The following is a 55553-nucleotide window of genomic DNA, read 5'->3' as shown; positions in this document are numbered from 1 at the left end:
CCGGACAATCGTTATGAGTGAGGGCCGTCCTTCGGGGCGGCCCTTTCTTGTTTTCGCGGGGATGATTCCGGGGTGACGGATGATCGTTGTCCGGGGCTGGTTGCGGAACGGGGTGGGTCGTCTTTCGAGGGCGGCCTTTCTTTCGTTGCTCCGTTATCCCGGGGGCTCACCTGGAGGGCGGGCTCTTCTCTGTTGTGGCGGGGGAGACGAGGGTTCGCCGGCGGGAGTCTTCGGTCAGGGATTGCGGCGCAGGGGCGGACGGCTGAGCCAGGTGACCCAGCGCCAGAGCCGTTCCAGGGGTCCTTGGCGGTAGCGGCGCAGCCAGAGCGTGGACACCAGCCATTGGGGGACGAGAACGGCTCCGGAGATCAGGAGCACCGTCGCCGAGGACCAGCCGTCCGGCGAGCCACCGACGAGGCGGGTGGCGATCAGGACGAGGACCGTGGCGGACAGGTAGTTGGTCAGCGCCATTCGGCCCAGCGGCGTGAAAATCCCCTGAAGCACAGGTCCGAGCGGTGTTCTGAGCAGAAGCAGCAGGGCGCACACGTAGGCACCCGCCATCAGCAGTCCGGCGAGGGCGAACCAGGAGCTGAAACCGTCCGCACCGGCGGCCCCGGACTCGATCTGCAGCCACACGGCGGGCACCGCCCCCGTCGCGAAGACCAGACCCAGCACGGCCGGGACACGGGCCGAATGCTCGATCCGCTGGACCACACCGTACCGGGTCAGCGCCGAGCCCAGCAGGAACAGCCCGGGTACCAGCGGCACACCGTTGCTGCCGAGGACCGGCGGCAACACGATGAGGACGGCGGCGAGTCCGGCTACGGCCCGGCGCGGCAGCCAGGTCGAGGGCAGCAGCACCAGCAGGCCGACGACGGCGTAGACGGTCAGGATGTCGCCCCGCCACAGCAGGAGCATGTGAGCCAGGCCTATGGCGAGCAGCGCCAGGAGCCGGCGCAGCAGGAGCAGCCGTGGGCGGGGGACCCGATCTCCCGCGGAGTCCAGCAGTAGCGAGAAACCGATGCCGAACAGCAGGGAGAAGATCGGGAAGAAGCGCTGGTCGACGAAGAGTCCCAGGTCCAGCCAGGCACCGTCCTGGTTCGCCGTCACCACCGGCTGTGCCGCCGCTCCGGTGCCGGCCATGTGGGCGATCGGCTTGACGTTGGCCGGCAGGATGCCGCACAGGGCGAACCCGCGGATGACGTCGAGCGCGGCGATGTGGGGGCGGGTGGCCGGGTGCGGCTTCCCCGGAGCGGTGGCGGGGCGCTGTGCCGGGGAGGTGCGGCTGGGCGGCCCCGGCAAGGGACCGGGAGGATGGTCGGGGGTGCTGGGCCGATGCCGGGTCTGCTGTGCCGGGGGTGGTTCTTCACGTGACATGGGGACACATTCTGCGAGCCCGGGCCGAGAGCGGTATGGGTCGAAAGCAGGGTTCCCGGCAGGCGGAGCCGTACTTTCGGCCGGTTCGGAGAAGAAGGATGGCGGCCTGGCCTGCCCACCCGCTACGGGTGGTCGTGTCACCACGTTCGACGTCGACGAGTACGTCTACGGCACGCTCCGCGGCGGTACCGTGTCCCGTCCCCGTGCCCCGCCCCGGGGGCGGGACACGGGGGCCGGTGGGTCAGGGGGTGATGAACAGCGCGTCCCCGATGGTCCGTTCCCGGCCGTCGGAGGGCCGGTTGACGACCTTGTGGCCGACGACCATCGCGGTCGAGCCGCCGCCGTCGAAGTTGATGGCCTGCTTGGCGCCCAGCCAGCGCATGATCTGCGCGGCCTCCACCATCGAGGCGCCGACGGAGACGCCCGGGTTGCGGCCGTCGACCGTGACCAGGATGAGCCCGCCCGACTTGTTGACGCCGACGATCGTGCGGGGGTGGCGCCGGAGCATCATGTTGACCGAGGCGTGCCCGTCGGCCGCCGCGCTGATCCGGACCCGGCCGTTCCTGAGCAGGCCGACCCCGCCGCCCATCACGTACGTCTGGGGGGTGAGCCGTACGGCTCTTCCCGTCCGCAGGTCGATGACCTTGGTGTCGATCTTCATCGTCCAGGTCTCCCAGGCGTGCTCGTGCAGCCAGTCGGCCATGAGGCCGGTGCCGTGGAGCACGTAGTGTCCGCGGGGGACGACGCCGCCGGCGACGCGGGCCTTCACGATCCTGCCCTGGGCGTCGACGACGACCTCGGAGCCGCCGTCCGCGGCGGTCTTGGCGCCGAACTCCTCGGTGTAGAGGACGAGCTCGTCCGCGGTGGCGGCTCTGTTGACCCCCTTGACCTCGACCTTCGTCCCGTCGGAGGAGACCGCGGTGACCGCCGACCGCAGTTCGGTGATCCAGGCCTTCCTGCCGGTGATAACGAGCCCGCTCCGGCCCGGCGTCCCCTCGCTGAGGAGCTTCCCGCCCACCACCGAGACGCCCACGGGATCGCCCTGGAGCGCCCTGGCGGTGTGGATGTTGAAGAAGCCACCGTTGACGCCCGCGATGGCCTTGTTGAGCTTGGACATCGAAGAGGTCGTCTCGCGCTTGGCCACGCTGGTGCCGACGCTGGTCCGGTAGGAGCCCTTGAAGACCTTCGGGTCGACCATCACCACCCGCATGTCCCACGGGCCGGTGGTCTGGTCGCCGTCGTCACCGAGGAAGTCGGTCTTGGCGCGGATCCCGGCGGCCTTGAGCTCCTTGACGACCTTGTCGGCCTTGGCCCGCTGCTTGAACGTCCACAGCCCGATCCGCACCATGTAGCGCTCGACGGGGGGAGCGTCCGCGGCGGCGGGCTGCACGATCCTCAGGACGCTCGGGGTGAAACCGGCCGCCTCGGCCTCGACGGCCTTCGCCTGGGCGGTGGTCAGCGGGCCGTTGTCGTGCCCGTTGGGCATCAGCAGGGAGACGGTCCAGCCCTGGGTGGGCGTGCCGTGCGTCACGCTGAAGAGGTCGACTCCGGGAGCCACCGCGCGCTGGTTCTTGACCGGCGCCCCGGGCTCGCCGAGCGGGAACGCCGAGGAGGGGAAGGCGGCCCCCGCCTGTTCGGCTTCCGCCGGAATCGCCGTGGCCGCGATCGCCACGGCCGTGAGCCCGACGATGAGACGTCGTGACATGTATATCTCTCCCCGTTGGTGACCTGACTTCGGTGCACCATGGTGCCGAGATCTACCTGTCAATGACGGTGAAACGCGGGAAAGAGCCGGAGAAAGTGATGTTTCTGGTATGAGATCACGCGTATCCGCGCCATCGACGGCCGATACGGGGCGGATGCCGGGGTCTCAGGAGCGCGGGACGTCCCTGCGGAAGGACTCCAGCGCCAGCAGCGCGACGTGGAGGGAGAGGCAGGTCTCGACGTCGTCCAGATCGGCGTCGAGGATGCGCTCCAGGCGTCGGAGCCGATCGTAGAAGGCGGGACGGGACAGATGGGCCTTCTGGGCCGCGACCGCCTTGTTGCGCCCGGAGTCCAGGTAGACGCGGAGGATCCGGGCCAGGTCGCCGCCGCGCTGGGCGTCGTGGGCCAGCAGGGGGCCGAGCTCGCGCTCGGCGAAGGTCTGCAGCCGGGCGTCGTCGCGCAGCAGGTGGAGCAGGCCGCGCAGGTGCAGGTCGGGCAGGCGGTAGAAGGCCCGCCCGTCGGGCTGCCGGACGGCGACGTCGGCGACCTGCTCGGCCTCGAGGAAGCTGCGCCGTACGTCGCGGACGGTTTCCACGACCGAGCCGGCGGCGAGTACGAACGGCACGGTGAAGGCGGCGCGCAGGCGGTCGGAGAGCGTGGTCAGCGTGGGCTCGGCCAGGGCGCGCGGGGGCAGGGGGAGCAGGACGCCGACGCGGTTCTGGTCCAGGGCTCCGACCAGGGCGGGGAAGCGGGCGGCGCGGCAGGCCGCGGCGGCGGCGTCGGCGAGTTCGACGAGCCTGGCGAGTTGCTCCGGGCCGTCCGGGGGGTTCTCGGGCGCTTCGGCGAGGCGGAGCACCACGCTGATCAGCTTGCGGCCGGTGAGCGGTACGCCGACCGCGCGGGCGCGGGCCGCGGCCTCGTCGGGATCGGCGTAGGCGTGGCTGAGGATGCCGGAGATGATCGTGCCGTGGGCCTGCCGTTCCAGGGACTCCTGGTGCCGCTCCAGCAGGCGGCCCAGGGCCAGCGTGGTCGCGGCGCGCTCGGCGAGCACGATGTCGCGGGGGCCCGGCTCGGCCTCGCAGAGCAGCATCAGCCTGCCCCAGTCCTGTCCCCGGGCGCCGACCATGGTGACCAGCCAGCCGGAGGCGGTGTCGTAGGAGGTGCGCTGATCGGAGGTGACGGCGCGGGAGCGGCTCTCCCAGCTGGACAGCAGGGTGCGGGTGTCCTGCCCGGCGGACTCGCAGGCGAGCACCTGGTGGGCGAGGTTCTCGAGCAGCACCGGCCGACCGGAGAGGCGGGAGACCTGGGCGAGGATCTCCGCGGGGGAGGCGCCCTCGACGGAGAGGGCGGTGAAGACCTCGTGGAGCTGCTCCGAGGCGCGCAACTCCTCCAGTTGCCGGTCGATGATCCGGGCGTGCACCGCCTCGGTGATCTGCACGAACGGGGTCTCGCGGGCCAGCGTGACCAGCGGCAGGCCGTGCTCCTCGGCGGCGGCCACCACCGACCTGGGGAGTTCCCCGATGAACTTGCGGCCCAGCTCCACGATCAGCCCGGCCGCGCCGACGGCCGCCAGGCCGGTGATGTAGCCGGTGAGCTTGTCGGGGTCGTCGGGCAGGGCGATGCCGGTGGTGAGCACCAGTTCGCCGCCGTGCAGCAGGTGGGCGATGTCGGTGACCTCGCCGACGTGGACCCAGCGCACCCGCGTGTCCAGCCGGTCGGCGCCCGCGACGACCCGCGGATTCCCCCGGCGGACGGTGTCCAGGGCGAGCACATCGGCGATGGTGGGCAGCACGAACCGAGAATAACCGATCAATGTGTAAATATGCCTGCTTGGTGTTTTACGTTATGTCCGTGACTCCCTGTCGATTCCGGTGCGGGGGCCGGCGTCCCGTGCCAGGCGCGCCCTCAGCCCGTCGAGCAGGCAGCTGAGGCCGAAGTCGAAGCCGACCGCACGGGCGACGTCCGCGTCGTGGGCGCGGTACCGCTCATGGCGGCTGATGAGGTCAGGGTGGTCACGGGCCGCCCGGCGCACGGTCTCGTGCAGGGCGTCCGTCAGCTCTTCGCCGCTGAGCCCGGAGCGGTCCACCATGCTCCGCCAGGCGATCTCGGGCGCGGTGGCGCCGAGGACGTAGGAGAGCAGGGCGGCGCCCGCGTAGTCCAGCTCCATGCCGGTGAAGCCGGCCCGGCCGAAGGCGGCCGCCATGCGGGTGGACAGGCGCATGGCGTTGGGACCGAGGGACGGCCTGGTGGTGATGAGGGAGACCGCCCAGGGGTGCTTGAAGAGCGCGTCGCGCAGGCCGTACGCGAAGACCGTGACGGCGTCCTCCCACCCCACGACCTCCGGGTCGGGCAGCGGGACCTCGCCGTAGACCTCGTCCATGACGAGTTCGAGCAGCTCGTCCTTGTGGGCCACGTGCCAGTAGATGCTGGTGGCCCCCGCGCCGAGCTTCGCGCCCAGGCGGCGCATGCTCAGCGCGTCCACCCCCTCGGCGTCGAGCAGCTCCATCGCGACGCGGACGATCTGCCCGCGGCTGAGCGTCGGGCTCTTGGAGGTCCTGGGCTCGCGGGTCCAGACCGAGTCGATGGGCTGCTGCACCCTTCCAGCATAAATGCACTCGCACACCGTGCGATTTTTGTCGTACAGTGTGCGAGTGGAATCGAACACTGTACGAGAAGAGCGGGATCCGCGGCGCTGGTGGATCCTCGGGGTCCTGTGCCTGAGCCTGCTGGTCCTGGTGGTGGACAACACCGTCCTGAACCTGGCGATCCCGTCCCTGATGACCGATCTCGGCGCGGGACCGGCGGACATCCAGTGGATCCTGGACGCCTACATCCTGGTCTTCGCCGGTCTGCTGCTCACCGCGGGCAGCCTCTCCGACCGGTACGGCCGCAGGCGCTTCCTGATCATCGGCCTGATCCTGTTCGGCGGAGCTTCACTGGTCGCCGTGGTGGTCACTGAGCCCTGGCAGCTCATCGCGGCCCGCGCGCTGATGGGCGTCGGCGGCTCCATCCTGATGCCGAGCACGCTGTCGATCCTGATCACCGTCTTCGACGAGAGCGAGCGCCGCAAGGCCATCGCGGCGTGGAGCGCGGTGGCGATGGTCGGGGTGATCGCCGGTCCCACGCTGGGCGGTTTCCTGCTGGAGCACTACTGGTGGGGGTCGATCTTCCTGCTGAACGTGCCCGTCGCGGTGGTGGCCGCCGCGGCGGCGGTCGTGCTGATGCCTGAGTCGCGCGGCCCGGCGCGGCGGCTGGACCCGGCCGGGGTGGTCCTGTCCACCACGGGCATGAGCGCGCTGGTCTTCGTGGTCATCTCCCTGCCCTCCGAGGGGCTGACCGGAGGCCCGGTGCCGGCCGTCGCGGCACTGGCCGTGCTCGCGCTCGGCGCCTTCGTGCTCTGGGAGCGCCGCTCCGACCATCCCATGCTGCCGCTGGAGCTCTTCCGCGACCGCAACTTCAGCGGGGCGTCGTTCTCGATCGTGCTGATGTCGTTCGGCACCGGCGCGCTGCTGCTGATGCTCACCCAGTACCTGCAGTTCGTGCTGGGCTACGACCCGATGAAGGCGGGACTCGCCCTGCTGCCGTACGCGGTGGCCGCGGCGCTGTTCAACGCGGTCGGCGCCGGACTGGGGCAGAAGGTCAGCAACCGGGCGCTCATCGCGGCCGGGCTGGGCGTCATGGGCCTCGGCTTCGGTGTGCTCGCCTTCCTGTCCGCCGACAGCGGGTACGGCACGCTGATCACCGGCCTCATGGTCATGGGGGTCGGCGGCGGCCTAGCGGGACCGGCGGCCTATGCGACGCTGATGGGTGCGGTGCCGCCCGCCCACGCGGGGGTCGGCTCGGCGCTGAACGACACCGTCCAGCAGGTCGGCATGGCGCTGAGCGTCGCCGTGCTCGGCAGCGTGCTCGCCGGGGTCTACACCTCGTCGATGCCCGCCGGGGCGCCGGCCGCCGCGCGCGAGTCCATCGCGGGCGCCGCCCTGCTGGGGGACCCGGCCCTGATGGGGACCGCGCGGGAGGCGTTCGTCTCGGCCATGTCCTTCGGCTCCTGGGTCGGCATCGGCTTCTGCGCCGCGGCCGCGGCCCTGGCCCTGGCGGTGGTCCGTCCCGCGCCGAGGGCGGGGGCCCGGGCCGAGGCGGAAGGGGAGGCGCAGGGGGTGGGCGCGGGGTTTACACCCTGACGGGTGACTGCCGGTTTCCCCGACAGTCTGCCGGTAGGAGCGGTGAGCGCGGGCAGGGATACTCGATGCATGTCGGACCTTCTCGCGCGTCACCGGGCGGTCATGCCCAACTGGCTGGCCCTCTACTACAACGAGCCCATCGAGATCGTCGGCGGCAAGGGCAACCGGGTCGTCGACGCGTCGGGGAAGACCTACCTGGACTTCTTCGCGGGCATCCTGACCAACATGATCGGCTACGACGTGCCCGAGGTGCGCGAGGCCGTCGAGCGGCAGCTCGCCACCGGCGTGGTGCACACCTCCACCGTCTACCTGCTCCGCGGGCAGGTCGAGCTGGCGGAGAAGATCGCCCGGCTCTCCGGCATCGAGGACGCGAAGGTCTTCTTCACCAACTCCGGCACCGAGGCGAACGAGACGGCGCTGCTGCTGGCCACCTACGCGCGCAGGTCCGACCAGGTGCTCGCCATGCGGCAGAGCTACCACGGCCGCAGCTTCGGCGCGGTCGGCGTGACGGGCAACCGCGCGTGGAAGAACAACTCGCTCTCGCCGCTGAACGTGCACTTCCTGCACGGCGCGGACCGGCACCTCGCCCAGTTCCGCGGCATGTCGGACGCCGACTACATCGCCGCCTGCGTCGAGGACCTGCGCCACGTGCTCGCCACCGCCGCCGGCGGTGACGTCGCCGCGCTGATCGCCGAGCCGATCCAGGGCGTGGGCGGGTTCACCATGGCGCCCGACGGGTTGTTCGCGGCCTACAAGGAGGTCCTGGACGCCGAGGGGATCCTGTTCATCTCCGACGAGGTGCAGACCGGCTGGGGCCGTACCGGCTCGGCGTTCTTCGGCATCCAGGACCACGGGGTCACGCCGGACATGATGACCTTCGCCAAGGGCCTCGGCAACGGCTTCGCGGTCGGCGGCGTCGTCGCCCGCGGCGAGCTGATGGACGCCCTGCACGCGACCGGCCTGGCCACCTTCGGCGGCAACCCGGTCTCCATGGCCGCGGCCAACGCGACCCTCGACTACGTGCTCGACCACGACCTGCAGGCGAACGCGACCCGGACCGGCACGCTGATCATCGACGGCCTGCGCGAGGCCGCGCCCCGCCTGCCGATCGTCGGGGACGTGCGCGGCAAGGGCCTGATGTTCGCCGTCGAGCTGGTCGACCCGGCCACCGGCGCGCCCGCCCCGGCGCTCGCGGCCCGGTTCATGGAGGAGAGCCGGAAGGCGGGTCTGCTCGTGGGCAAGGGCGGCCTGTACGGCAACGTGCTGCGCATGGCCCCGCCGCTCACCCTGACGGCGGAGGAGGCCGCCGAGGGCCTCGGGATCGTCGTCGCCGCGCTCGAGACCGTCGCCGCGGAGGTCGCCGCGCCATAGGCACGCAGGCAGGACGCCGCACGCAGGCAGGACGCCGCACGCCGGTACGCGGGAGCGCCGTACCGGACAGGCGTGCGGGAGGCATCGCGCCGCAGGGCGCGGGAGGAGGCGCGCCGCAGGGCGCGCAGGGAGCACGGGATCGTGAAGAACGTCACTCACTGGATCAACGGAACCGCCGTCGCGGGCGCCGGCCGCACGGCGGACATCTTCGACCCGGCCAGGGGCGAGGTCGCCGGGCGGGTACGGCTCGCCTCGGCCGCCGAGGTCGACGCGGCCGTGGCGGCGGCCGCCGCGGCCCACCCCGGCTGGCGGGACACCTCGCTGGTGAAGCGGTCGCAGGTGCTGTTCCGCTTCCGCGAGCTGGTGCACGCCCACCGCGACGAGCTCGCCGCGCTGATCAGCGCCGAGCACGGCAAGGTCCACTCCGACGCGCTGGGCGAGGTCGCCCGGGGGCTGGAGGTCGTGGAGTTCGCCTGCGGCGTCCCGCACCTGCTCAAGGGCGGCTTCTCCGAGGGCGTCTCCACACGGGTCGACTCCTACTCGATCCGCCAGCCGCTGGGCGTGGTCGCCGGGATCACCCCGTTCAACTTCCCGGCCATGGTCCCGATGTGGATGTTCCCCGTCGCGATCGCCTGCGGCAACACCTTCGTGCTCAAGCCGTCGGAACGCGACCCGTCGGCCTCGCTGCTGCTGGCCCGGCTCTGGACGGAGGCGGGACTGCCGGACGGGGTCTTCAACGTGGTCCAGGGGGACAAGGAGGCGGTGGACCGGCTGCTGGAGCACCCGGACGTCAAGGCCGTCTCGTTCGTCGGCTCGACCCCGGTCGCCCGCCACGTCTACGAGACCGGGACCGCCGCCGGCAAGCGGGTCCAGGCGCTCGGCGGGGCCAAGAACCACATGCTGGTCCTGCCCGACGCCGACCTCGACCTCGTCGCCGACTCCGCGGTCTCGGCGGGCTTCGGCTCGGCCGGCGAGCGCTGCATGGCGATCTCCGTCGTGCTGGCGGTGGATCCGGTCGGCGACGAGCTCGTGGAGAAGATCGTCTCCCGGGTGGGGAAGCTGACCGTCGGTCCCGGCGACGACCCCCGCTCCGAGATGGGTCCGCTGGTCACCGCAGCCCACCGCGACAAGGTGGCCTCCTACCTGGAGGTGGGCGTCGCCGAGGGCGCGGAGCTGGTGGTGGACGGCAGGCTGACGCCGGTCCTGGGCGGCGGCGCCGCGGCGGAGACCCCCGGCTTCTGGCTCGGGCCCACCGTGCTCGACCGCGTCCCGCCCGGATCCCGGGTGCACACCGAGGAGATCTTCGGCCCGGTGCTGGCGGTGGTGCGGGTCTCCTCCTACGAGGAGGGCCTGGCGCTGATCAACGGCGGCGAGTACGGCAACGGCACCGCGATCTTCACCAACGACGGCGGCGCCGCCCGGCGCTTCCAGAACGAGGTGGAGGCCGGCATGGTCGGCATCAACGTGCCGATCCCGGTGCCGACGGCGTTCTACAGCTTCGGCGGCTGGAAGGCCTCGCTCTTCGGGGACACGCACGTCCACGGCACCGAGGGCGTGCACTTCTACACCCGGGGCAAGGTCGTCACCTCGCGCTGGCTCGACCCGAGCCACGGCGGGGTCAACCTCGGCTTCCCGACCAGCGCGTAGTTCCCGGCGGCCCTCCCGTCTCCGTGTCCGTCTCCGTGTCCGTCTCCGTGCCCGGCCGCCATCCCGTTTCCGTGCCCGGTTCCCCGCTCCTCGCCTCGGTGCGCGGGACGGGTGCCGGACCGTACGGCCGCCGGGCCCCGCGAGGGGCTCCGCGGCCGGTAGGCTCCGAGCAGGTCGGCAACGGCGTTCGAGGGGGCATCGTGGGTAGGGACCGGCTCCGCCGTACGAGGCTGGCGGGGATGGCGGGCACGGGTCTCCTGATGCTCGCGGCCTGCGCCGGCACGGGGTCACCGGCCGTCCGGCTCGCGGCCGGTCCGGCGGTGACGCCCGCGGCCCCGGCGACGCCCGGCGTGACGGCCACCGCGAAGCCCACCGGCTCGCCCGCCGCGAGCCCTTCGCCCTCGCCCTCGGCGTCGATCGGCGAGTCGGAGGGCACCCTGCGCGTGCTGGCGCTGCAGGGCCGCGTCGAGTACGGCGGGACGAGCACGAAGGTCGACTGGGTCACCCCGTACGAGAAGCGGACCGGATGCCGGGTCGTGGCGCTGGACCGGGTGCGGACGGGCGAGGAGATGGCCGCCAGGTTCGAGGACGGCTCCTACGACGTCGTCTCGCCTCCGCCGGAGCTGGCCGGGGCGCTCATGGCCGGCGGAAGCGTCGCGCCGGTGGACACCTCGCTGATCGAGGCGTACGACGACATCCCCGGGTGGCTGCGCGAGCTGCCCGGGCTGCGCCGGAAGGACGAGGTCTACGGTGTCCCCTATCTGTGGGGGGTCAACCGGGTCGTCCACGGCGGGTCCCGCGACGGTGCCCGTGACGGCGGCTACGACGGTCCCGGAGACCTCTACACGACCAGTCCCGTGGCGATCAGGGACGACCCGCTGAGCATCGCCGACGCCGCGCTGGCGCTCGCCGGGGCCGGGCGGGACCTGGACGTCTCCGACCCGTTCCAGCTCACCCCCGCCCAGCTCGACGCGGCGGTCGGGCTGCTCGCCGAGCGGGACGGGCCGGACCGGGTCTACTGGAAGGACCCGGTCGAGGTGGTCCGGGCGGTCGCGGGCGGCTCCGTGCGCCTGGCCCAGGCCTGGCCGTACCACGCCGACCTCTTCGAGCGCGCGGGCAGGCCGCTGGAGACGTTCGGCAAGGCGCCGGCGACCGGCTGGGCCGACTCCTGGATGATCTCCGCCGCCGCCGCGAGCCCGAACTGCGCCTACAAATGGCTCGACTGGATGGGCTCCGCCGAGGCGCAGCGGTGGGCCGCCGCCTGGACCGGGCTGGCGCCGGCCAACCCCGAGGCCTGCACGGGCCGCGCCCGCCACGTCTGCGACGTCCACGACGCCCGGGACGGGAAGCGGCCGGAGGGGGTTTTCTTTGCCGTTCGCCCATCGCGCGATTGCGGCGGCGTGGGCGGGGAATGCACTGACTACGCCGATTGGGCGGGCCGTTGGAAGGCCCTCGTGAAGTAGGCGGGGACTTCCCGGCCGGCGATTGACGAGCCGCGGGCGCGGTCCGGTTCCCCCGCCGGGCGCGCCTGCTTCAGGGGCGCTCCCGCGTGCTTCCCCCGGCACCGGGGCGCCCCGCTCCCCGCCCGGACGACACCCGCGCCGGAGCGCCCGGGCCCGCTGCCCGGACTCGCCGTTCTGACGACACCTGCGCCGGAGCGCCCGGACCTGCTGCCCGGATCTGCTCCCGGATTCCCTGCCCGGGCCGGACAGTCGGATCGCGACGGTTTTCGCGGTGATCACCATTTTCAGCCGTGGATTCGGTGGGAAAACTCCGCCCCCGCTATCGACTGGTCGACCAGTCAGTGGATAGAGTCCCGCCATGAGAATCCTTCTTGTGGGGGCCGGCGGCGTCGGCTCCGCCGTCGTCCCGATCGCCGCGCGCCGAGATTTCTTCGAACACATCGTGGTGGCGGACTCTAAACAGAGCCGGGCCGCCGAGGTCGTGGCCAAGATCGGAGACCCGCGTTTCAGCGCCGTCGCGCTGGACGCCTCCGACCAGGGAGCGGTCGAGGCCGCTCTCACCGAGCACCGCTGCGACGTGCTCTTCAACGCGGTGGACCCGCGCTTCACCATGCCGCTGTTCCGGGCCGCGCTGAACACCGGGGCGCGCTACCTGGACATGGCGATGTCGCTGTCGCGTCCCCATCCGCTCCGGCCGTACGAACTGCCGGGCGTGAAGCTGGGCGACGAGCAGTTCGCCCTCGACGGCGAGTGGCGGGCCAGGGGCTCCCTGGCGCTGGTGGGCATGGGCGTGGAGCCGGGCCTGGCCGACGTCTTCGCCCGCTACGCCGCCGACCACCTGTTCTCGAGCATCGACGAGATCGGCGTCCGCGACGGGTCCAACCTGGTGGTGGACGGCTACGACTTCGCGCCGACCTTCTCCATCTGGACGACCATCGAGGAGTGCCTCAACCCACCGGTGGTCTGGGAGGACGGAGCCTGGCGCACCACCGAGCCGTTCAGCGAGCCGGAGGTGTTCGACTTCCCCGAGGGCATCGGCCCCGTGGAGTGCGTGAACGTCGAGCACGAGGAGGTCCTGCTCGTGCCGCGCTGGATCGACGCCCGGCGGGTGACGTTCAAGTACGGCCTCGGCGAGGAGTTCATCAGCGTGCTGAAGACCCTGCGCAAGCTCGGCCTGGACAGCGCGGACAAGATCAAGGTCGGCGGGGTCGAGGCCTCGCCGCGCGACGTGGTCGCGGCCAGGCTGCCCGACCCGGCCACCCTCGGCGACCGGATGCGCGGCAAGACCTGCGCCGGCACCTGGGTGAAGGGCGTCGGCAAGGACGGCGAGCCGCGCGAGGTCTACCTGTACCACGTGGTCGACAACGAGTGGTCCATGAGCGAGTACGGCTGCCAGGCCGTGGTCTGGCAGACGGCCGTGCACCCCGTGGTCGCGCTGGAGCTGCTGGCCACCGGCGTGTGGTCGGGCACGGGCGTGCTCGGGCCGGAGGCGTTCGACGCCGTGCCGTTCCTGGAACTGCTCAACGCCTACGGCTCGCCGTGGGGGATGCGCGACGAGGCGAAGGTCGAGCCGATCCGCGAGCCCGTGGAGAGCCGCGAGGTGCTGCTCTCCGCCTGACCGCCCGCACGTGATCGCCCGAGGGGCGGCCTCCGGACCTCCGGAGGCCGCCCCTCGTCGTCTCCGCGGAAGTGCCCGGCGTCGGTGCCTTCCAGCCGGGTCGTTCACCTGGGCTGTTCCTGCGGCGGTCATCGGGCGCGCTGCTTTATGTCACTAAATCAAGACATATGTTACGAAAAGCGAACATACGTGTCGTCAATTGTTATGGCACTTGCTCTGGCCCGTCCCTCGGACGCAGGTATGGTTTCGCTTATCCCGGACTAAATCCCTTAACCCGGTACAAACCGTGCGTTAATGGCGATTTTGGCGTGCTCGGCTATCGGGCCGCCCGACGCCCCGCGCACTCCCGCACGTTCCCCGAGGGGAGGATGATGGGCGCCTACCTGTTCAAACGGCTGGTCAGCAATGTGCTGCTGGTGGCGATCGCCGCGAGCATGGCCTACTTCCTCGCCGCGACGAGCCTGAACCCGCGCTACAAGTACGAGGGCCGTCAGCCGCCGGTGGCCGAGGCCGTCATCGACGCGACGCTGGAGCAGTACAACCTCAACGACAAGACGCCGGTCTTCCAGCGCTACGTCACCTGGGCCGCCGGAGTCGCCACGGGCGACCTGGGCAGGACCTGGGACGGCAAGCCGGTCAACGAGGAACTGGGCCGCCGGGTCGGGGTGAGCCTGCGGCTGCTGCTCGTCGGCACGATCCTCGGGGCCGCGGTCGGGGTGAGCGTCGGCGCCTACGCCGCGGTCAAGCAGTACAGGATCAGCGACCGGGCGATCGGGGTGGGCGCGTTCGTCGTCATGGCGATCCCCGTCTTCGTGCTCGCCACGCTCCTCACCGTCGCCGCCGCCGGGCTCAACGGCGTCCTGGGCTTCACCCTCCTGGAGTACACCGGCGAGTACAACCCGGCGCTGAGCGGCTGGGACCAGCTCACCAACCGGCTCAACCACCTGATCCTGCCGACGATCTCCCTCACCCTCGGTCAGATCGCCTACTACAGCCGGATCCAGCGGAACATGATGCTCGACGTACTGGGCCAGGACTTCATCCGCACCGCCCGCGCCAAGGGGCTCAGCCGCAGGAACGCGCTGTTCAAGCACGCGCTGCGGACCTCGCTGGTCCCCGTCGCGACCTACTTCGCCTTCTCGTTCGGCACGATGCTGACCGGTGCGACCTTCACCGAGAAGATCTTCGGCTGGCACGGCATGGGTGCCTGGCTGGTCGACTCGATCCAGAGCCACGACGTCAACTCGGTCGCCGCGGTGAGCCTGTTCGCCGCCGTCTGCGTCCTGGTCGCGGGCTTCCTGTCGGACCTGATCGTGTCCGCCATCGACCCCCGGGTGCGGGTGAGCTAGGGATGCGTTCCAAGATCGTTCTTGCCCGCATGCTGCGGAACCCGCAGTCCCGCTACGGCCTGCTGGCGCTGGCCCTGCTCCTGCTGCTGGCCTACGCCGGCCCCTTCCTCGGCCCGCACGACTGGACCGACAAGGACTTCCTGGCCTTCATGGAGCCGCCCTCGTTCGATGAGGACGGCCACTGGTGGGGCACCACCCAGATCGGCCAGGACGTCTACGCGGTCACGCTGCGCGGCATGCAGAAGTCGATCGTCATCGGCTTCCTCGTCGCGCTCTTCTCCACCGGCCTGGCCGCCTTGGTCGGCGCCACCGCCGGCTATGTCGGCGGCTGGGTGGACAAGGCCCTGATGTGGGCGACGGACCTGCTGCTCGTGCTGCCGAGCTTCCTGATCATCGCGATCGTCTCGCCCCGGCTCAAGGGCGGATCCTGGCTCTGGTTCGTGGTCCTGCTCGCGCTCTTCTCCTGGATGATCACTTCCCGGATGGTGCGGAGCATGACGCTCTCCCTGCGGGAGCGCGAGTTCGTGGCGGCCGCGCGGTACATGGGCATCCCGGCCTGGAAGATCATCCTGCGGCACATCCTGCCGAACATCTCCTCACTTCTGATCATCGACGCCACGCTCAACGTCAGCGCGGCGATCATCGGCGAGGCGGCGCTGTCGTTCTTCGGCTTCGGCATCCAGCCGCCCGACGTCTCGCTCGGCACGCTCATCGCGGACGGCAGCGCCAAGGCCATCGGCTACCCGTGGCTCTTCGCCTTCCCGGCGGGCCTGCTCGTGCTGCTCGTCCTCAGCGTCAACCTCGTCGGCGACGGCCTGCGCGACGCCCTCGACCCGGGGAGCAACCAGTGAACGAGCCGACCACCGGGCGAGGCGCGCCCGTCCTCGAGGTCAGCGACCTCAACGTCACCTTCCGCGGCGGCGTCAAGGCCGTGCGCGGCGTGAGCTACCGGCTCGACCGGGGCGAGATCCTCGGCATCGTCGGCGAGTCCGGTTCCGGCAAGTCGGTGACCTCGCTCGCCGTGATGGGCCTGCTCCCGGAGGGCGCCGAGGTCAGCGGCTCGGTGCGGCTGCACGGCCGGGAACTGATCGGTGCGCCGGAGGAGGAGCTGACCCGGCTCCGCGGCAAGGGCATCGGCATGATCTTCCAGGACCCGCTCTCCGCCTTCACCCCGGTCTACACGATCGGCGACCAGATCGCCGAGGCCGTGCGCGTGCACCAGAAGGTGAGCGGGGACGCCGCCGCCAAGCGGGCGGTGGAGCTGCTCGACCTGGTCGGCATCCCGCACCCGCACGCGCGGGCCAAGGCGTTCCCGCACGAGTTCTCCGGGGGCATGCGCCAGCGCGCGATGATCGCCATGGCCATCGCCAACGACCCCGACGTGCTGATCTGCGACGAGCCGACCACCGCGCTCGACGTGACGATCCAGGCGCAGGTGCTGGAGGTCCTCAAGACCGCGCAGCGGGAGACCGGCGCCGCGATCGTCATGATCACTCACGATCTCGGCGTGGTCGCCGGGCTGGCCGACCGGGTGCTGGTGATGTACGCCGGAAAGCCGGTCGAGCTGGGCGCGGTGGACGAGATCTACTACCGGCCGCGCATGCCGTACACGATGGGCCTGCTCGCCTCGATCCCGCGGATGGACCGGCCGACCGCGCGGCTGATCCCGATCGAGGGCAACCCGCCGTCGCCCGCGGCCCTCCCGCCGGGGTGCCCGTTCGCGCCGCGCTGCCCGCTCAAGGTCGACGCGTGCGACGACGCCGAGCCGGAGCTGGAGCGGATCGGCGCCGGCGGCCGCATGGCGGCGTGCATCCGCGCGCACGAGATCGACCTCAAGGACCTGGACGGCGCGGACGTCTACCCGGTGCCGGAGCCGCCGGCCGAGGCGGAGGAGCCCGGGCCGCGCGAGGAGCGGGAGACCGTGCTCCAGGTCGGCGACCTGATCCGGCACTACCCGCTCATGAAGGGCGCGGTGTTCAAGCGCCGGGTCGGCACCGTGTACGCGGTGGACGGGATCAGCTTCGACGTCCGCGAGGGCGAGACGCTGGCTCTGGTCGGCGAGTCCGGCTGCGGCAAGACGACCACGCTCCAGCAGATCATGCAGCTGTCGGCCCCGCAGGGCGGCACGGTCGTGGTGCTCGGCAAGGACAGCGCGAAGCTCGCCAAGGCCGAGCGCAGGGGACTGCGCCAGGACCTGCAGATCGTCTTCCAGGACCCGATGGCCGCGCTCGACCCGCGCATGCCGGTCGGCGACATCCTCGCCGAGCCGCTGCGCGCGCACGGCCGCAAGGACGCCAAGGCCGTCAAGAGCAGGGTGGCCGAGCTGCTCACCCTGGTGGGCCTGGCGCCCGAGCACGCCGAGCGCTACCCGCAGCACTTCTCCGGCGGCCAGCGCCAGCGCATCGGCATCGCCCGCGCCCTGGCGCTGGAACCGAAGCTGGTCGTGCTGGACGAGCCGGTCTCGGCACTGGACGTCTCCATCCAGGCGGGCGTGATCAACCTGCTGGAGGACCTGAAGGTCCGCCTGGGCCTGTCCTACCTGTTCGTCGCGCACGACCTGTCGGTGGTCCGGCACATCGCCGACCGCGTCGCGGTCATGTACCTCGGGAAGATCGCCGAGATCGGCGAGGTCGACGAGGTGTACGGCGCGCCAGCGCACCCCTACACGCGGGCGCTGCTCTCGGCGATCCCGCTGCCCGACCCCGAGAAGGAGCGCACGCGCACGCGCATCCTGCTCGAGGGCGACCTGCCCAGCCCGGCGGACCCGCCGTCGGGGTGCAGGTTCCGCACCCGCTGCCCGAAGCGCGCCCTGCTGGGCGAGCCGGAGGCGCGCAGGTGCGCGGAGGAGGAGCCCTCCGTCGTACGGCTCGCGTCCGGCGCCGACCACGGCGCCGCCTGCCACTACCCCGAAGGCGTCGAGGCCGTCCCGGCCCCGCGTCCGTAGAGATTCCCTGGAGGAACACGTGAAGGTCGCCCACAAGGCCGCCGCCGGGGCCGCGCTCCTGGCCATGGCCCTCACCGCCTGCGGCGGCGGTGCCGCGGACAAGCCGAAGGCCGGTTCGACCGAGGCCGCCAAGGAGGCCCAGCAGGCCGCCGCCCAGCTGCCGGGCATCTCCATCAACCCGGTCGCCTACGAGCAGGTCGCCGAGGGCGGCACCGTGACCCTGGCCACCAGCTCGTGGCAGTCGAACTGGAACTACAACCAGGTCAACGGCACCCACGACAACACCGACCAGGTGATGGAGGCGCTCATGCCGAGCGCCTTCCGCTCCGACGACAAGGCCGACGTCGTCAACCACCCGGACTACGTCACCGAGTGGAAGATGGAGCTGCAGGGCGAGACCCAGGTCGTCACCTACAAGATCCACGAGAAGGCGACCTGGTCGGACGGGACGCCGATCACCTACAAGGACTTCCAGGCGCAGTGGAAGGCCCTGAACGGCGAGGAGAAGAAGTACCAGGTCTCCTCGACCGACGGCTACGACCGAGTGAAGTCCGTGGAGAAGGGCGCCACCGACAAGGACGTCGTGGTGACCTTCGCCAAGCAGTACCCGGACTGGAAGAACATGTTCGCGCCGCTCTACCCGGCCTCCACCAACGACGACCCCGAGGTCTTCAACGAGGGCTGGGTCGGCAAGATCCCCGTCACCGCCGGCCCGTTCAAGGTCGAGTCCATCAACGAGACCACCAAGGCCGTCACCCTGGTCCGCGACGACAAGTGGTGGGGCCGCAAGGCCAAGCTCGACAAGGTGATCTTCCGTGCCATGGAGACCGGTGCGACGATCAACGCCTTCGTCAACGGCGAGCTCGACGCGGTCGAGATCGCCGCGGGCGACGCCGCCGGCCTCAAGCGGGTCAAGGAGGTGGCGAACTCCGACATCCGCAAGGCCGCGGCCCCGAACTGGCGCCACATCACCGTCAACGGCTCCAGCGAGCTGCTGAAGGACAAGTCGGTCCGCCAGGCCGTCGCGATGGGCATCAACCGCGAGACGATCGCCGCGTCCGACCTCAAGGACATGGACTGGCCGATCCAGACGCTCGGCAACCACCTGTACATGAACACCCACAAGGGCTACGTGGACAACTCCGGCGAGGTCGGCAAGTACAACCCGGAAAAGGCCAAGCAGCTGCTGGAGGCCGCCGGCTGGAAGCAGGAGGGCGAGTACCGCAAGAAGGACGGCAAGGAGTTCGCCGTCCGCTTCACCGTTCCGGCCTCGCTGCCCGTGGCCAAGCAGGAGGGTGAGCTCACCCAGGCGATGCTGAAGGAGATCGGCGTCAAGGTCACCGTGGAGGCGGTCCCGGACGACAAGTTCTTCGACGACTACATCATCCCCGGCAACTTCGACCTGGTGCCGTTCTCCTGGCTGGGCACGCCCTTCCCGAACACCTCCCTGCCGCAGATCTACAAGACGCCGACGGGGCCGGACAACTACGGCAGCAACTTCCCGCGCACCGGCACCCCCGAGCTCGACGCCCTGATCGAGCAGGCGGCCGGTGAGATGGACCCGCAGAAGGCCATCGACCTGGGCAACCAGGCAGACAAGCTGATCTGGGACCTGGTCCACACCATCCCGCTGTACCAGCGGCCGGACATCTACGGGACCAAGAAGAACCTGGCCAACTACGGCTCCTTCGGTTTCGCCGACCCGAAGGACTGGACCGCGGTCGGCTTCACCAAGTAGGCCCTGCGTGCCACCGCGCCCTTCCCCGCTCCGGCGGGGGAGGGCGCCGCCTTCTCCCGGATCCTCCCGGCCCGTCAGGAGAAGGCCACGCTGCGGGACAGGGGGTAGACGTTGCCCGCCCGCTGCGGGAGCAGCGCCTCGGCGCAGTCCGGGCAGGCGAGCACGACCGCTTCGCTGGGGAGGCGGCCGATCCGGACCCTGGGGCGGGGCCACCGCTTGTGGCAGGCCACGCAGGCGTCCCCCTCGCACTGGGCGGGGGTCAGGCCCTCCGGGTCGAACATAATGAGCCGTGCCGTCGCGGTCGGCCTCCAGTGCATCGCGCTTCCCGTCCTGATCACGCAGTCTCCCGTCGGAACCGTTATAACCTCGCCACCCTCAGTGATCGCTTTGCTGAGTCCCAAGCTGCGGTTAAATCGCCTCCCGGGAGCGGGTTGAGCGACGACAAAAAGGGGCACACGGCATCAAGCCGGGTGCCCCTTTTGGATCGTGATAAACGGTCAGACCTCGCAGACCGCCTTCTCCAGGATCTCCAGCGCCTCCTGGAGCAGGTGCTCGGGCATGACCAGCGGAGGCAGGAAACGCAGCACGTTGCCGTAGGTGCCCGCGGTCAGCACGAGCAGGCCCTCGGCGTGGCAGCGCCGGGCGATCTCGGCCGCGGCGGTGGGGTGCGGCTCCAGGGTGCCCGGGACGACCAGCTCGATGGCGGTCATGGCGCCCCGGCCGCGCACGTCGCCGACGATCGGGGCGCGCTCGGCGAGGGCCCGCAGCCGGGGCAGCATGACCTCGCCGATCCGGCGGGCCTTCCCGACCAGGTCCTCGGCCTCGATGGTCTCCAGCACCCCGAGCGCGGCCTCGCAGGCCAGCGGGTTGCCGCCGTAGGTGCCGCCCAGGCCGCCGACGTGCACCCTGTCGAGGATCTCGGCCCGGCCGGTGACGGCGGCCAGCGGCAGGCCGCCCGCGATGCCCTTGGCGGTGACGATGATGTCGGGGACGATGCCCTCGTCCTCGCAGGCGAACAGGTGGCCGGTGCGGGCGAAGCCGGTCTGCACCTCGTCGGCGATGAAGACGATGCCGTTGGCCCGGCAGTACTCGGCGATCCGCGGCAGGAAGCCCTTGGCCGGCTCGATGAAGCCGCCCTCGCCGGCGATCGGCTCGATCACGACCGCCGCCACGTTCCCGGCGCCGACCTGCTTGTCGATCTGGTCGATGGCCTGCGCCGCCGCCTCCTCGGCGCAGTTCTCCGCGCCCGTGGGCCAGCGGAACGGGTAGGCCAGCGGCACCCGGTAGACCTCGGGGGCGAACGGGCCGAAGCGGTGCTTGTACGGCATGTTCTTGGCCGTCAGGGACATCGTCAGCAGGGTCCGGCCGTGGTAGCCGTGGTCGAAGACCACGACCGCGGGGCGGCCGGTGGCGTGCCGGGCGACCTTGACCGCGTTCTCCACGGCCTCGGCGCCGCTGTTGAGCAGGAAGGTGCGCTTGGCATGGTCGCCGGGGGTGATCTCGTTGAGCTTCTCGGCGACCTGCACGTACGACTCGTACGGGGTGACCATGAAGCAGGTGTGCGTGAAGTCCGCGGCCTGCCGCCGCACCCGCTCGACCACGCGCGGCGCGGAGTTGCCGACGCTCGTCACCGCGATGCCCGAGCCGAAGTCGATCAGCGAGTTGCCGTCGGCGTCGACGACGACGCCGCCGCCCGCGCGGGTCACGAAGACCGGCAGCGTCGTGCCGATGCCCGGCGGGACGGCCGACTGCTTGCGCGCGAACAGCTCGCGGGACCTCGGACCGGGGATCTCGGTGACGACGCGGCGCTCCTGGGGGAGGGACGGGCCGCCCTGGGTGACGGTGCTCATGCTGTGACGGTATGCGGGCCGGGCCCACGTGCCGATGATGCACTATGGCAAAATCGCCGGGACCGATATGGCCGTGACGTACAAAAGGGGAAGGTCGCCGTGGCTCCGACGCTCCGCACCGTCGTGCACCGGGCGCCGCTCGGCCTCTCCGTGCTCACCGGCCGCGACGCGCTCGACCGGCCGGTGCGCTGGGTCGCGGTCAGCGAGCTGGAGGACCCCACCCCGTTCCTGGAGGGCGGCGAGCTGGTGCTGACCACCGGCATGCGGCTGGACGCCGCGGGCGCCGGGCCGTACGTCGGGCGCCTGGTCGCCCGCGGGGTCAGCGGGCTGGGGTTCGGCGTCGGCCTGGGGCACGGGGAGATCCCCGCCGAGCTGCTGGCCGCCGCGGACCGGGCGGGGCTGCCGCTGCTGGAGGTGCCGCGCGAGACCCCGTTCGTCGCGATCGGCAAGGCGGTCAGCGACCTGCTCGCCGCCGAGCAGTACGAGGAGATCACCCGGGCCTTCGCGGCGCAGGGCCGGCTGACCCGCGCGGCGCTGCGGCCCGAGGGGGCGCGGGCCGTGGTCGACCGCCTCGCCCGCGAGCTGGGCGGCTGGGCGGTCCTGCTCGACGAGGCGGGAGCCGTACGGCACGCGGCGGGGCGGGGCGCGGCCGCCGTCGGCGGGATTCTGCCCGAGCTCGGCCGCCTGCGCGGGCGCGCGCGGGAGGGCGGGAGCCCCGCCAGCCTCGCCTTCTCCACCCCCGGGGAGCACGTCGTCGTCCAGCCGGTCGGCGCGCGCCGCACCGGGGGGTTCTTCGCGGTCGGCCTCGGCAAGCCGTTCACACCGGTCGAGCACACCGTGGTCAACGCGGCGGGCTCCCTGCTCACCCTCGCGCTGGAGCACGGCCGCGAGCACCTGGCCGCCGAGCGCCGGGTCCGCGCCGCGGCGCTCCGGCTGCTGCTGGCCGGCCAGGTGGAGGCCGGCCGGGAGACGCTGGAGCGGTTGGGCGACCGGTTCCCCGACGGGCCGCTGGTGGTGCTGGCCGCCGGAGGCGACCGCGAGGCGGCGCTGGAGGCGGCGGGGGAGGAGGTCGCGGTGGCCGACGGCGACCGGGTGCTGGTCCTCGTCCCCGCGGCCGGGGCGGAGGAGGCGGCCGCGGCCCTCGCCGCCCGGGCCGGGGCCTGCCCGCTCGGGGTCGGCGCGCCGGTGGGCCCGGAGGAGCTGCGGACCGGGATCGAGCAGGCCGACCGGGCGCTCGCCTCGGCCCGGGGCCCGGCCGGCCCGGTCGTGCGCTTCGCCGACCTGGCGGGCCGGGGGCTGCTGGCACTGCTGGACGCCGACGTGGCTGCGGCGTTCTCCTCAGCGCTGCTCGCCCCGCTCCGGGAGTACGGCTCCCGCGCCGACCTGGTGGAGTCGCTCCGCGCCTACCTGGCCTGCAACGGGCACTGGGACGCGGCGGCCCAGCGGCTGGGGGTGCACCGGCACACCCTGCGCTACCGCATGCGCCGGGTCGCCGAGCTGCTCGGCCGCGACCTGGACGACCCGGCGGTCCGCGCCGAGCTGTGGGTGGCGCTGAGCGTCTAGCGGGCCGGCGCCGGGGCCCGGAGAGCGGGTGCCCGACGCCTCGGTGGCCGGACGGCGCGGCGGGTCGTGGTGTCCCGGCGTCCGGTGGCTAGACGGTGCCCGGCGGGTCCGGCCGTCCGGTGCCGGTCGCGAGGTAGCGGTGGATGATGGCCCGGGTGGCGGCGTCGAAGGCGGAGCCGTCGCGCAGGTGCCCGGCACGTTCCAAGCTGATCGCCCCCTGGGCCGCGGACCAGAGCACGTCGGCGATCCTGCGGGGCTGGGTGGGGACGAGCTGGCCGGCCGAGATGCAGTCGGCGATCACCCGGTCGAAGATGTTGAGCGCCGCCCGGGCCAGGGTCCTGGCCCGCTCGCTGGGGGTGAAACCGGGGATGGCCCGCTCGAACATCAGGCTGTAGTAACCCGGCTCGGCCAGAGCGGCCTCCCGGTAGGCGGTGCCCAGCGCGGTGAGGCGCTCCAGGGAGTCCGGATGCGCGGGCACGGCCTCCAGCCGGCGCCGGAAGCGCTCGAAGCCCTCCAGGTAGAGCGCCTCGGCCAGGCCCTCCTTGCTGCCGAACATGGTGTAGATGACGGTGGTGGAGCAGCCCGCCTCGGCGGCGATGCGCCGCATCGACAGGCTCTCCGGGCCGATGGTGAGCAGGAGGTGGTTCGCCACGTCGAGGAGCTTGGCGCGGAGCTCGTCCTGTGCGGCGCGGTCACCGGAGAGGTAGGCGCCCTGGAGCCCGAGCGGGGCCGAGGAGGTCAATGGGGCCACGCCTTTCCGCTCGGGGGGACTCGCACCGGATGACTTAGCCACGGTGAAGATCGTTCAAACCGCTAGCCGGACAGAAATATCGCGAATAAACCTGTTTTAAGGATGGAATCAGGATGGGTCATTTTATCCGGATCGGCGTGTCCGTCGAGAGGCCTTGTGCGGAGTGGAGGGGCGCCGGACCCGGCCGGGTGGCATAGCGTCGGAGGTATGGACGTGCGCCCCTTCTGGCTCGCCGGACGCCCCGCCACCGGGGACGCCGAGCTCACCGTGACCAACTCGCATGACGGCCGCGTCGTCGGCGTCTGCTCCGTGCCGACCCCGGATCAGGTCGAGGAGGCCGTCGCCGCGGCGGAGGCCGTGCGCAAGGAGGCCGCGGCCCTCCCCGTCCACGTGCGGGCCGAGGCCCTGGCCCACGTCTCGCGCCGCCTGGCCGAGCGCGCCGACGAGATCGCCCGACTGATCACCGAGGAGAACGGCAAGCCGGTCTTCTGGGCCCGGGGCGAGGTCGGCCGCGCGGTCTCCACCTTCCGCTTCGCCGCCGAGGAGACCCGCCGCTCCGGCGGCGAGGCGATGCGCCTGGACACCGAGCCCGCCGCGGCCGGTCGCCTCGCCTACGTCTCCCGCGTCCCGCGCGGGCCGATCCTGGCGATCACGCCGTTCAACTTCCCGCTCAACCTGGTCGCCCACAAGGTCGCCCCGGCCATCGCCGTCGGCGCCCCGGTCGTCGTCAAGCCCGCCCCCGCGACGCCGCTCTCGGCGCTGCTGCTCGGTGAGATCCTCGCCGAGACGGACCTGCCCGCGGGCATGTTCTCCGTGCTCCCGGTGCCCAACGAGCGGGCCGCCGCGCTGGTGGAGGACCCGCGCCTGCCGGTGGTCTCGTTCACCGGCTCAGGCCCGGTCGGCTACGCGATCATGGAAAGTGTGCCGCGCAAGCACGTCACCCTGGAGCTCGGCGGGAACGCCGCCGCGGTCGTCCTGGCCGACGCCGACCTCGACTGGGCCGCCTCCCGGGTGGCGCTGTTCTCCAACTACCAGGCCGGGCAGAGCTGCATCGCGGTCCAGCGGGTGATCGTCGAGGAGTCGGTGCGGGACGACTTCCTGGCCCGGCTGGTCCCGGCCGTCGAGGCGCTGGTGACGGGGGACCCGGCCGACGAGAAGACCCAGGTCGGGCCGCTGGTCTCCGTCGAGGCCGCCGAGCGGGTCGAGCAGTGGGTCGCCGAGGCCGTCGCCGGCGGAGCCCGCGTGCTGACCGGGGGCACCCGCGACGGCGCCACCGTCGCCCCGACCGTCCTGGCCGACGCGCCCGCCGGGGCCAGGGTCTCCTGCGAGGAGGTCTTCGGCCCCGTGATGGTCGTGCAGGGCGTCTCCGGGCCGGACGAGGCCTTCGCCGCGGTCAACGACTCGAAGTACGGCCTGCAGGCCGGCGTGTTCACCCGGAGCCTCGACCTGGCCTTCCGGGCCAACCGGGAGCTGGAGGTCGGCGGCGTGGTCATCGGGGACGTGCCGTCCTACCGCGCCGACCAGATGCCCTACGGCGGCGTCAAGGAGTCCGGGGTCGGCCGCGAGGGCGTCCGCTCGGCGATGGCCGACTACACCTACGAGAAGGTCATGGTCCTGACCGGGCTGAGCCTGTAGGGCCGTGCCCCGGATCCCGGGTTCGATCCGCAGGGCGTACGGCCCCGCGCTCCGGAGCGCGGGGCCGTACGGGGCCGGAGCGGAGGAGCGGGTCAGGACCGCTGGGCCGTGAGATAGAGCTCCTTGGCGGTGTCGCCGAAGTAGGGGCCGTACATCGTGCCGTGGTCGTCGCTGTACTTGAAGCTGCTCACCGAGGTGATGGTGCCGCGGCCGGTCGCGGGGTCGAAGTCGTTGAACCAGGGGCCGCCGCTGGACCCGGCCGTCATGTTGCAGCGCAGGCCCTGGTCGCGGGTCTGGCCGTACGGGTCCTCGCGGACCGGGCCGGCGCAGTAGATCATGTGCTCGCCGTCGTAGGGCGGGTCGACGGGGAAGCCGAAGCCGTAGGCGTGGCGGCCGCGGGCCGTGCCGAAGGCGATCTCCTGCGCGCCCGCCACGTCGGCGAGGTGCCTGCCGTTCCTGGTGTTGAGCGCGACCATGGCGAGGTCGTGGCTGTCGTCCGCGCTGCGAGACCAGGGGCCCGCGACGAACATGCGGCGGGCGGTGAAGCGCCCGTACGGCTGGCTGCCCTGATCGTAGCCGGGCACGAAGGTCCAGTTCTCCGCCCACGCGCCGGTCCCGTCCTTGACGCAGTGCCCGGCGGTGACGACGAGGTCGCGGTTCCCGCTCCGCACCGAGCTCGCCGAGCAGACGAAGTCGACCCCGTTGAGGGTGAGGAACACGCGTCCGGTGGTGCTGCGCACCGCGCCGCCCGCGGTCCAGCGGGCCCCGCCGGTCACGGCGGTGGCCGGGGCTGCGGCCCGGCGGCGGGCGGGGGCTCCGGCGGGGGCGGCCCGGTGGCGCGCGGCGGCCGGTCCCGCGACCGGCCCCGCGGTCGGTTCCTGGCGGCCCGGTAGCGCGCGGACCGGTCCCGCGGCGCCGGCCGGCCCCGCCGAGCCGGCCGGTCCCGCGGCGCCTGCGGGGCCCGGCGCGCCGACGGGCCGCCTGGTGAGCGCCGTGACCGGGCCCAGGGCGCCGGTGAGCGTGTCGAGGAGGCCGAGCGGGGCGGCCTCCGCCATCCGGCGGGGGGTCCAGTAACCGAGCACGCGCCGCTGCTCCGCCGCGCTGCGGGCGGCCGCGTGCTCGACGATGTCGGGACCGCCCGTGCCCCCTGCTGTTCCGAGGGCCCTGCCGGGGGTGTGCGCGGGAGGCCGGAGGAGGGCCGCGGCCACCACACCGGCGCCGGCGAGGCCGCGTCCGTGCTCGGTGGTGGTCGCGCCGATGAGGGGGGCGCCCGTCAGCCCGATGACGAGGGGGGCGGCCGCAAGCAGGGCGAGGCTCGGGGTCATGGCCCCGAGTTTGCACTACCCAAGGTTTCCGTGTGGCTACTTTGCGTGAAGCTACGGAGCGTCGGTGCCCTGGGCGGCCCGGTAGACGGCCTGGGCCTCCACGCCGAAGTAGGGGCCGAACATCCAGCCGCTCGCGAAGCCGTACTTGAAGCTGTTCACCGAGTTCAGCGTGCCCAGCCCGGTGGCCTCGTCGAAGTCGAGGAACCACGGCCCGCCGCTCGACCCGCCCGTCATGTCGCAGTTCAGCCCGAGGTCGCGGGACATCAGGAAGTCGTCGAACGCCCGGCCGCTGCAGTAGACCAGCTCCGAGCCGTCGTAGGGGGCGGCGGCGGGGTAGCCGAAGGCGTGCATCTGCCGCCTGCGGGCCTGGTTGAAGGCGACGCCCTGGCCGCCGACCACGTCGGTCAGGTACCGCCCGTTCAGCGGGGCCACCACGGCGGCGGCCACGTCGTGGTCGATGTCCTCGGCGTCGTTCCACTGCGGGGTGGTGTAGAGCGTGGTGGCGACCCAGGTGCCGTGCGGCCGCTCGCCGCCGTCGTAGCCCGGCACGAAGACCCAGTTGGTGTGGAACGCGCCGCCCATCTTCACGCAGTGCCCGGTGGTGATCACCGTGCTCCTGTTCTCGCTGGTCACCGCGTTGCCGGAGCAGGAGGCGTTCCGCCCCTGGTAGGTGAAGAAGACCCGCCCTGCGGTCCCGGTGACGGCTCCGCCGCGGGTCCAGGGGGAGCCGTCGACGGCGCGGGCCGCCCGGGCCGGGGCGGTCGCCGTGCCCCTGCCGGCGGCCGTGCTCCCGTCGCCGGTCGTGCTCCTTCCGTCCGCGGCGTCCCGCCCGCCCGGGGCGGTCGGGGGAACGGAGGCCGGGGCGGCCGCGGACTGCGCGGCGGCCGCGGAGCCGGTGAGCCGGACACCCTTCTTCCGGGGGGCGAGGGCGTCGAGCGGCTGGGCCGCCTCCATCTTCGCCTCGGTCCAGTAGCGCCGCACGGTGCGCTGCTCGGTCCCCGTGTCGGCGGCCTCCTCCTCCACGGGGGCGGGGGTCGCGGGCGCCGCGGCGGGGCCTCCGGCGGCGTGGGCGGCGGCCGGGGGCAGCAGGGCGCCTCCCGAGACGAGGGCGAGAAGGGGGACGAGGCGTGCCGTGCGGCGCATGTGTACCTCCCGAGACCTGGATGCTGACTCGGGAAGCTAATGCGCCGGATATCCGCATTTCTCAAGATTTACAACTATTGATATGGCGGAATTCGGACGTAAATCACGATTTTCATCGCGTGTTTCTCCGGTCACGGATTCCGGCCGGTTCTCCGCACGCCGGACGTCCGTGAGAATGGGACGGTGCAGACAGACATCACCCGCTCCGTCGTCCTGCTCGGCTCGACCGGCTCCATCGGGACCCAGTCCCTCGACGTCATCGCCCGCAACCCCGGCAGGTTCCGGGTGGCGGCGCTGGCCGCCGGAGGCGGCCGGATCGACCTGCTGGCCCGCCAGGCGGCCGAGTTCCGGCCCGAGGCGGTGGCCGTGGCCGACCCGGCGGCCCTGCCCGCGCTGAAGGAGGCCCTGGCCGCCCGCGGGGTGACCGCGACGGTCCTGGCCGGGCCCGAGGGGGTCGCCGAGGCGGCGGCCTGGCCGTGCGACACCGTGCTCAACGGCATCACCGGCGCGCTCGGGCTGACCTCGACGCTGGCCGCACTGGAGGCGGGCCGGACGCTCGCGCTGGCCAACAAGGAGTCGCTGATCATCGGCGGGCCGCTGGTCAAGCGCCTGGCCAAGCCCGGGCAGCTGCTCCCGGTCGACTCCGAGCACGCCGCGCTCGCCCAGTGCCTGTGGGCGGCCGGCCCCACCGGCCCCGACGCCTCCGCCGTACGGAAGCTGGTCGTCACCGCCAGCGGCGGGCCGTTCCGCGGCCGGTCCCGCGCGGAGCTCGGCGGGGTGACGCCGGAGCAGGCCCTGGCCCACCCGACCTGGTCGATGGGACCGGTCATCACCGTGAACTCGGCCACACTCGTCAACAAGGGCCTGGAGGTCATCGAGGCCCACCTGCTCTTCGACGTCGGCTTCGACCGGATCGACGTCGTGGTCCACCCGCAGTCGGTCGTGCACTCCATGGTGGAGTTCGTCGACGGGTCGGTCATCGCCCAGGCCAGCCCGCCGGACATGCGACTGCCCATCGCGCTCGCCCTCGGCTGGCCCGAGCGGGTCGCCGGAGCGGCCCCCGCCGTCGACTGGACCCGGGCCCACACCTGGACCTTCGAGCCGCTGGACGACGAGGCCTTCCCCGCGGTCGCGCTCGCCCGCCACGTCGGCTCCGCGGGCGGCACGGCCCCGGCCGTCTACAACGCGGCCAACGAGGTCTGCGTGGAGGCGTTCCTGGGCGGGCGGCTGCCGTTCCCCGGCATCCTGGACACCGTGGCCGCGGTCGTCGCCGAGCACGTTCCCGGCGAGGCCGGTTCGGTCGAGGAGGTGCTCGCCGCCGACGGGTGGGCGCGGATCCGGGCGCGGGAGCTCACCGCGACTGCCTAGACTGGAGCGGCCGTCGACTTTTCAAAAAGGCTGGGAAAATGACTTCTGTGGCTCTCGGTATCCCCTCGGTGAGGACCAAGCCGATCGCCGAGCGACGCCGTTCCCGTCAGATCATGGTCGGCTCCGTGCCGGTGGGCGGTGACGCGCCGGTCTCGGTGCAGTCGATGACCACCACGGTCACCGCCGACGTCAACGCCACCCTGCAGCAGATCGCCGCGCTGACCGCCGCGGGCTGCCAGATCGTCCGGGTCGCCGTGCCGTCCCAGGACGACGCCGAGGCACTGCCGATCATCGCGAAGAAGTCGCAGATCCCGGTGATCGCCGACATCCACTTCCAGCCGAAGTACGTCTTCGCCGCGATCGAGGCGGGTTGCGCGGCGGTCCGGGTCAACCCGGGCAACATCAAGAAGTTCGACGACAAGGTCGGTGAGATCGCGCGCGCCGCCGCCGACCACGGGGTGCCGATCCGGATCGGCGTCAACGCCGGTTCGCTCGACCCGCGCCTGCTGCAGAAGTACGGCAAGGCGACCCCCGAGGCGCTGGTGGAGTCGGCGCTGTGGGAGTGCTCGCTCTTCGAGGAGCACGGCTTCCGGGACATCAAGATCTCGGTCAAGCACAACGACCCGGTCGTGATGATCCAGGCCTACCGGCTGCTCGCGGCCAGGTGCGACTACCCGCTCCACCTCGGCGTCACCGAGGCGGGCCCGGCGTTCCAGGGCACGATCAAGTCGGCCGTGGCGTTCGGCGCCCTGCTGGCCGAGGGCATCGGCGACACCATCCGGGTGTCGCTGTCGGCCCCGCCGGTGGAGGAGATCAAGGTCGGCATCGGGATCCTGGAGTCGCTGAACCTGCGCGAGCGCGGCCTGGAGATCGTCTCCTGCCCGTCCTGCGGCCGGGCCCAGGTCGACGTCTACACCCTGGCCGAGCAGGTCCAGGCCGGGCTGGAGGGGCTGAAGGTCCCGCTGCGCGTGGCGGTCATGGGCTGCGTCGTCAACGGCCCCGGCGAGGCCCGCGAGGCGGACCTGGGTGTGGCCTCCGGCAACGGCAAGGGCCAGATCTTCGTCAAGGGCGAGGTCATCAAGACCGTCCCCGAGTCGCAGATCGTGGAGACCCTGATCGAGGAGGCCCTGCGGCTGGCCGAGGAGATGGGCGTCGAGGTCGACCTCGACGACGACGCCCCCGGCCCCGAGGTCGTCGTGCGCTGACCCTGCGCCGACCCCGCGGTGTCCAGCAGTGTCCCGTGGGACCCTGCGGGATCGTCCGGGACGCCCCGGTCCTTCGGGGCGTCTCCGGCCCGTGCCGCGTCCGGGGCCGGCCGGACGGCCGCGCGCCGCAATCAATTGACTACGCGATGGTAAGCATCCGGCCTGGTGGCCGGTGGTGCGGCGACCCTCCGGGGGACGATCTCCCTGCCGATCGAGGAGAGGGAGTCCCAGTGAAGAGGGTCGTCGGGGTTGTCGCGGGCGTCGGGATGCTCGTCGTGGCCGTCGGGGTGCCGCCTCAGGCGATGGCGCACGTCAGGCAGGACCTCGTGTGGGGGGCCTGCGACGGGGCGGGTGCGGGGCGCGGGAGCGCCTCGGCGGCCCCGGCGGTGGAGTGCGCCACGCTCAGAGTGCCGCTCGACTACCGGCGGCCGGACCGGACGATCGGCATCGCGCTGAACCGCATCAAGGGGAGGACCCCGCGGAGCGGGAACCACCTGGGCGTCCTGCTGGTCAACCCCGGAGGGCCCGGCGCCTCCGGCCGGGACCTGGCCAAGTACGTCGCGGCGGCGCTCCCCGGCGGGCTGGCGGACCGGTTCGACGTGATCGGTTTCGACCCGCGCGGGGTGGGGGAGAGCACGCCCGCGCTGCGGTGCGTGGACCCGGACGAGTACTACGCGCCGCCGCGCCCGGACTACGTCCCGAAGACCGCGCAGGAGGAGTCCGTGCTGGTCGGCCGGGCCCGTGAGTACGCCGAGGCGTGCGAGAGGCGGTGGAGCTGGTTCCTGCCCCACCTGACCACGGAGAACTCCGCCCGGGACATGGACATGATCAGGGCGGCGCTGGGCGAGCCCCGGATCAGCTACCTGGGCTACTCCTACGGGACCTACCTCGGTGCGGTCTACGCGACGCTCTTCCCCCGGCGGGTCAAGCGGCTGGTCCTGGACAGCGTGGTCGACCCCCGCGGGATCTGGTACGCCTCCAACCTCAAGCAGAACGCCTACTTCGACCGGCGGCACCGCGACTTCCTGGCGTGGACGGCCCGCCACAACCGCGTCTACCGGCTGGGCGCGACGACCAAGGCCGCCTCCTTCGCCTGGTACGCCACCCGGGAGCGGCTGCGCACCCGCCCGGCGGGCGGCGTGGTCGGCCCCAGCGAGTTCGACGACCTCTACACCGTCGGCGGCTACTCCGACATGATCTGGCCGGAGCTCGCCCGGGCCTTCTCCGCGTACGTCAGGCGGGGCGACACCGCGCCGCTGCTGGCCGCCTACCGCAAGCACGCGAAGAACGACGCCGCGACCGAGAACGGCTACGCCGTCTACCTCGCGACGGAGTGCGCGGACGCGCCCTGGCCCCGCGACTGGAACAGATGGCGGACCGACACCGCCGCGATCCACGCCAGGGCGCCCTTCCTCGCCTGGCAGAACGCCTGGTACAACGCGCCGTGCGCGTTCTGGCCCGGGCGGGGCGGCGTCCCGGTGCGGATCCGGCAGGACCGTGCCCTGCCGGGCGCGCTGCTGATCCAGTCCCGGCGCGACGCCGCCACGCCCTACCCCGGCGCGCTGGAGCTGCGCCGGATCCTCACCCGCTCCCGGCTGGTGGTCGAGGGCGGCGGCGACCACGGCGTCGCGCTCTTCGAGGGCAACCGCTGCGTGGACGGGCACCTGGCCGCCTACCTGCGGGACGGGACGCTGCCCGGACGCGCCGGGCGCACCAGGGCGGGGGTCGACGCGCGCTGCGCGGCCGGTCCCGAACCCACGGCTGAGACCCGGGCCGAACGTATACCGATGACTGCGGATCTGGGCAGGTAGATACCGATCTGCGAGCCGGTCCTGTCAAACCCGGGGGTCTCGCGTAGGCTGGGCCCGTGATGCTGCGCACAACGGCGTCGCGCGTGCTCGACGACAACGATCGCGACGAGGTCCTGGCGCTTCTCGACACCGACCCCGTCGCCAATGTGTTCGTCGCCTCCAGGGTCCGGTCCGTCGGACTCAATCCGGCCCGGCTCGGCGGCCAGATGTGGGGGTTCGGGCCGCGCGGCGGCCTGACCTCGCTCTGCTACGCCGGAGCCAACCTCGTCCCGGTGCACGCCGGTCCCGAGGCCGTGCACGCCTTCGCCGACCGGGCCCGGCGGCAGGGCCGCCGCTGCTCCTCCATCGTCGGCCCGGCCGACGCGGTCGAGCCGCTCTGGGAACGGCTGGAGCCCTACTGGGGACCCGCCCGCGCGGTCCGCTGGGCCCAGCCGCTGATGGCCACCGCCAAACCCTCCCCGATCCTGCCCGACCCGCTGGTGCGGCGCGTGCGGCCGGAGGAGTTCGAGACCCTGTTCCCCGCCTGCGTGGCGATGTTCACCGAGGAGGTGGGCATCTCGCCCGAGGCGGGCGACGGCGGCGCGCTCTACCGGTCGCGGGTGGCGGAGCTGATCCGGATCGGCCGCTCCTACGCCAGGATCGACGACGGCACCGTCGTCTTCAAGGCCGAGATCGGCGCGGTCACCCCGCAGGCCTGCCAGATCCAGGGGGTCTGGGTCGATCCCGCCTGGCGCGGCCGGGGGCACGCGGCGACCGGCATGGCCGCGGTGGTCGAGCAGGCCCTCGCCTGTTTCGCGCCGGTGGTCTCGCTGTACGTCAACGACTACAACGCCCCCGCCCGGGCCGCCTACCGGAAGGCGGGCTTCACGGAGGTCGGCACCTTCATGTCGGTGCTGTTCTGAGGCCTGTCCTTATCTGGAAGGCCGGTCGGATGCAGGCTGACTCCGCGGAACTGCGTGCCCGCGTCGACGACTCCCCGATGTCGCGTATGCAGTGGTCGGCGATCGTCGTGTGCGTGCTGCTCAATGTCCTGGACGGTTTCGATGTCCTGGTCATGTCCTACACCTCCGCCGCGGTGTCGGACGAATGGTCACTGTCGGGCTCACAGCTCGGCCTGCTGCTCAGCGCGGGCCTGGTCGGGATGGCACTGGGGTCGCTGCTGCTGGCCCCGACGGCCGACCGCGTCGGGCGGCGGACGCTGATCCTGGCCTGCCTCGTGGTCGCCTCCGCCGGGATGCTGGGGTCGGCGCTGAGCCGGGACGCCGTCCAGCTCGGCCTGCTGCGGATGCTCACCGGCATCGGGGTGGGCGGTATCCTGGCGAGCAGCAACGTCATCGCCGCCGAGTACGCCAACGGCCGCTGGCGGGGTCTGGCCGTCAGCCTGAACGTGGCCGGCTACGCCGTCGGAGCCACCGTGGGCGGGGTCGTCACGATGGCGCTGCAGAGCTCGTCCGGCTGGCGAGCGGTGTTCGTTTTCGGCGGAGTCGGCACGGCTCTGCTCATCGGCGTGGTGCTGTACCGGCTCCCCGAGTCCCTGGACTTCCTGCTCACCAAGCGCTCACCAGGCGCCCTGGAGCGTCTCAACAGGCTGCTCGTCGCGATGAAGCAGCCGACGCTGGAGTCCATGCCCGACCGCCCGGACACGCCCGCCGAGCCGGCACCCCGGACCCGGCGGATCCTCACCCCACGGCTACGCCGCAACACGCTGCTGACCTGGGCGGGTTTCTTCACCGCCATGTCCGCGTTCTACTTCGTCACGAGCTGGACGCCGAAACTGCTGGTGGAGGCCGGCCTGTCGGCCGCTCAGGGCATCGCCTGGGGAGTGCTGCTCAACCTCGGCGGCATCTTCGGCACCCTGGTGCTGGGTCTGCTGGCGACCCGCTTCGCACTCCAGCACCTACTGGTGGGTTACACGCTCACCACGGCCGCGTTGCTCGCCCTGTTCGTCCCCGCCGTCTCGGTGTACGGATCGCTGCTCGCGCTGAGCGCGTTGATCGGCCTGTTCATCAACGGTTCTGTAGCCGGTATGTACACCCTCGCCCTGTCCGTCTACCCGTCCGCGATACGCGCGACCGGTGTGGGCTGGGGCGTCGGCATGGGTCGCATCGGGTCGCTCGTCTCCCCGCTGGTGGCCGGCGGGCTGCTCGACTCCGGCTGGGGCCCGGGACGGCTCTATCTGGCGGCGGCGGTCGTGGTCGCGGCCGGCGGGCTGGCCGTGCACGCCGTTCGCCTCCCGTCATACGCGCCGCGATGACTGCGTTCCCCTGAGCGTCGCCGTACGGATGCGCGGGAGCACCTCGCCGCTCCTGTCAGTGCAGCGGGACGTAGGGCTTCCACAGGACGGCGGACGCGGCCACGGCCGCAGGACCGCGAGCTGCGTGATCACGATGCCGTTGTGCCGGCGCCGCCGGGCGATGACCGCGGTGACGATCAGGATCGCGGCCATGACCGCGAAGGAGCCGTAGGCGACGGTAGAGCGGAAGATCATCTCTGCCTCCCGCTGCGAGGTGGTCCGAGACTCTCCGATCACCGGACGGCCGGAGAACATCGAGAACGGCATGACCGCCGAACGCCTGCGCCACGCCGCGATCACGGTCAGCGACAACACCGCGGGGAACGTGCTGCTCGAGCAGATCAGCGGTCCTGCAGGACTGACCCGCTACTACCGCTCGCTCGGAGATCCGGCCGGGCGGCTCGACCGCTGGGAGCCGCAGCTCAACGAGTGGAAGCCGGGAGAGAGGCGCGACACCGTCAAGCCCGTGTTCATGGCCCGCAGCCTGTAGAAGCTCACTGTGAGCGGTGCCCTGCGCCCCCAGGACCGGCAGCGGCTGAACGGCTGGCTGCGGGCCAGCACCACTGGCACCGAGCGCATCCGCAGGGGTCTCCCGCCGAACTGGGTCGTGGGTGACAAGACCGGGGGCGCCGCCGGCGCCTACGCCCCGGGTAGCGACATCGCCGTCGCCTGGCCGCCGTCGGGCGCGCCGCTGATCATCGCCGTCTACACCAACCGCAACGACCCCGCCGCGATCATGGACAACAGCGTGATCGCCAGAACGGCGACCCTGCTGGCCCAGGGGCTGGGCCGTGCGTGAGCCCGGACGGGGACGTCCCGCCACTCCGCTCAGGCCGCGCGGACCAGGCGGGACATCAGGTGGTCCAGCTCGGCCTCGGGGTCGGCGGTGAGGCCCGCGTGGACCGGGCCGGCCTGCACGATCGTGCTGCGCGGCGCGGTCAGCCAGCGGAACCGGCTGCCGAGCGACTCCGCGGCCAGCGGGCCCGCGTCCTCGGTGCAGGAGAGCCGGTAGGCGTCGAGCGCGTGCCGTACCGCCTCGACGTCGGTGCGGGTGTCCAGGGCGCGCAGCCGCGGCTCGTCCAGCTCCACGCGGGCGCACAGGTAGCCGCGCGGCTGGCAGTACAGCAGCACGCCCGCGTTGATCAGCTCGCCGCGCTCGACGCGCGGGACGACCCGGATGACGGCGTACTCGTAGACGTCTTTCACCGGGCGCCCTTCCAGAACGTGCCGATCGAGCCGGTCTTCTGCTCCCGCCGGTCCTGCGGCGGTCCGGCGGCGGGCTCGGGCAGCCAGGCCCTCGGGCCGTGCGCGCGGGCCAGCAGGTGCTCGGCGTAGGCCCGCCGTACGGCCTGCGCGTCGGCGAAGCCGGGCTCGTCCTCCAGCCACTCGCCGGGCACCTCGCCCGTCACGGCGTCGAGCAGGTCCGGGGTGATCAGCTCGCTCAGCTCGGCGTCGGCGGCGGCCATCTCGGTGGCGAACGGCGCCAGGACGTGGTCGCCGGAGTCGAAGCCGCGCTGGGGGTCGGCGGTGCGCCAGTTGTGGTGGAACCACAGGGCCGCGCCGTGGTCGATCAGCCAGACGTCGCCGTGCCAGAGCAGCAGGTTGGGGTTGCGCCAGCTGCGGTCGACGTTGTGGATCAGCGCGTCGAACCAGAGCAGCCGGGAGGCGAGGGCGGGGTCCGGCGGCCAGGCGAGCGGCTCGAAGCCGAGCGCGCCGGGCAGGAAGTCGACGGCGAGGTTGCGCCCGGCACTGGCCTTGAGCAGGTCCTGGATCTCCTCGTCGGGCTCGCGGGCGCCGAGCTGCGGGTCCACGTCGATCACCTTGAGCTCGGGGGTGCGGAAGCCGAGCCGCCTGGCCAGCTCGGCGCAGAGGACCTCCGCGACGAGCACCCGGCGGCCCTGCCCGGCGCCCCGGAACTTCACGGCGTAGGTGCCGAGGTCGTCGGCCTCCATCACACCGGGCAGCGACCCGCCCTCCCGCAGGGGCGTCACGTAGCGGGTCGCCGCGATCTCTTCCAGCACCCGGCCAGGCTACCGGCTCGCGCCGGGGCGCCCCGCCCGCCGGGCCGGGGGCCGGCGACCCGGGGGTCACCCCGCGACGGCGCGCCCGGCCTCGCGCTCCAGGTTGTCGAGGAGCCGTTCGAGCACCGCGTCGTGCTGCCACCGGATGAGCACCGGCCACAGGAGCCGGAACAGGCCGGTGGTCCGGCCCTTGATCTCGTGCCGGACGAGGGTGCCGCCCTCGGCGGGGTGGAGGGTGAAGCCGTGCCCGCCGGTCATCTCCCGGGTGTCGAACCACAGGCGGCGGCCAGGCTCGACGGCGCCGACGCGGTAGTGCATCGGGCCGTGCTCGACGGGGGCCCCGGGGTGGGCGCCCTCGGGGAGGCGGAAGGCGCCCTTCTCCTGGGGCCAGAGCCGGTCGCCCTCGCCGCCGAGCCCCATCAGCAGGTCCCAGACGCGTTCGGGCGAGGCGGGGATGAGGCGTTCGTGCATGTTATACACCACGGGGTTCCTCCATACGGTTGCGTACGGTCCGACTGTACGCCCCCGTATGGAAGACTGTGCGGGTGGGTCGGCTGAATGCGGGGGACTGGGCGAGGGCGGCGCTGGAGGCGCTGGCCGAGGGCGGCCTGGCGGCGGTGGCGGTGGAGCCGGTGGCCGTACGGCTCGGCACCACGAAGGGCAGTTTCTACTGGCACTTCGCCAACCGCCGGGCGCTGGTCGAGGCGGCGCTGGCGCTCTGGGAGACCGGCACCGAGGAGATCATCGAAGGGCTGCTGGAGGTCTCCGACCCGGTGCTGCGCATGCGCACGCTGCTGGAGTTCGCCTTCGGCGACCCGGCGGACTCCAAGGTCGCCTTCCAGCTCGTCAGCGCGGCCGACGACCCGCTCGCCGCCGAGACGGCCCGGCGGGTGAGCATGCGGCGGCTGGAGTTCATGGGGGCCACGCTGGAGGAGGCCGGGCAGCCGCCGGACCTCGCCCGGGGGCGCGCGGTCGCCGGCTACAGCGTCTACCTCGGGATGGCCGCCCTGCACCGGATCGGCGCGGTGGACGAGCCGATCGGCGCCTTCATGGAGCTGGCCCTGTCGGAGATGGGCCTGGCCTGAGCATCACATGAGTGTCACGGTCACGGGCACGGGGGATTGACTTGCGGCGACTGCGGGGGATGCCTTCTCCTGAGTGGAGGAGTGGCGGCGAGGGGAGGCCCGTGTGCCGTATGCGCAGCCGCTCAGACCGGGGGATCCCGAAAGGCTGGGCGCGTACGCGATCGTCGGCCGTCTGGGCGAGGGCGGCCAGGGATCGGTGTACCTCGGGATGCGTCCCGACACCGCTCCCGAGCCGTACGCGGTCAAGCTGCTGCACGGCCGGATCACCGACGAGCGGGAGGCGTTCCTGCGCGAGGTGGGCCTGGCCAAGCAGGTGGCCCGGTTCTGCACCGCGCAGGTGATCGACGCGGGGCTGGCCGACGACCGCCCCTACATCGTCAGCGAGTTCGTCGACGGGCCGTCCCTGCACCGGGAGGTCGCCGTCGGCGGGCCGCGGAGGGACGGCGCGCTGGAGCGGCTGGCGATCGGCGCGGCCACCGCGCTCACCGCGATCCACCGGGCGGGGATCGTCCATCGGGACTTCAAACCGCAGAACGTGCTGCTCGGTCCCGACGGGCCCCGGGTCATCGACTTCGGGCTGGCCCGGGCGCTGGACGCGGCGGCCACCCAGAGCGGGCGCGGCGCGGGCACCCCCGCCTACATGGCGCCGGAGCAGGTGGAGGGGGCCGAGATCGACCCGGCCGCCGACGTCTTCTCCTGGGGCGCGACCATGTGCTTCGCGGCCAACGCCCAGGCGCCGTTCGGGCAGGACTCGATCGCGGCCGTGCTGCACCGCATCCTCACCGCGCAGCCGGAGCTGGGTGACCTCGACGGCTGGCTCGCCGCTCTGGTCGCCGCCTGCCTGGACAAGGACCCCCGCAACCGGCCCACGAGCCGAGAGCTCCTGCTCACGCTGCTCGGCGACGGTGACGGCGCCGACCCCGGTGACGGCACCGGGCCCGCAGCCGGTGCCGAGGCCGGCGGGGACGGCGGGGGCGGCCTCGCCTCCGGCCCGGGCGGCGAGACCGGCGCCGTCACCGGGGTCGGCGGAGGCGGGGGCGGGGGCCGCGGAGGAGAGGGGCGGCGGACGGGGGAGCGGCCGCTCCCCCTGGACGAGGTCCCCGTCCGTTCCGTCCCGGCCGGGCCCGTCTCCATCCGCTCGGTCTCCGCCCGCCCGTTTCCCGCGAGCCCGTTCCCGGCGAGCGCCATCCCGGCGAGCGCGATCCCCGCTCCCTGGCGGGAGACCGGGGCCGTGCGGAGCCTCGCGGAGGAGGAACCCGCCGGGACGCGCACGCACCCCGGCAGGGCGGCCACCAGGGCGTCGGTGGCGGTCTCCGGATCGCTTCTGGTCAGCGCCGCCGTACTGGTGGGGGTGCTGGTCCCGGCTCTGAGCGGGAACGGGGGACCGGCCGGGGGAGGGTGGACGCCGGTGCCGCCGGCGGAGTCCGGGGCGCCGGTCCTCGCCGAGCGGGCGGAGACCAGTACGGAGTCCGGTCCGGCGGTCCCCCGCAGGGAGCACGGCACCGTGCCGGCCAGGAACATCCCCGGCGCGGGGGGACCGGCCACGGTCCCGACCGGAGGGGTCGCGGTGCCGGCGGTAGCGGGCCTGGAGCGTTCCGAGGCGCTCCGTGTCCTCGAACGCGCCGGGCTGGCCGCGGGGAGCGTCGTCCAGGTCGACTCCGCGGAACGGATCGGCCGGGTGCTCGGGAGCCTGCCGGAGGCGCGGACCCTGGTGGCCAGGGGCACCAGAGTCCAGCTGAGGGTCTCGGCGGGCGTGCCCGTCCCCGAGCTGGTGGGACTGCGCAGGAAGGCGGCCGGGGAGGTGCTCCGGGCGGCGGGGCTGAGTGCCGGGGCGGTGACGGCGCTCTGCTCGGACCGGCCTTCCGGACAGGTGGTCGCGACCAGCCCGGGGGCGGGCGAGCGTGCCTCCTCGGGTGACGCGGTCGCGATCACGGTGTCACGGCGCGGGGCGGAGGTGCCCTCGGTGGTCGGCTCGGCCGAGGCGGACGCGCGCAGTGCGCTGGCCGCGGCGGGCTTCGCCGTACGGGCGCGGGCGCGGCTGGTGGACGGGGCGCGGGTCGGGACGGTCCTGGCGCAGAGCGCGGGCCCGGGCGGGTGCGTCCGGCCGGGTGCCACGGTAGTGATCACCGTCGGGGTCGGGGCGCAGAGCGGGCCCGGTCCGGGGGAGGAGCCGACCGCCGCGCCGGACCCCGGGGAGCCCGCCGAGCCGACGAGCACGGCGGGTTCGGCGATCCCGGGATCCGCGGAGACCCCGTGAGCGGAAACGGCGTTCCTGACCCGATGTGGCCATCGTCTCATTTATCCGTCACAGAGGATGCTGTGGGAGGTTCACCCCTAGGCTTTCGGTAAGCACTCCCGTACATACCGGTGCCGGGCGGTGCCCCGCGTGTACGACTGAGATCTCAATAGGGCGGTCCCGATGTCTGGGTTGCTGGGGCGACTGGGTGGATGGTGCGCACGGCGCGGCGCGGTCGTGCTGGCACTCTGGGTCCTGCTGGCGGCAGCGCTGACCGCCGGGTCGCTGCTGTTCCCCGGACCGGTCAGCAACAACGTCGCGATCCCCGGCACGGACGCGCAGCGCGCCCACGACCTGATGCGCGACGGCTTCGGCCCCGGTTACGACCGGGGCGGCACCGTCCAGATCGTGCTCTACTCCGCCGACGGCCCGCTGATCGACGAGCGGCGCAAGAGCGCCGTGCAGCGCGCCGTGGACGCGATCCGGCGGGTCCCGCACGTCACCGAGGTGCTGACGCCCTACCGGATCGGCGGCCTGGCCCCCAGCCTGCAGATCGGCCTGATCACGGTCCGGCTGGAGGGCAACGACGCCTCCCGGCTGGCCGAGACCACGAGGGCGCTGTCCGCCGCGGCCGAGCCCGTCCGGCGGCTCGGCATCGAGGCGGTGCCCGCCGACTCGGGGACCCCTGCCGACAAGGAGATCAAGACCGGCGCCAGCGAGGTCATCGGCGTCGCCTGCGCGCTGCTCGTCCTGCTGTTCGCCTTCGGCACGCTGGTCGCCGCGATGATCCCGATCTTCACCGCCCTGGTCAGCATCGCGACCGGCCTGGGCGTGATCAGCCTGCTCGGCCACCTCGTGGACGTGCCCAAGCAGGCCTCGATCATGGCGACGATGATCGGGCTCGGCGTCGGCATCGACTACGCGCTCTTCCTGCTGAGCAGGCACCGCAAGCTGCTGGACGACGGGCTGGCGGTGCACGACGCGGTCCGCCGGACGGCCGCGGGCTCGGGCGGCGCCGTGGTCTTCGCCGGCGGCACGGTGATCATCGCACTCAGCGCGCTGCTGCTCGGCGGGTTCCCGATGCTGCAGACACTCGGCTGGATCACCGGCATCTCGGTCGTCTGCGCGGTGCTCACCTCGATCACCCTGGTCCCGGCCCTGCTCGGCCTGCTCGGTCACCGGGTCGACGCGCTGCGCCTGCCGCTGGCGGGCCGCCGCCGGCCCGCGGACGGCTCCTCGGGCTGGACGGGGCTGGGCAGGTGGGTCTCCCGGCGGCCCTGGCGCGTGCTCGCGCTCAGCGTCGCGGTGCTGGCCGCGCTCACCGCGCCGGCCCTCGCGCTCAAGCTGGGCCCGCTCGACGAGGGCTACGGCGACCGGGGCACCGACGCCCGCCGTTCCTACGAGCTCATGCAGGCCGGGTTCGGGCCGGGCAGCAACGGGCCGCTGGTCGTGGTCGCCGATCTGCGGGAGCCGGTCACCGACCGGGAGCCCGCGCCCGCCGTACTCCGGACGCTCAAGGAGCGGGTCGGCGCGGTCGAGGGCGTGGCGCACGCGGGCGAGCCGGTGCTCAACTCCGCGGGGACCGCCGTGATGCTCCAGGTCGTCCCGGAGTTCGCGCCCAGCGACCCCCGGGCCCTGGAGGTCGTCAAGGCGGTGCGCGGGCTGCGCATCGAGGGGGCGAGCGTGCACGTGGGCGGCGAGGTGGCGGGGATGGCCGACGCCGGCGCCAGGATCGCCGACCGCACTCCGATGGTCGTCGGCGTCGTGGTGCTGCTCAGCGCGCTGCTGCTGCTCCTGGCGTTCCGCTCCCCGGTGGTGGCGGTCAAGGCCGCGCTGATGAACCTGGTCTCGCTCGGCGCCGCCTTCGGCGCGCTCTCCCTGGTCTTCTCCCTCGGGCTGGGCAGCGGGCTGGTCGGCATGGACCCGCCGGCCGGCGTGGACATGTCCTACCTGACCACGCTGTTCTTCTCGGTGCCGATCGACAGCTACATCCCGCTGATGCTGTTCGCGGTGCTGTTCGGCCTGTCGATGGACTACGAGGTGTTCCTGCTGACCGCCGTGCGGCAGGCCTACCTGAGGCACGGCGACAACCGCAGGGCCGTGGCGGAGGGGCTGGGCTCGACCGGGCGGGTGATCACCTCAGCGGCGTTGATCATGGTTTCCGTGTTCGTCGCCTTCATCGCCTACCCCGACCCCATGGTCAAGATCTTCGGTGTCGGCCTGGCGGTGGCGGTGGCGGTGGACGCCACGATCATCCGGGGCTTCCTGGTCCCGGCGACCATGGTCCTGCTCGGCCGCTACAACTGGTGGTGCCCGGCCTGGCTGGACCGGATCCTGCCCGACCTCTCCATCGAGGGCCACGACGAGGAGGACCCGGGCGAGGACCGGGAGCGGGATCTCGTCGGCGCCACGCGCGCCTGAGCGGTGCGGTGCTTGAGCGCCGCGCGCCTGAGCGGCGCCGGACCGGGGCCGCCCGCGCCTGAGCGGCGCCGGACCGGGGCCGCCCGGGCCGGAGGGGCGCCGTGCCGGGGGCGGGCCGGCTCACCCCGGCCGCTGGGGTCCCGGGACGTGGACGCCGCGCTCGAAGAAGGTCTCGAGCACGACGACCGTCTGCGTCGCCGAGACCCCGTCGACCCCGAACACCCTGCGCAGCACCTCCTGCAGCTCCCGGGTGCTCGACGTGCGGACCTTGACCAGGAGCGAGGCCGGGCCTGCGATCACGTGCGCCTCCTCGATCTCGGGGATGGCCCGGAGCGCCTCGGCGGTGCCGCCCATCCAGGTGTTCCCGTCGACCATCACGTAGGCCAGCACCGGCCGGCCGGCCGCCGCGGCGTCGATCTCCACGGTGGTGCGCCGGATCAGCCCGCGCTCGCGCAGCTTCCTGACCCGCTCGTGCGCCGCGCCGCCCGACAGGCCCACGGCCGCGCCGAGCGCGGCGTACGACTGGGTGGCGTCCTCCTGGAGCAGGCCGATCAGCATCTTGTCTATATCGTCCATGACGGGATGATATCAAGATCAAAGCTTGTTTGACATGATGGCATTCGGTCCGCTTTGCTCTTCTCGTGACCGAAACCATTCCCGCCGAGTTCGACGTCCTGGACGAGCGCTTCGCCGCGGTCGGCGGGGACGAGCGCGTCGAGCGGATCCACCGGGGCTGCCGGTGGGCCGAGGGACCCGTCTACGTTCCCGCGGGCCGCTATCTGCTCTGGAGCGACATCCCCAACGACCGGATGCTCCGGTGGGACGAGCTGACCGGTGCGGTCGGCCCCTTCCGGGCCCCCGCGGGCCACACCAACGGCCACACCCTCGACACCCTGGGCCGGCTGGTCTCCTGCGAACAGGGCAACCGCCGGGTCACGCGCACCGAACACGACGGCTCGATCACCGTGATCGCCGACCGCTGGGAGGGCAGGCGGCTCAACAGCCCCAACGACGTGGTGGTCAGGTCCGACGGCTCGATCTGGTTCACCGACCCCTCCTACGGCATCACCAGCGACTACGAGGGGCACCGGGCGGACAGCGAGATCGGCGCGGACAACGTCTACCGCGTCGATCCGGTCACCGGCGAGGTCCGCGTCGTGGCAGGCGACTTCGCCAGGCCCAACGGGCTGGCCTTCTCCCCCGACGAAAGGCTGCTCTACGTCGCCGACACCAGGCGCGGGCACCTGAGGTCCTTCGACGTGCGTGACGACGGCACCCTGTCGGGCGGCGGGGTGCTCGCCGAGTGCGCCGCGGGAGGGCTGGACGGGATCAGGCTCGACGACACCGGCCGGATCTGGGCCGCCACGCACGAGGGCGTGCACTGCCTCGCCCCGGACGGCACCCTCATCGGCAGGCTCCGCCTCCCGGAGAAGACCTCCAATCTGGTCTTCGGCGGGCTGAAGCGGAACTGGCTGTTCGTGACCGCCTCGACCTCCGTCTACGCGATCATGCTGAACGTGCGCGGAGCCGGACCCGCCCACGCGTGAGCGTCCCCGGTCCGCCCTCGCCGCCGGGACGGGCCGGGAGCGCCCGGCCGTCCCGGCGGGCCGATCAGACCGGTACGGCCTCCCGGCGGCGACGGCCCCGGTACCCGCCGGAGGGCGGGGCGTCGAGGAGGTCCGGACCGGCGGGGGCGAGCAGGTCGCCGTGTTCGGCGGGCAGGGCGGCCGGGATGGTCGTGCTGACGGCCGACTCGGTCCGGCGGTGGCGGCGGCCCCGCAGCGGCGCGTCCTGGACGAAGGTCGAGGACTCCGCTCTGCGGTGGCGGCGGCCCCGCAGCGGCGCGTCCTGGACGAAGGTCGAGGACTCCACCACCGGGCGTTCCCGGAGGCGGCGCCTGCCCTGGTAGGGGAGGCGGGGCCGCTCGGCGGAGACCGCCTCCTCGATGCGGGCCACGGGGGTCGTGACCGAGGGGAACTCGGAGGTCGGGACCGGCGCGAGCCCGGCTGCCACAGTGGTCTCGGGCACGGAGGGGAGCACGGGGACCCCACCGGTGGGGGGCGTCTCCCGGGTGGCGGAGAACTCCTGCGAGGCGAAGGACCTCCGGGTGAGCGGGGTGCCCGCGGTGAGCCTGCGGCGGCCGGGTGCGCGGCGGCGGCCCCCGGTGCGGTGGGAACCGGCGGCGCGGCGGGACGGGCGCTCGGAGCCTCCGGTGGAGAAGGCCAGGCGCAGCCCCGACTGCTTGATCTTGGTGTGGGCGATGATCGCGGCGGCGGCGAGCAGGACCGGGGCCAGCACGGTGGGGCTCGACAGGTCGGGAGTGGCGGGGGTCAGGCCGCCGGCGGCGGCCGGAGCCGTGGCGATCGCCTGGGTGTCGGCGGCGGCGGGCTTGGCGTGCTTGCCCGGGGCGGTACGGCCGGCGGCGGCCGGAACGGGGGCGGACGCCGTGACCGGGGCCGTGGCGGCGGCCTCGGCGGTCGTGCCGGAGGAAGCGGTCTCCTCCGGGGCGGCCGCGGCCTTCGCGGGCGCCTTCTCCGTGCCGGCCTTCGAGGTGGCCTTCCGGGGGGGCTGGGCGGCCTGCGCCTTCCGGGCGGGCTCGGCCGCGGCCTGGACGGCCTTCTCGGGCGAGGCGTCCTCCTTCCCGAAGGGGAGGGGGACCGGAGCGGGGATCACGGAGAACAGGCTGGTCGGGGGCTCCAGGAAGACGGAGTTGCCCCCTGACACGTCGGCGGAGGTGTTGACCGCCTGCTTCTCGGTGGCCTCCCTGTCCAGCCGGGCCTTGATCTTCTCCGGGTAGCCGTAGCCGACGACCTTGCTGGTGTCGCGCTCCTTGCGCTTGGCGACGCCGCCGTCGATGTTGCCCTCGATGGTGTGGATGGTCCCGCCGTCCACCCGGGTGACGATCCCGACGTGGTCGATGTGGCTGATCTTGTTCGTGCCCGTCCAGTCGAAGAAGACGATGGCGCCGGGCTTGGGGGTGGTCCCCCAGGCGTCCTGCTCCTTGAACCACTGGGCGTGGTACACGGTGTAGGCGAACTGGCCGATCCAGTCCTCGTAACCGAGCTTCTTGGCCGCCCACGACAGGTACATGTCGCACCAGGGGGCGTTGGCGAAGTCCTCGTCGATGTCGACGGTGCTGCCGTACCAGTCGCCGAACTTGGTGTAGCCGCTGCTCTTCTCGGCGTAGCCGAGCTGGCTCTCGAGCAGCTCGATGAACTTTTCGATCTCAGGTGTCATATGGAAGTGGGGGACCCTCCGCAAGCCATGGGGGCATGGTCGCGCCGCCCCGCGACCGGGCTTACGGGAGGTCAGGTCGGACGATGGCGCGTTCACGCGCGCACCTCAGGGGAGAGGAGCGGGGTGCGTGTGGCGGCACCATTGGTCGGTGGTCTTCCGTGACGAGGGAGGCTACCCGCAGATAAGGACAGGTCAAGACCACCCCAAGCGGACATCAAGCCCGCAGGGACGCCCCGGAGGGCAGAAAGTCCGACGTCAGCGGGCTTTTGGGGATTTCTTCCAGTAAACCGGTCCAACGAAAAAATCTACGTAACCCGGGCGTGGCGAAGTCCCTACCGGATCCGAATGAGATTCTATAGAACGTGTTCTAATATACTGCCATGACGATCGACGTCACCCCCACGGAGGACGCCGAGGCCCGCCTCGCCGCCCTGGTCGAACTCAGCCGCCGGGCCCGCGCCCTGGCCGACGCGGTCGTGCTGACGGACGTCCCGGAGAGTGAGATCACCGCCGTCGCCGCCGAACTGGCCGCTCTCACGGAGCGGCTCGGCGCGCTGCGGCGCGAGTCCCCCCGGTCGTTCGAGCTCGGTCCCGGAGGCGTCCCCAGGAACGTGGGCAACGCGGTCACCGGCTCCGCCAACCCGCACGCCCTCCCGCTGGTCGTCCGGGTCACCCCGGAGCGCACGGTCCGCGCCGAGCTGAGCTTCCGGCCGGTCCACGCGGGCCCGCCCGCCTCGGTGCACGGCGGCGTCAGCGCGATGATCCTCGACCACCTGCTGGGCGAGGCCGTGGCGGCGGCCGGTTTCCCCGGTGTGACCGGGACCCTGACCCTGCGCTACCGCAGGCCGGTGCCGTACGGCGAGCCGCTGGTCGCCACCGCGGAGTACACGAGGTCGGAAGGGCGCAAGACCTGGGCCGAGGGCCGCATCGCCCTTCCGGACGGCACCGCGCTGGCCGAGGCGAGCGGGCTGTTCGTCACCCCCGCCGGGTGGCCCGGCCGGGGGGCGGGCGACGGGGCCGGGTCAAAGCCCGGTCAAGCGCCGGTCCGGGAGCGGTAGGACCCGATGGCGGGCCCGTGCGCGCCGGTCCGGCGCCGGAACCGGCGGGGCGCCCGCCCTGGTCCCCGCGCCGGTGCGGCGCCGCCGGGAAGGGCGGGGCGGCTCAGTAGCCGGCGCCGGTGAGCATGCCCCCGTCCACCGTGAACTCGCTGCCCGTGCAGTAGCTCGCCCGGTCGGAGGCCAGGAAGGCCACCACGTGCGAGACCTCGACCGGCCGGGCGAACCGCTTGATCACCATGGACTTGAAGAACGCCTCGCCGTCCACCTCGGCGGCGACCTCCGGGGTCCGGACCATGGGCGTGTCGATCGAGCCGGGGTGGACGGAGTTGACCCGGATCCCGAAGCGGGCCAGCTCGCGGGCGGCGGCCTTGGTGACGCCGCGCACGCCGAACTTCGAGGCGGCGTAGGCGGACATGCCCTCGGCGCCGATGAAGCCCTCGACCGAGGAGATGTTCACGATCGAGCCGCCGCCGGCGGCCTTCATCGGCTCGATCACCGACTTGACGCCCAGCCAGGTGCCCTTGAGGTTAACGTCGATGACCTGCTCGTACTCCTGGAGCGTCATGTCGGCGATCCGGCGGAACCTGAGGATCCCGGCGTTGTTGACCAGGACGTCGAGCCTGCCGTGCGCCTCGACGGCGGCGCCGACCGCCCGCTCCCAGTCGGCCGGGTCCGTCACGTCCTGGGGGACGAAGAGCGCTCCGGTCTCCTCGGCGAGCGCCTTGCCCTCGTCGGCGAGCACGTCTCCGAAGACGACCCGCGCGCCCTCGTCGAGGAAGAGCCGCACGTGCGCCTCCCCCATACCCCGCGCGCCACCCGTGACCAGGGCGACCTTGCCGTCCAGCAGACCCATTCCACGCTCCTTCTCGGGCTCGTGCCGCCTCGCGCGCCGGACCGGGCGGCCGTCCCGCCGGGACGGCGGGCGCCCGACGGGCGGGGTGCGTCACCGGCCACCAACCTAGCGCGTGCTTGGTTGGCCTGCAAGGCGCGCCCGCGGTCCCGGGACGGGACCCGGGGCGCCGTCTCAGGGCGCGCCGGGCGGGCCCGCCGGGTCCTCCGGCGTGTCCTCGGCCCTCCTCCCGGGCGTCCTCCGAGACGTCCTCCGGGACGTCCTCGGGCAGATCCTCGGGCGGCCCGGAGCCCGGTCCGGCGGCCTCCGGGCACGGCGCGCCGGTGACCGCCACCGTACGGCTCCGCGCGCCGCCGGGGGCCTGGGGCCGGGTCTCGGCCGTGACCCGCCACAGGACGGTCCGGCCGCAGGGCGGGGCGGTGAAGGCGTGCGGGACGACGGGGAGGTAGGCGGTGGAGCCGCTGAGCATGAGGGCGCGCACCGGGGCCTCCTCCTGCCCGTCCTCGGCCGGGCCCTCGGAGAACCGGACCGTCAGCACGACGCCCGCCGTGGTCGACGCGCGGACGCTGATCGTCGCCCCGTCCTGGTCGATCCCGGTGACGGCCAGTTCGCCGACCGCGTGCGGCGGCGCGGGCGGGGTCTGCGCGCCGCTCGGACCCGGCGCCGGGTCGCCGGGGGAGGCGGGACCGGGCTCCGGACTCCGGGACGGGCCGGGGGTGTCGCTCCGGGAGGGGGACGGGCCGGGGGTGTCGCTCCGGGGCGGAGCCGGGGGCCGGGAGGACTCCGGAGCCGGGCGTGACGGCGCCGTAGAGGGGAGGCGCGGAGGCCGGGGGAGACCGGAGGCGGAGGGGACCGCGGGGGCGGAGGCGGGCGAGGAGGCGCGCCGGGAGGGCGCGCTCCGGCCGCCGGCGGCGTCCCGCGACGGGGCCGGGGCGTCCGAGGCCCCGGAGGATCCGGGCCCGCCGGAGCGCGCGGCGGGCTCCCGGCCGGTCACAGGCGTCTCCGGAGGCGGGGTGAAGACCTTGTCCGAGGCGAGCGGACCGGCCGGGCGGCCCGCGGCGACGAGGGCGGCGGTGACGGCGAAGGCCGCCACGCCCGCCCCCGCCAGGAACCTGGCGCGCAGCCGCGGACGCCGCGGCCCGCCCACCCGGCCGGCCGCGTCCCGCGCGGCCGGGACGCCGCTCCCCGGCGCGGCCTCCGGCCCGGTGCCCGGCGCCGTCCGGGCCAGCGGGAAGGCCAGCGCGAGCAGGGTGGCCAGCTCGGCCAGGCGCCGCCGTCCGCGCCGCTCCCACTCCGGGCCGTAGGCCGACAGCGCGGCCACCTCCAGCTCCGCGGCGAACGCCCGGGCCGTCGGCGGCCGGTTCCTGGGGTCGTCGGCCATACCGTGCGCGACCAGCCCCCGCACCGGAGCGGGCACCTCCTCCAACGGCACCGGCGCGGTCAGGGGATCCGCCCGGTACGGCCGACGCCCGGTGAGGCACTCGAAGAACACGCAGGAGGCCGCGTAGAGGTCGGCCGCCGCGCCCGCCGGCTCCCCGGCCCGCCGCTCGGGCGCCGTGTAGCCCGGGACGCCGGCCGTACCGGGGGCGGCCATGCCGAAGTCCGTGAGCCTGCCGGTCCCGTCGGCCTGGACCAGCACGTTCTCCGGCCGGAGGTCGCGGTGCAGGACGCCCGCCGAGTGGGCCCGGGCCAGGCCCAGCAGGGCGCCCTTGAACACGGCCAGCGCCGCCTCGGGGCCCGTCGCGCCGTGGTCGCGGAGGATCCCGCGCAGCGGGACGCCGTCGACCAGTTCCATGACGACGGCGGCTTCGAGCACGTCCTCGTAGTACTCGTAGAGCCTGACGATGTTCGGGTCGTCGAGTTCGACCATGACGCGCGCCTCCTCGCGGAAGCGCGCCGTGAACCGGCCGTCGTCCCGCAGCGCGGCGTCCAGGTACTTGATGGCCACGTAGGCGCCCGTGCCGGTGTAGGTGGCCAGCACCACCCGGCCGCCGCTCCCGGTGCCGAGCTCTCGAACCTCGCGGTATCCCGGAACCATGCAGTCCCCCTCCGAGCGCCGTCGCCTGTTCGACGGTCTCACCCGGGGGGTCGGTTGTCACGGTTCGCGGGCTTTGACGCAGGGCAGGATCGTTATCACTCTGTGTGAGCGTCCTCGGGGGTCCCATGCGCACGCGAAAGCCCGACGTTCCGCTGTTGTCCGCCGCCATGGGCCTGCTGGTGGCGGTGGTGGTCTGGGGCGCGGTCTTCACCGAATCGCTCGCCGCGGCCGGTGACGCCGCGCTCGCCTGGGTGCTGGAGAACCTCGGCTGGCTGTTCGTGCTGGCCGCCGACTTCTTCCTGGTCCTGGCCGTCGTGCTCGCGCTCGGCCGCTTCGGCCGGATCCGCCTGGGCGGGGACGACGACACCCCCGAGTTCACCAACCTGGCCTGGACCGCGATGATGTTCAGCTCGGGGATGGGCATCGGGCTGATGTTCTACGGCGTCGCCGAGCCGGTGACCCACCTGCTCAGACCGCCGCCCGACCTGGATCTCGTGCCGGGATCGCTCCAGGCCGCGCGCACCGCGATGGAGTACTCCCTGTTCCACTGGACCCTGCATCCCTGGGCCGTCTACGCGGTCACGGGCATGGCCCTGGCCTACTCCACCTTCCGCAAGGGCCGGGGCAACCAGTTCAGCGCCGCGTTCTCCCCGCTGTTCGGAGGCACGCCCCGGCCGAACGCAGGGCGGGCGCTGGACCTGCTGGCCATGCTCGCCACCGTCTTCGGCACCGCCACGAGCCTGGGCCTGGGTGCGCTCCAGGTGGAGTACGGCCTCAACGAGCTGTTCGGGATCGGCGGGCGGAGGCTGGAGGTGATCGTCATCATCGTGCTGACCGCCGCGTTCGTCGTCTCCGCGGCCACCGGGGTGCACGGCGGCGTACGGTGGCTCAGTACCGTCAACGTCCACCTGGCGGCCCTGCTGGCCGTGCTCATCTTCGTCTTCGGCCCGACGGTCGCGGTCCTCGACCTGATCCCCGCCTCGCTCGGCGGCTATCTGAGCGACCTGATCCCGATGTCCTCACGGACGGGCGCGTTCATGGACAAGGCCTGGCTCGGGGAGTGGACCATCTTCTACTGGGCGTGGTGGATGTCCTGGGCGCCGTTCGTGGGCGCCTTCATCGCCCGGATCTCCCGCGGCCGGACCATCCGCGAGTTCGTCGTCGGCGTGCTGCTCATCCCGTCGGGAGCCAGCCTGCTCTGGTTCGCGATCAGCGGAGGCAGCGCCGTGTGGCTCCAGCAGTCGGGCGAGGCGGACTTCACCCGTGCCGTCGCCGAGGGCTCCGAGGCGGCGATGTTCACGCTGCTCGACAACCTGCCGCTGGACCTGTTCACCACGGTGATCGCGGTGGTCCTGGTGGCGCTCTACTTCGTCAGCGGGGCCGACGCGGCCTCCCTGGTGCTCGGGTCCCTGTCCACCGAGGGCTCGCTCCGGCCGCCCAGACCCCTGGTGGTGATGTGGGGTGTGCTGGTCGGGGCGGTGGCGATGGTACTGCTGCTGGCCGGTGGGCTGAAGGCGCTGCAGCAGGCCACGATCCTGGTCTCGCTGCCGTTCGTGATCGTCATGCTCCTGCTCTGCGCGGCGCTCGTGAAGGAGCTGCGGGAGGACCCGGGGGCGGGTACGGCCGTCCGCGGACAGCAGATCGGCCTGCTGCTGGCTCTGCGCCGGATCGCCGGGCGGGACGACGGGAAGTGATCGGGAGCGCGCCGTACCGCCCACGCGCCGTACCGCCCACATGGCGTGACGCTCACACGGTGCACCGCCCACGCGGTGTGGCGCCGACCCCGGCCGGTGCGCCGGCTCTCCCGTGGCGTAGCATCGCGGCCGACTGCCGGTGAGGGCGCGTGCGTCCTCCGACGGACTCGGGGGAGAGGGCCGTGAGCGGATCGGGCGGGCCGGTCGGCCGGGAAGGACCGGCCGGGCGTCCCTACGTGCTGCTCAGCTGCGCGATGTCCGTCGACGGCCACATCGACGACGGCGCCCCCGAGCGGCTGCTGCTCTCCGGGGACGAGGACTTCGACCGGGTCGACGAGGTCCGGGCCGGCTGCGACGCGATCATGGTCGGGGCGGGCACCGTGCGCCGGGACGATCCCCGGCTGCTGGTCCGCTCGCCGGTCCGGCGGCGGGAGCGGGTGGCGCGCGGCCTGCCGGCCTGCCCCGCCAAGGTGACGCTGACCGCGACGGGGGACCTCGACCCGGCGGGCCGGTTCTTCACCGCCGGGGACGCGGAGAAGATCGTGTACGCGGGGTCGAGGGCGGTGGAGGGGCTCGCCTCCCGGCTCGGCGCGGCCGCCACCGTGGTCGACGCGGGAGATCCCGTGGACCTCCGCCGGGTCCTGCGCGACCTGGCCGGGCGCGGGGTCCGGCGACTCATGGTGGAGGGAGGGGGCTCGGTGCACACCCGGTTCCTCCTGGAGGACCTCGCCGACGAGATCCAGCTCGCCGTCGCGCCGTTCTTCGTCGGCGACCCCGCCGCGCCGCGGTTCGTCGGCGGCGGACGCTTCCCGCAGGGCCCGCTGCGGCGGATGGACCTCGCGGAGGTCCGCGCGCTCGGCGATGTCGTCCTGCTGAGATACCTGATCCACCGGGAGAGGTCCCCGGAGCGGGGGGACCGGTGAACGACCGCGACTGGCTCCGGCTGGCCTGCGAGCTGGCCCGGCTCTGCCCGCCCTCGCCGGCGGCCTTCTCCGTCGGCGCCGTCGTGGTCGCCGCCGACGGCACCGAGCTCGCGCGCGGCCACTCCCGGGAGGGCGGCGACCCCCACGTGCACGCCGAGGAGGCCGCGCTCGCCAAGATCGCGGCAGGTGACCCCCGGCTGCCCGGCGCCACGGTCTACAGCAGCCTGGAGCCGTGCAGCGTGCGCCGCTCCCGCCCCCGGACCTGCACCCGGCTGATCATCGGCAGCGGGATCCGGCGGGTCGTGCTGGCCTGGCGGGAGCCCGTGCTCCTCGCCGACTGCCACGGCGTCGAGGAGCTCACGGCGGCGGGCGTCACCGTGCTGGAACTGCCCGAGCTGGCCGATCTCGCCCGTGAGCCCAACGCCCACCTGTGAGAGGGCGGAGCGCGGCGGGAGGCCGCCTCATCGCCGAGGCGTGTGCTGCGGTGCCGCCGCCGTGCCGGTGTCGTCGTAGGCGTGCCGTGCCCGTTCCACGTCGCCGAGGTGAGCCGTGGCCCACTCGGCGAGATGGGCGAAGAGCGGGGCGAGGCTGCGGCCGAGGTCGCTGATCTCGTACTCGACCCGGGGCGGGACCTCGGGGTGGTAGGTGCGCACGACGAGTCCGTCGCGTTCGAGTTGCCGGAGCCGCTGGGTCAGGACCTTCGGCGTGATGGTGGTGATCCGTCGCTGCAGCTCGACGAAGCGCTGCCGTCCCTGGTAGTTCAGCGTCCACAGGATCGGGGTGGTCCACCGGCTGAAGACGATGTCCACGACCGGCGCGACGGGGCAGGCCTGCTCGGGATCGGCCGACGCCGGAGGCGTCCAGGCTGCTCGCTCGGCGTGCATGCGGACCCCTTGGGCATAGTCACTTTCCTGTAGGTACCTACTATACCGGCGATGCTAACTTCCCGGAGTCGCCGCCGAAGCGGTCGGAACGGCGGCGGCCGCCCCCGGCGAACGCGCGGGCGGCGTCGGAGAAGGAGGAACCTTTCATGATCGTGGTAACAGGGGCCACCGGCAACGTCGGCCGGGTGCTCGTGGAGGCGCTGTCCGCGGCCGGCGAGCGGGTGACCGCGGTGTCCCGGGGAACGTCGCCGGTGTCCGTGCCGGAGGGGGTGCGGTACCGGCAGGCCGATCTGGCCGAGCCGGAGACCCTGCGACCGGTGGTGGACGGAGCCCGCGCGCTGTTCCTGCTGGTCGCAGGTGCCGGTGCGCATCTGGACCCGGACGCGATCCTCGACGTCGCGAAAGCCGGCGGAGTCGCGCGCCTGGTCCTGCTCTCCTCGCAGGCCGCCGGGACGCGCCCGCAGTCCGTCTCGCACGCGCCGCTGCGCGGCATCGAGGACGCCGTCCGGCGCTCCGGCGCGGCGTGGACGATCCTGCGGCCGGGCGGCTTCGCGTCCAACGCCTACGCGTGGGCGGAGTCGGTGCGGACCCGGGGGACGGTGGCCGCGCCGTTCGGCGACGTCGGCCTGCCGGTCGTCGATCCGGCCGACATCGGCGAGGTCGCGGCCGCCGTCCTGCGGGAGGACCGGCACGCCGGCCGGATCTACGAACTGACGGGGCCGGCCCTGACCACGCCCCGGCAGCGGGCCGGGATCATCGGCGAGGCGCTGGGACGGCCGGTCCGGTTCGTCGACCAGACGCGTGCGGAGGCCCGTGCCCAGATGGTGCGGTTCATGCCGGAGCCGGTGGCCGACGGGACCCTGGACATCCTCGGCGACCCGACCCCGGAAGAGCGGCGGATCAGCCCGCACACGGAGCAGATCCTGGGCCGTCCGCCGCGCGGTTTCGACGGGTGGGCCCGGCGCCACGCCCACGCCTTCCGGTGAGGACGCACCCTGTCTCGCCGATCGCCTTCCGGCGAGGCGGGGTGCGCGTCGGCTACGCCGTCGTCTCCACCGGCGGGGCGGCCCGCTCCGGCCGCCCGGCGGCCGGGACCTCCTCCGTCTCCGGCTGCTCGGCGGCCGGGAGGCGGACCTGGAAGCGGGTGTCGCCGGGTGCCGACTCCACCCGCAGGTCGCCGCCGTGCCGGCCGGCGACGATGCGGAAGGAGATGTCCAGCCCCAGGCCGGTGCCCGCGCCGGCGGGCTTGGTGGTGAAGAACGGCTCGAAGATCCGCTCCCGGAGCTCCTCCGGGACGCCGGGACCGGTGTCGCAGATCTCGACCAGCGCGGTGGTCCCGTGCTCCAGCCGGGTGCGGACGGTCAGGGTGCCCTCGCCCGCCATCGCGTCCAGCGCGTTGTGGATCAGGTTGGTCCACACCTGGTTGAGCTCCCCGGCGTAGGCGGGGATCGGCGGCAGGGCGGGGTCGTAGTCGGTGGCCACGCCGATCCCGGGCGGGATCTTGCCGCGGAACATGGTGAGCGTGCTGTCCAGCAGCTCCCGCACGTCCACCGTCCGGTACGGCGCGCGGTCCATCTGGGAGTACTGCTTGGCCGAGGCCAGCAGCGAGGAGATCCGCCCGGTCGCGTCGGTCACCTCGTCCAGCATCTGGGAGATCTCGACCGCCTCCGCCAGCCAGTGCACCGCCGCCGCCAGGTGCTCCGGCCCGGCCGCGCTCCGCACCTTCTCCAGCCCCGCCGGTCCGAAGCCGGCGGCGACCAGCGGCGGCGCGACCTCCCAGCCGCCGCCGACCCCCGCCTCCTCCAGCGCGTCGCCCAGTTCGTCCTCGGCGTCGGAGATCTCCAGCGGGGAGCGCGGGGGCAGGCCCGCCGCGCCGGTGGAGCACCGCTCCTCCATGTCGATCAGGGCGCGCAGCCGGTCCGGGGGGATGCCCGCCTCGGCCAGCTCGGCCAGCCGCCGCCGCGAGGACGCGACCTTCTCCCGGAGCTCGCCCACGGCGCGCACGGCCGCCGCCGCCGGGTTGTTGAGCTCGTGCGTGAGACCCGCGGTGATCGTGCCGAGCGCCGTCAGCCGCTGCCGCCGGTCGATGAACTCCCGCTGCGCCAGCCCGCCCAGGCGCACCCCGTCCAGCAGGTGCACCGCCATCGGGAACCACTCGGTCATCATCCGGCCGAACTTCCCGGCGGGCAGTTCCATGAACCGGGAGGGCCTGGTGGCGCGGAGCGAGTGGGTGTAGGAGGCCGGGGCGCGCTCGCCGAGGTAGGCGGAGGTGGCCCCGGCGTAGACCCCGGGCTGGGAGGTGGGGGTCAGCGAGACCGGCCCGGCGGGGGTCTCGGTGACCATGACCACCTCGCCCTCGATGAGCACGATGAAGCAGTCGGCCGGGTCGCCCTGCCGTACGATCAGCTCGCCCGCGGCGGCCCCGCGCTCATGGGCGTGGGCGGCCAGCCAGGCGAGCCGGTCCTCCTCCAGCCCCTCGAAGAGGAACAGGCCGCGGAGCACATCGGGGTCGATCATGCCTTCTCCAGGTAGCGGTGCACGAGCGCCACGGCCATCGCCCCCTCGCCGACCGCCGAGGCGACCCGCTTGATCGAGTCGGCGCGCACGTCGCCGGCGGCGAAGACACCCGGCACGCTGGTCTCCAGGTGGTACGGCTCCCGCCGGAGCGGCCAGTTGCGGGGCCGGTTCCCGACGGCGGTCAGGTCGGGGCCGGTCAGCACGAAGCCCCGCTCGTCGCGCTCGACCGCGTCGCCGAGCCAGTCGGTGTGCG

The 55553-nt window shown here is 73.0% G+C and carries 44 protein-coding genes and 2 pseudogenes (1 of these 46 running past the window's edge); 26 read left to right on the top strand and 20 right to left on the bottom strand.

Annotated elements, in window-relative coordinates; genetic code table 11:
• Nucleotides 1-234: 234 nt before the first annotated feature.
• The 4 genes from IEZ07_RS17950 to IEZ07_RS17935 form a co-directional block, all read right to left on the bottom strand.
• On the bottom strand, nucleotides 235-1377 hold the full coding sequence (locus IEZ07_RS17950; RefSeq protein WP_191895783.1) for a DUF418 domain-containing protein: 1143 nt from the start codon (nucleotides 1375-1377) through the stop codon (nucleotides 235-237).
• Between the two features lie 241 nt (nucleotides 1378-1618).
• On the bottom strand, nucleotides 1619-3082 hold the full coding sequence (locus IEZ07_RS17945) for a phosphodiester glycosidase family protein (protein WP_191895782.1): 1464 nt from the start codon (nucleotides 3080-3082) through the stop codon (nucleotides 1619-1621).
• 165 nt (nucleotides 3083-3247) lie between these two features.
• A complete protein-coding gene (locus IEZ07_RS17940) occupies nucleotides 3248-4873 on the bottom strand; it encodes a PucR family transcriptional regulator (RefSeq protein ID WP_068897056.1) in 1626 nt (541 codons plus the stop codon).
• Nucleotides 4874-4924: 51 nt separating this feature from the next.
• A complete protein-coding gene (locus tag IEZ07_RS17935) occupies nucleotides 4925-5677 on the bottom strand; it encodes a TetR/AcrR family transcriptional regulator C-terminal domain-containing protein (RefSeq protein WP_239320096.1) in 753 nt (250 codons plus the stop codon).
• Nucleotides 5678-5732: 55 nt separating this feature from the next.
• Here IEZ07_RS17935 and IEZ07_RS17930 point away from each other — a divergent pair, with 55 nt between their 5' ends.
• The 9 genes from IEZ07_RS17930 (at nucleotide 5733) to IEZ07_RS17890 (ending at nucleotide 19392) form a co-directional block, all read left to right on the top strand.
• Nucleotides 5733-7262, top strand: coding sequence for an MFS transporter (locus IEZ07_RS17930; RefSeq protein WP_204054404.1), 1530 nt, complete (start codon nucleotides 5733-5735; stop codon nucleotides 7260-7262).
• A gap of 69 nt (nucleotides 7263-7331) precedes the next feature.
• A complete protein-coding gene (locus tag IEZ07_RS17925) occupies nucleotides 7332-8633 on the top strand; it encodes an aspartate aminotransferase family protein (RefSeq protein WP_191895779.1) in 1302 nt (433 codons plus the stop codon).
• 138 nt (nucleotides 8634-8771) lie between these two features.
• The gene (locus IEZ07_RS17920; protein ID WP_275413829.1) at nucleotides 8772-10280 is read left to right on the top strand and encodes a CoA-acylating methylmalonate-semialdehyde dehydrogenase; all 1509 of its coding nucleotides are present in this window, start codon (nucleotides 8772-8774) and stop codon (nucleotides 10278-10280) included.
• 200 nt (nucleotides 10281-10480) lie between these two features.
• Nucleotides 10481-11743, top strand: a complete 1263-nt coding sequence (locus IEZ07_RS17915) for an extracellular solute-binding protein (protein WP_191895777.1) — start codon at nucleotides 10481-10483, stop codon at nucleotides 11741-11743.
• Between the two features lie 358 nt (nucleotides 11744-12101).
• A complete protein-coding gene (locus tag IEZ07_RS17910) occupies nucleotides 12102-13361 on the top strand; it encodes a saccharopine dehydrogenase family protein (RefSeq protein ID WP_068897052.1) in 1260 nt (419 codons plus the stop codon).
• A gap of 371 nt (nucleotides 13362-13732) precedes the next feature.
• The gene (locus IEZ07_RS17905; RefSeq protein ID WP_191895810.1) at nucleotides 13733-14710 is read left to right on the top strand and encodes an ABC transporter permease; all 978 of its coding nucleotides are present in this window, start codon (nucleotides 13733-13735) and stop codon (nucleotides 14708-14710) included.
• Nucleotides 14711-14712: 2 nt separating this feature from the next.
• Nucleotides 14713-15561 (top strand): ABC transporter permease, encoded by an 849-nt coding sequence (locus IEZ07_RS17900; RefSeq protein WP_191895776.1) that lies wholly within the window; start codon nucleotides 14713-14715, stop codon nucleotides 15559-15561.
• Nucleotides 15558-17654, top strand: a complete 2097-nt coding sequence (locus IEZ07_RS17895) for an ABC transporter ATP-binding protein (protein WP_191895775.1) — start codon at nucleotides 15558-15560, stop codon at nucleotides 17652-17654. Before IEZ07_RS17900 ends, IEZ07_RS17895 begins: the two co-directional genes overlap by 4 nt.
• Before the next feature lie 19 nt (nucleotides 17655-17673).
• Nucleotides 17674-19392 carry an ABC transporter family substrate-binding protein gene (locus tag IEZ07_RS17890; RefSeq protein ID WP_191895774.1) on the top strand — a complete coding sequence of 573 codons (1719 nt, stop codon included), beginning with the start codon at nucleotides 17674-17676 and terminating at the stop codon, nucleotides 19390-19392.
• A gap of 74 nt (nucleotides 19393-19466) precedes the next feature.
• Here the strand turns inward: IEZ07_RS17890 and IEZ07_RS17885 are convergent, their stop codons facing one another.
• Both IEZ07_RS17885 and gabT read right to left on the bottom strand, forming a co-directional pair.
• Nucleotides 19467-19730 (bottom strand): hypothetical protein, encoded by a 264-nt coding sequence (locus IEZ07_RS17885; protein ID WP_307729026.1) that lies wholly within the window; start codon nucleotides 19728-19730, stop codon nucleotides 19467-19469.
• 159 nt (nucleotides 19731-19889) lie between these two features.
• Nucleotides 19890-21242: a 4-aminobutyrate--2-oxoglutarate transaminase gene (gabT, locus tag IEZ07_RS17880; RefSeq protein ID WP_191895773.1), complete on the bottom strand. Its 1353-nt coding sequence runs from the start codon at nucleotides 21240-21242 to the stop codon at nucleotides 19890-19892.
• Between the two features lie 99 nt (nucleotides 21243-21341).
• On the opposite strand from gabT, the gene IEZ07_RS17875 reads away from it, so the two are divergent.
• On the top strand, nucleotides 21342-22805 hold the full coding sequence (locus IEZ07_RS17875) for a PucR family transcriptional regulator (RefSeq protein WP_191895772.1): 1464 nt from the start codon (nucleotides 21342-21344) through the stop codon (nucleotides 22803-22805).
• Between the two features lie 88 nt (nucleotides 22806-22893).
• Here IEZ07_RS17875 and IEZ07_RS17870 read toward each other — a convergent pair whose 3' ends face one another.
• Nucleotides 22894-23556 carry a TetR/AcrR family transcriptional regulator gene (locus IEZ07_RS17870; protein ID WP_239320094.1) on the bottom strand — a complete coding sequence of 221 codons (663 nt, stop codon included), beginning with the start codon at nucleotides 23554-23556 and terminating at the stop codon, nucleotides 22894-22896.
• A gap of 207 nt (nucleotides 23557-23763) precedes the next feature.
• Between IEZ07_RS17870 and IEZ07_RS17865 the strand changes: the two genes are divergently transcribed.
• Complete coding sequence (locus IEZ07_RS17865; RefSeq protein WP_191895771.1) at nucleotides 23764-25191, top strand: aldehyde dehydrogenase family protein; 1428 nt, start codon at nucleotides 23764-23766, stop codon at nucleotides 25189-25191.
• Between the two features lie 92 nt (nucleotides 25192-25283).
• On the opposite strand, the gene IEZ07_RS17860 is transcribed toward IEZ07_RS17865, so the two are convergent.
• Together IEZ07_RS17860 and IEZ07_RS17855 are read right to left on the bottom strand one after the other, a co-directional pair.
• Nucleotides 25284-26516 carry a trypsin-like serine peptidase gene (locus IEZ07_RS17860; RefSeq protein WP_239320092.1) on the bottom strand — a complete coding sequence of 411 codons (1233 nt, stop codon included), beginning with the start codon at nucleotides 26514-26516 and terminating at the stop codon, nucleotides 25284-25286.
• A gap of 51 nt (nucleotides 26517-26567) precedes the next feature.
• A complete protein-coding gene (locus IEZ07_RS17855; protein WP_191895770.1) occupies nucleotides 26568-27659 on the bottom strand; it encodes a trypsin-like serine peptidase in 1092 nt (363 codons plus the stop codon).
• Between the two features lie 183 nt (nucleotides 27660-27842).
• On the opposite strand from IEZ07_RS17855, the gene dxr reads away from it, so the two are divergent.
• The 5 genes from dxr to IEZ07_RS17830 all read left to right on the top strand — a co-directional run bounded on the left by dxr (nucleotide 27843) and on the right by IEZ07_RS17830 (nucleotide 34297).
• Nucleotides 27843-29027: a 1-deoxy-D-xylulose-5-phosphate reductoisomerase gene (gene dxr / locus IEZ07_RS17850; RefSeq protein WP_191895769.1), complete on the top strand. Its 1185-nt coding sequence runs from the start codon at nucleotides 27843-27845 to the stop codon at nucleotides 29025-29027.
• A gap of 38 nt (nucleotides 29028-29065) precedes the next feature.
• Nucleotides 29066-30232 (top strand): flavodoxin-dependent (E)-4-hydroxy-3-methylbut-2-enyl-diphosphate synthase, encoded by a 1167-nt coding sequence (gene ispG / locus IEZ07_RS17845; protein ID WP_068897041.1) that lies wholly within the window; start codon nucleotides 29066-29068, stop codon nucleotides 30230-30232.
• A 230-nt stretch (nucleotides 30233-30462) separates the two neighbouring features.
• Nucleotides 30463-32043 (top strand): alpha/beta hydrolase, encoded by a 1581-nt coding sequence (locus IEZ07_RS17840; protein WP_204054403.1) that lies wholly within the window; start codon nucleotides 30463-30465, stop codon nucleotides 32041-32043.
• A gap of 59 nt (nucleotides 32044-32102) precedes the next feature.
• Nucleotides 32103-32945, top strand: coding sequence for a GNAT family N-acetyltransferase (locus IEZ07_RS17835; RefSeq protein ID WP_191895806.1), 843 nt, complete (start codon nucleotides 32103-32105; stop codon nucleotides 32943-32945).
• Nucleotides 32946-32974: 29 nt separating this feature from the next.
• Nucleotides 32975-34297, top strand: coding sequence for an MFS transporter (locus IEZ07_RS17830; protein WP_191895768.1), 1323 nt, complete (start codon nucleotides 32975-32977; stop codon nucleotides 34295-34297).
• On the opposite strand, the gene IEZ07_RS17825 is transcribed toward IEZ07_RS17830, so the two are convergent.
• Nucleotides 34280-34531: a hypothetical protein gene (locus IEZ07_RS17825; protein WP_191895767.1), complete on the bottom strand. Its 252-nt coding sequence runs from the start codon at nucleotides 34529-34531 to the stop codon at nucleotides 34280-34282. The genes IEZ07_RS17830 and IEZ07_RS17825 overlap by 18 nt on opposite strands.
• A gap of 70 nt (nucleotides 34532-34601) precedes the next feature.
• On the opposite strand from IEZ07_RS17825, the pseudogene IEZ07_RS35755 reads away from it, so the two are divergent.
• Nucleotides 34602-35135 (top strand): annotated as a pseudogene (locus IEZ07_RS35755) (serine hydrolase).
• Between the two features lie 29 nt (nucleotides 35136-35164).
• Here IEZ07_RS35755 and IEZ07_RS17810 read toward each other — a convergent pair.
• From IEZ07_RS17810 to IEZ07_RS17800, 3 genes are all read right to left on the bottom strand, one after another.
• Nucleotides 35165-35542: a DUF3037 domain-containing protein gene (locus tag IEZ07_RS17810; RefSeq protein ID WP_191895764.1), complete on the bottom strand. Its 378-nt coding sequence runs from the start codon at nucleotides 35540-35542 to the stop codon at nucleotides 35165-35167.
• Nucleotides 35539-36357, bottom strand: a complete 819-nt coding sequence (locus tag IEZ07_RS17805) for a HipA family kinase (RefSeq protein WP_191895763.1) — start codon at nucleotides 36355-36357, stop codon at nucleotides 35539-35541. The genes IEZ07_RS17810 and IEZ07_RS17805 overlap by 4 nt, the downstream gene beginning before the upstream one ends.
• Before the next feature lie 66 nt (nucleotides 36358-36423).
• Entirely contained in the window at nucleotides 36424-36828 is a 405-nt protein-coding gene (locus IEZ07_RS17800) for an SRPBCC family protein (protein ID WP_191895762.1), read from the bottom strand.
• Between the two features lie 74 nt (nucleotides 36829-36902).
• Here IEZ07_RS17800 and IEZ07_RS17795 point away from each other — a divergent pair, with 74 nt between their 5' ends.
• The 3 genes from IEZ07_RS17795 to IEZ07_RS17785 all read left to right on the top strand — a co-directional run bounded on the left by IEZ07_RS17795 (nucleotide 36903) and on the right by IEZ07_RS17785 (nucleotide 42099).
• Nucleotides 36903-37442 (top strand): TetR/AcrR family transcriptional regulator, encoded by a 540-nt coding sequence (locus IEZ07_RS17795; protein ID WP_239320090.1) that lies wholly within the window; start codon nucleotides 36903-36905, stop codon nucleotides 37440-37442.
• A 103-nt stretch (nucleotides 37443-37545) separates the two neighbouring features.
• Nucleotides 37546-39699 carry a protein kinase domain-containing protein gene (locus IEZ07_RS17790; protein ID WP_191895761.1) on the top strand — a complete coding sequence of 718 codons (2154 nt, stop codon included), beginning with the start codon at nucleotides 37546-37548 and terminating at the stop codon, nucleotides 39697-39699.
• Nucleotides 39700-39861: 162 nt separating this feature from the next.
• On the top strand, nucleotides 39862-42099 hold the full coding sequence (locus IEZ07_RS17785) for an MMPL family transporter (protein WP_191895760.1): 2238 nt from the start codon (nucleotides 39862-39864) through the stop codon (nucleotides 42097-42099).
• Between the two features lie 120 nt (nucleotides 42100-42219).
• Here the strand turns inward: IEZ07_RS17785 and IEZ07_RS17780 are convergent, their stop codons facing one another.
• Nucleotides 42220-42675, bottom strand: a complete 456-nt coding sequence (locus IEZ07_RS17780; protein WP_191895759.1) for an Lrp/AsnC family transcriptional regulator — start codon at nucleotides 42673-42675, stop codon at nucleotides 42220-42222.
• Nucleotides 42676-42740: 65 nt separating this feature from the next.
• Between IEZ07_RS17780 and IEZ07_RS17775 the strand changes: the two genes are divergently transcribed.
• On the top strand, nucleotides 42741-43646 hold the full coding sequence (locus IEZ07_RS17775) for an SMP-30/gluconolactonase/LRE family protein (protein ID WP_191895758.1): 906 nt from the start codon (nucleotides 42741-42743) through the stop codon (nucleotides 43644-43646).
• Between the two features lie 64 nt (nucleotides 43647-43710).
• On the opposite strand, the gene IEZ07_RS17770 is transcribed toward IEZ07_RS17775, so the two are convergent.
• Nucleotides 43711-45336 (bottom strand): CHAP domain-containing protein, encoded by a 1626-nt coding sequence (locus IEZ07_RS17770; RefSeq protein ID WP_191895757.1) that lies wholly within the window; start codon nucleotides 45334-45336, stop codon nucleotides 43711-43713.
• A 380-nt stretch (nucleotides 45337-45716) separates the two neighbouring features.
• Here IEZ07_RS17770 and IEZ07_RS17765 point away from each other — a divergent pair, with 380 nt between their 5' ends.
• Entirely contained in the window at nucleotides 45717-46394 is a 678-nt protein-coding gene (locus IEZ07_RS17765) for a PaaI family thioesterase (protein ID WP_191895756.1), read from the top strand.
• Nucleotides 46395-46497: 103 nt separating this feature from the next.
• On the opposite strand, the gene IEZ07_RS17760 is transcribed toward IEZ07_RS17765, so the two are convergent.
• Complete coding sequence (locus IEZ07_RS17760; RefSeq protein ID WP_239320088.1) at nucleotides 46498-47196, bottom strand: SDR family oxidoreductase; 699 nt, start codon at nucleotides 47194-47196, stop codon at nucleotides 46498-46500.
• Nucleotides 47197-48706: 1510 nt separating this feature from the next.
• Nucleotides 48707-49282, bottom strand: a pseudogene (locus IEZ07_RS35750) (serine/threonine-protein kinase); the annotation flags it as partial.
• Between the two features lie 125 nt (nucleotides 49283-49407).
• Between IEZ07_RS35750 and IEZ07_RS17750 the strand changes: the two are divergent.
• From IEZ07_RS17750 to IEZ07_RS35740, 3 genes are all read left to right on the top strand, one after another.
• On the top strand, nucleotides 49408-50976 hold the full coding sequence (locus IEZ07_RS17750) for a BCCT family transporter (protein WP_204054402.1): 1569 nt from the start codon (nucleotides 49408-49410) through the stop codon (nucleotides 50974-50976).
• Between the two features lie 254 nt (nucleotides 50977-51230).
• Nucleotides 51231-51899, top strand: coding sequence for a RibD family protein (locus IEZ07_RS35745; protein WP_204054414.1), 669 nt, complete (start codon nucleotides 51231-51233; stop codon nucleotides 51897-51899).
• A complete protein-coding gene (locus IEZ07_RS35740; RefSeq protein WP_239320086.1) occupies nucleotides 51896-52333 on the top strand; it encodes a cytidine/deoxycytidylate deaminase family protein in 438 nt (145 codons plus the stop codon). Before IEZ07_RS35745 ends, IEZ07_RS35740 begins: the two co-directional genes overlap by 4 nt.
• A gap of 27 nt (nucleotides 52334-52360) precedes the next feature.
• Here the strand turns inward: IEZ07_RS35740 and IEZ07_RS17740 are convergent, their stop codons facing one another.
• Nucleotides 52361-52783 carry a winged helix-turn-helix transcriptional regulator gene (locus IEZ07_RS17740; RefSeq protein ID WP_191895755.1) on the bottom strand — a complete coding sequence of 141 codons (423 nt, stop codon included), beginning with the start codon at nucleotides 52781-52783 and terminating at the stop codon, nucleotides 52361-52363.
• A gap of 146 nt (nucleotides 52784-52929) precedes the next feature.
• Here IEZ07_RS17740 and IEZ07_RS17735 point away from each other — a divergent pair, with 146 nt between their 5' ends.
• Nucleotides 52930-53769, top strand: a complete 840-nt coding sequence (locus tag IEZ07_RS17735; RefSeq protein WP_191895754.1) for an NAD(P)H-binding protein — start codon at nucleotides 52930-52932, stop codon at nucleotides 53767-53769.
• Nucleotides 53770-53821: 52 nt separating this feature from the next.
• On the opposite strand, the gene IEZ07_RS17730 is transcribed toward IEZ07_RS17735, so the two are convergent.
• Together IEZ07_RS17730 and IEZ07_RS17725 are read right to left on the bottom strand one after the other, a co-directional pair.
• On the bottom strand, nucleotides 53822-55300 hold the full coding sequence (locus tag IEZ07_RS17730) for an ATP-binding protein (RefSeq protein WP_191895753.1): 1479 nt from the start codon (nucleotides 55298-55300) through the stop codon (nucleotides 53822-53824).
• A protein-coding gene (locus IEZ07_RS17725) for an NAD(P)/FAD-dependent oxidoreductase (protein ID WP_068897024.1) crosses the window boundary here: on the bottom strand, nucleotides 55297-55553 show its 3' portion. 1402 nt of this gene lie beyond the right edge of the window; only the last 257 of its 1659 coding nucleotides appear in the window; its start codon lies beyond the right edge, outside the window; the stop codon is at nucleotides 55297-55299. The genes IEZ07_RS17730 and IEZ07_RS17725 overlap by 4 nt, the downstream gene beginning before the upstream one ends.

Source organism: Planomonospora parontospora (assembly GCA_014647935.1).
Taxonomy (GTDB): domain Bacteria; phylum Actinomycetota; class Actinomycetes; order Streptosporangiales; family Streptosporangiaceae; genus Planomonospora; species Planomonospora parontospora.
Note: the sequence above shows the minus strand (reverse complement) of the source record. Positions and strands in the feature narration are given on the sequence as shown.

Excerpts from the sequence above, each read along its gene's own strand:
- IEZ07_RS17835 (WP_191895806.1), top strand. The coding sequence starts at position 32,103 with ATGCTGCGCACAACGGCGTCGCGCGTGCTCGACGACAACGATCGCGAC.
- gabT (WP_191895773.1), bottom strand. The coding sequence starts at position 21,242 with ATGAGCACCGTCACCCAGGGCGGCCCGTCCCTCCCCCAGGAGCGCCGC.
- IEZ07_RS17780 (WP_191895759.1), bottom strand. The coding sequence starts at position 42,675 with ATGGACGATATAGACAAGATGCTGATCGGCCTGCTCCAGGAGGACGCC.
- IEZ07_RS17945 (WP_191895782.1), bottom strand. The coding sequence starts at position 3,082 with ATGTCACGACGTCTCATCGTCGGGCTCACGGCCGTGGCGATCGCGGCC.
- IEZ07_RS17830 (WP_191895768.1), top strand. The coding sequence starts at position 32,975 with ATGCAGGCTGACTCCGCGGAACTGCGTGCCCGCGTCGACGACTCCCCG.
- IEZ07_RS17925 (WP_191895779.1), top strand. The coding sequence starts at position 7,332 with ATGTCGGACCTTCTCGCGCGTCACCGGGCGGTCATGCCCAACTGGCTG.
- IEZ07_RS17740 (WP_191895755.1), bottom strand. The coding sequence starts at position 52,783 with ATGCACGCCGAGCGAGCAGCCTGGACGCCTCCGGCGTCGGCCGATCCC.
- IEZ07_RS17800 (WP_191895762.1), bottom strand. The coding sequence starts at position 36,828 with ATGCACGAACGCCTCATCCCCGCCTCGCCCGAACGCGTCTGGGACCTG.
- ispG (WP_068897041.1), top strand. The coding sequence starts at position 29,066 with ATGACTTCTGTGGCTCTCGGTATCCCCTCGGTGAGGACCAAGCCGATC.
- IEZ07_RS17905 (WP_191895810.1), top strand. The coding sequence starts at position 13,733 with ATGGGCGCCTACCTGTTCAAACGGCTGGTCAGCAATGTGCTGCTGGTG.
- IEZ07_RS17735 (WP_191895754.1), top strand. The coding sequence starts at position 52,930 with ATGATCGTGGTAACAGGGGCCACCGGCAACGTCGGCCGGGTGCTCGTG.
- IEZ07_RS17785 (WP_191895760.1), top strand. The coding sequence starts at position 39,862 with ATGTCTGGGTTGCTGGGGCGACTGGGTGGATGGTGCGCACGGCGCGGC.
- IEZ07_RS17730 (WP_191895753.1), bottom strand. The coding sequence starts at position 55,300 with ATGATCGACCCCGATGTGCTCCGCGGCCTGTTCCTCTTCGAGGGGCTG.
- IEZ07_RS17860 (WP_239320092.1), bottom strand. The coding sequence starts at position 26,516 with ATGACCCCGAGCCTCGCCCTGCTTGCGGCCGCCCCCCTCGTCATCGGG.
- IEZ07_RS17900 (WP_191895776.1), top strand. The coding sequence starts at position 14,713 with ATGCGTTCCAAGATCGTTCTTGCCCGCATGCTGCGGAACCCGCAGTCC.
- IEZ07_RS17760 (WP_239320088.1), bottom strand. The coding sequence starts at position 47,196 with ATGGGGGAGGCGCACGTGCGGCTCTTCCTCGACGAGGGCGCGCGGGTC.
- IEZ07_RS17910 (WP_068897052.1), top strand. The coding sequence starts at position 12,102 with ATGAGAATCCTTCTTGTGGGGGCCGGCGGCGTCGGCTCCGCCGTCGTC.
- IEZ07_RS17855 (WP_191895770.1), bottom strand. The coding sequence starts at position 27,659 with ATGCGCCGCACGGCACGCCTCGTCCCCCTTCTCGCCCTCGTCTCGGGA.
- IEZ07_RS17770 (WP_191895757.1), bottom strand. The coding sequence starts at position 45,336 with ATGACACCTGAGATCGAAAAGTTCATCGAGCTGCTCGAGAGCCAGCTC.
- IEZ07_RS35745 (WP_204054414.1), top strand. The coding sequence starts at position 51,231 with ATGTCCGTCGACGGCCACATCGACGACGGCGCCCCCGAGCGGCTGCTG.
- IEZ07_RS17865 (WP_191895771.1), top strand. The coding sequence starts at position 23,764 with ATGGACGTGCGCCCCTTCTGGCTCGCCGGACGCCCCGCCACCGGGGAC.
- IEZ07_RS17750 (WP_204054402.1), top strand. The coding sequence starts at position 49,408 with ATGCGCACGCGAAAGCCCGACGTTCCGCTGTTGTCCGCCGCCATGGGC.
- IEZ07_RS17950 (WP_191895783.1), bottom strand. The coding sequence starts at position 1,377 with ATGTCACGTGAAGAACCACCCCCGGCACAGCAGACCCGGCATCGGCCC.
- IEZ07_RS17765 (WP_191895756.1), top strand. The coding sequence starts at position 45,717 with ATGACGATCGACGTCACCCCCACGGAGGACGCCGAGGCCCGCCTCGCC.
- IEZ07_RS17825 (WP_191895767.1), bottom strand. The coding sequence starts at position 34,531 with ATGATCTTCCGCTCTACCGTCGCCTACGGCTCCTTCGCGGTCATGGCC.